The sequence below is a fragment of the Belnapia sp. genome, from assembly GCF_059504005.1.
The window spans coordinates 1-56094 of sequence record NZ_JCACHU010000156.1; the positions used below are offsets into that span (position 1 = coordinate 1).

General features: G+C 69.6%; 49 protein-coding genes and 1 pseudogene (1 of these 50 only partly in view). 27 read left to right on the top strand and 23 right to left on the bottom strand.

All coding sequences use genetic code 11. From position 1 onward, the window contains the following. Nucleotides 1–38: 38 nt before the first annotated feature. Complete coding sequence (locus AC5JJ1_RS22760) at nucleotides 39–299, bottom strand: hypothetical protein (RefSeq protein ID WP_495787398.1); 261 nt, start codon at nucleotides 297–299, stop codon at nucleotides 39–41. A 271-nt stretch (nucleotides 300–570) separates the two neighbouring features. On the opposite strand from AC5JJ1_RS22760, the gene AC5JJ1_RS22765 reads away from it, so the two are divergent. The 8 genes and pseudogenes from AC5JJ1_RS22765 to AC5JJ1_RS22800 all read left to right on the top strand — a co-directional run. After that, on the top strand, nucleotides 571–5790 hold the full coding sequence (locus AC5JJ1_RS22765; RefSeq protein ID WP_495787399.1) for a DEAD/DEAH box helicase: 5220 nt from the start codon (nucleotides 571–573) through the stop codon (nucleotides 5788–5790). Continuing rightward, nucleotides 5787–8681, top strand: a complete 2895-nt coding sequence (locus AC5JJ1_RS22770; protein WP_495787400.1) for a DUF8741 domain-containing protein — start codon at nucleotides 5787–5789, stop codon at nucleotides 8679–8681. The genes AC5JJ1_RS22765 and AC5JJ1_RS22770 overlap by 4 nt, the downstream gene beginning before the upstream one ends. Then, entirely contained in the window at nucleotides 8681–12685 is a 4005-nt protein-coding gene (locus tag AC5JJ1_RS22775; protein WP_495787401.1) for an Eco57I restriction-modification methylase domain-containing protein, read from the top strand. Before AC5JJ1_RS22770 ends, AC5JJ1_RS22775 begins: the two co-directional genes overlap by 1 nt. Nucleotides 12686–12781: 96 nt before the next feature. Beyond that, entirely contained in the window at nucleotides 12782–13864 is a 1083-nt protein-coding gene (locus AC5JJ1_RS22780) for a DUF932 domain-containing protein (RefSeq protein WP_495787402.1), read from the top strand. Beyond that, complete coding sequence (locus AC5JJ1_RS22785; protein ID WP_495787403.1) at nucleotides 13861–15738, top strand: GmrSD restriction endonuclease domain-containing protein; 1878 nt, start codon at nucleotides 13861–13863, stop codon at nucleotides 15736–15738. Before AC5JJ1_RS22780 ends, AC5JJ1_RS22785 begins: the two co-directional genes overlap by 4 nt. A gap of 18 nt (nucleotides 15739–15756) precedes the next feature. Beyond that, nucleotides 15757–16350 (top strand): hypothetical protein, encoded by a 594-nt coding sequence (locus AC5JJ1_RS22790; RefSeq protein ID WP_495787404.1) that lies wholly within the window; start codon nucleotides 15757–15759, stop codon nucleotides 16348–16350. Nucleotides 16351–16418: 68 nt separating this feature from the next. Next, nucleotides 16419–16634 (top strand): hypothetical protein, encoded by a 216-nt coding sequence (locus tag AC5JJ1_RS22795; protein ID WP_495787405.1) that lies wholly within the window; start codon nucleotides 16419–16421, stop codon nucleotides 16632–16634. Between the two features lie 815 nt (nucleotides 16635–17449). Beyond that, nucleotides 17450–17596 (top strand): annotated as a pseudogene (locus AC5JJ1_RS22800) (hypothetical protein); the annotation flags it as partial. A gap of 36 nt (nucleotides 17597–17632) precedes the next feature. Here AC5JJ1_RS22800 and AC5JJ1_RS22805 read toward each other — a convergent pair. Then, nucleotides 17633–18211 (bottom strand): SLATT domain-containing protein, encoded by a 579-nt coding sequence (locus AC5JJ1_RS22805; protein ID WP_495787406.1) that lies wholly within the window; start codon nucleotides 18209–18211, stop codon nucleotides 17633–17635. After that, complete coding sequence (locus tag AC5JJ1_RS22810; protein WP_495787407.1) at nucleotides 18204–19088, bottom strand: SMODS domain-containing nucleotidyltransferase; 885 nt, start codon at nucleotides 19086–19088, stop codon at nucleotides 18204–18206. Before AC5JJ1_RS22810 ends, AC5JJ1_RS22805 begins: the two co-directional genes overlap by 8 nt. 715 nt (nucleotides 19089–19803) lie before the next feature. On the opposite strand from AC5JJ1_RS22810, the gene AC5JJ1_RS22815 reads away from it, so the two are divergent. The 12 genes from AC5JJ1_RS22815 to AC5JJ1_RS22870 all read left to right on the top strand — a co-directional run bounded on the left by AC5JJ1_RS22815 (nucleotide 19804) and on the right by AC5JJ1_RS22870 (nucleotide 31983). After that, on the top strand, nucleotides 19804–20433 hold the full coding sequence (locus AC5JJ1_RS22815; RefSeq protein ID WP_495787408.1) for an O-linked N-acetylglucosamine transferase family protein: 630 nt from the start codon (nucleotides 19804–19806) through the stop codon (nucleotides 20431–20433). Nucleotides 20434–20570: 137 nt separating this feature from the next. Continuing rightward, nucleotides 20571–21761 (top strand): ergothioneine biosynthesis protein EgtB, encoded by a 1191-nt coding sequence (gene egtB / locus AC5JJ1_RS22820; protein WP_495787409.1) that lies wholly within the window; start codon nucleotides 20571–20573, stop codon nucleotides 21759–21761. Then, nucleotides 21758–22708: an L-histidine N(alpha)-methyltransferase gene (gene egtD, locus AC5JJ1_RS22825; RefSeq protein ID WP_495787410.1), complete on the top strand. Its 951-nt coding sequence runs from the start codon at nucleotides 21758–21760 to the stop codon at nucleotides 22706–22708. The genes egtB and egtD overlap by 4 nt, the downstream gene beginning before the upstream one ends. After that, a complete protein-coding gene (locus tag AC5JJ1_RS22830) occupies nucleotides 22690–23436 on the top strand; it encodes a glycerophosphodiester phosphodiesterase (protein WP_495787411.1) in 747 nt (248 codons plus the stop codon). Before egtD ends, AC5JJ1_RS22830 begins: the two co-directional genes overlap by 19 nt. 115 nt (nucleotides 23437–23551) lie before the next feature. Next, a complete protein-coding gene (locus tag AC5JJ1_RS22835; RefSeq protein ID WP_495787412.1) occupies nucleotides 23552–24328 on the top strand; it encodes an ABC transporter ATP-binding protein in 777 nt (258 codons plus the stop codon). Next, nucleotides 24321–25061: an ABC transporter ATP-binding protein gene (locus AC5JJ1_RS22840; protein WP_495787413.1), complete on the top strand. Its 741-nt coding sequence runs from the start codon at nucleotides 24321–24323 to the stop codon at nucleotides 25059–25061. Before AC5JJ1_RS22835 ends, AC5JJ1_RS22840 begins: the two co-directional genes overlap by 8 nt. Before the next feature lie 25 nt (nucleotides 25062–25086). Beyond that, nucleotides 25087–26316 (top strand): ABC transporter substrate-binding protein, encoded by a 1230-nt coding sequence (locus AC5JJ1_RS22845; RefSeq protein ID WP_495787414.1) that lies wholly within the window; start codon nucleotides 25087–25089, stop codon nucleotides 26314–26316. A 67-nt stretch (nucleotides 26317–26383) separates the two neighbouring features. Beyond that, complete coding sequence (locus tag AC5JJ1_RS22850; protein WP_495787415.1) at nucleotides 26384–27613, top strand: ABC transporter substrate-binding protein; 1230 nt, start codon at nucleotides 26384–26386, stop codon at nucleotides 27611–27613. Between the two features lie 17 nt (nucleotides 27614–27630). After that, entirely contained in the window at nucleotides 27631–28860 is a 1230-nt protein-coding gene (locus AC5JJ1_RS22855; protein ID WP_495787416.1) for an ABC transporter substrate-binding protein, read from the top strand. Between the two features lie 5 nt (nucleotides 28861–28865). After that, nucleotides 28866–30086, top strand: a complete 1221-nt coding sequence (locus tag AC5JJ1_RS22860) for an ABC transporter substrate-binding protein (RefSeq protein ID WP_495787417.1) — start codon at nucleotides 28866–28868, stop codon at nucleotides 30084–30086. A 15-nt stretch (nucleotides 30087–30101) separates the two neighbouring features. After that, nucleotides 30102–30986, top strand: coding sequence for a branched-chain amino acid ABC transporter permease (locus tag AC5JJ1_RS22865; RefSeq protein ID WP_495787418.1), 885 nt, complete (start codon nucleotides 30102–30104; stop codon nucleotides 30984–30986). A 1-nt stretch (nucleotide 30987) separates the two neighbouring features. After that, complete coding sequence (locus tag AC5JJ1_RS22870) at nucleotides 30988–31983, top strand: branched-chain amino acid ABC transporter permease (RefSeq protein ID WP_495787419.1); 996 nt, start codon at nucleotides 30988–30990, stop codon at nucleotides 31981–31983. A 32-nt stretch (nucleotides 31984–32015) separates the two neighbouring features. On the opposite strand, the gene AC5JJ1_RS22875 is transcribed toward AC5JJ1_RS22870, so the two are convergent. After that, nucleotides 32016–32258, bottom strand: a complete 243-nt coding sequence (locus AC5JJ1_RS22875) for a DUF3297 family protein (protein ID WP_495787465.1) — start codon at nucleotides 32256–32258, stop codon at nucleotides 32016–32018. A 121-nt stretch (nucleotides 32259–32379) separates the two neighbouring features. Here AC5JJ1_RS22875 and AC5JJ1_RS22880 point away from each other — a divergent pair, with 121 nt between their 5' ends. Both AC5JJ1_RS22880 and AC5JJ1_RS22885 read left to right on the top strand, forming a co-directional pair. After that, complete coding sequence (locus tag AC5JJ1_RS22880) at nucleotides 32380–32859, top strand: cupin domain-containing protein (RefSeq protein ID WP_495787420.1); 480 nt, start codon at nucleotides 32380–32382, stop codon at nucleotides 32857–32859. Between the two features lie 40 nt (nucleotides 32860–32899). Continuing rightward, on the top strand, nucleotides 32900–33535 hold the full coding sequence (locus AC5JJ1_RS22885) for a nitroreductase family protein (RefSeq protein ID WP_495787421.1): 636 nt from the start codon (nucleotides 32900–32902) through the stop codon (nucleotides 33533–33535). A 4-nt stretch (nucleotides 33536–33539) separates the two neighbouring features. On the opposite strand, the gene AC5JJ1_RS22890 is transcribed toward AC5JJ1_RS22885, so the two are convergent. After that, entirely contained in the window at nucleotides 33540–34601 is a 1062-nt protein-coding gene (locus AC5JJ1_RS22890; protein ID WP_495787422.1) for an alcohol dehydrogenase, read from the bottom strand. Between the two features lie 110 nt (nucleotides 34602–34711). Here AC5JJ1_RS22890 and AC5JJ1_RS22895 point away from each other — a divergent pair, with 110 nt between their 5' ends. Continuing rightward, nucleotides 34712–35236, top strand: coding sequence for a YidB family protein (locus AC5JJ1_RS22895; RefSeq protein ID WP_495787423.1), 525 nt, complete (start codon nucleotides 34712–34714; stop codon nucleotides 35234–35236). On the opposite strand, the gene AC5JJ1_RS22900 is transcribed toward AC5JJ1_RS22895, so the two are convergent. Together AC5JJ1_RS22900 and AC5JJ1_RS22905 are read right to left on the bottom strand one after the other, a co-directional pair. After that, nucleotides 35233–36186, bottom strand: coding sequence for a tripartite tricarboxylate transporter substrate-binding protein (locus AC5JJ1_RS22900; RefSeq protein WP_495787424.1), 954 nt, complete (start codon nucleotides 36184–36186; stop codon nucleotides 35233–35235). The genes AC5JJ1_RS22895 and AC5JJ1_RS22900 overlap by 4 nt on opposite strands. Then, nucleotides 36186–37148, bottom strand: a complete 963-nt coding sequence (locus AC5JJ1_RS22905) for a Bug family tripartite tricarboxylate transporter substrate binding protein (protein WP_495787425.1) — start codon at nucleotides 37146–37148, stop codon at nucleotides 36186–36188. The genes AC5JJ1_RS22900 and AC5JJ1_RS22905 overlap by 1 nt, the downstream gene beginning before the upstream one ends. Nucleotides 37149–37280: 132 nt before the next feature. Between AC5JJ1_RS22905 and AC5JJ1_RS22910 the strand changes: the two genes are divergently transcribed. Then, entirely contained in the window at nucleotides 37281–38528 is a 1248-nt protein-coding gene (locus AC5JJ1_RS22910) for a serine hydrolase domain-containing protein (protein WP_495787426.1), read from the top strand. An 18-nt stretch (nucleotides 38529–38546) separates the two neighbouring features. Here AC5JJ1_RS22910 and AC5JJ1_RS22915 read toward each other — a convergent pair whose 3' ends face one another. Genes AC5JJ1_RS22915 through AC5JJ1_RS22925 form a run of 3 tightly spaced genes read right to left on the bottom strand, consistent with a single transcriptional unit; the run spans nucleotide 38547 to nucleotide 40539 of the window. Further along, a complete protein-coding gene (locus AC5JJ1_RS22915; protein WP_495787427.1) occupies nucleotides 38547–39632 on the bottom strand; it encodes a toxic anion resistance protein in 1086 nt (361 codons plus the stop codon). Further along, complete coding sequence (locus AC5JJ1_RS22920) at nucleotides 39629–40378, bottom strand: hypothetical protein (RefSeq protein ID WP_495787428.1); 750 nt, start codon at nucleotides 40376–40378, stop codon at nucleotides 39629–39631. The genes AC5JJ1_RS22915 and AC5JJ1_RS22920 overlap by 4 nt, the downstream gene beginning before the upstream one ends. Then, the gene (locus AC5JJ1_RS22925) at nucleotides 40378–40539 is read right to left on the bottom strand and encodes a hypothetical protein (RefSeq protein WP_495787429.1); all 162 of its coding nucleotides are present in this window, start codon (nucleotides 40537–40539) and stop codon (nucleotides 40378–40380) included. The genes AC5JJ1_RS22920 and AC5JJ1_RS22925 overlap by 1 nt, the downstream gene beginning before the upstream one ends. A gap of 79 nt (nucleotides 40540–40618) precedes the next feature. Between AC5JJ1_RS22925 and AC5JJ1_RS22930 the strand changes: the two genes are divergently transcribed. Beyond that, nucleotides 40619–41548, top strand: a complete 930-nt coding sequence (locus AC5JJ1_RS22930; RefSeq protein ID WP_495787430.1) for a 3-hydroxyacyl-CoA dehydrogenase — start codon at nucleotides 40619–40621, stop codon at nucleotides 41546–41548. 61 nt (nucleotides 41549–41609) lie between these two features. After that, nucleotides 41610–42770, top strand: coding sequence for a serine hydrolase domain-containing protein (locus tag AC5JJ1_RS22935; protein WP_495787431.1), 1161 nt, complete (start codon nucleotides 41610–41612; stop codon nucleotides 42768–42770). Nucleotides 42771–42942: 172 nt separating this feature from the next. On the opposite strand, the gene AC5JJ1_RS22940 is transcribed toward AC5JJ1_RS22935, so the two are convergent. The 13 genes from AC5JJ1_RS22940 to AC5JJ1_RS23000 form a co-directional block, all read right to left on the bottom strand. After that, nucleotides 42943–43842 (bottom strand): ABC transporter permease, encoded by a 900-nt coding sequence (locus tag AC5JJ1_RS22940; RefSeq protein WP_495787432.1) that lies wholly within the window; start codon nucleotides 43840–43842, stop codon nucleotides 42943–42945. Beyond that, nucleotides 43839–44786 (bottom strand): ABC transporter permease, encoded by a 948-nt coding sequence (locus AC5JJ1_RS22945; protein ID WP_495787433.1) that lies wholly within the window; start codon nucleotides 44784–44786, stop codon nucleotides 43839–43841. Before AC5JJ1_RS22945 ends, AC5JJ1_RS22940 begins: the two co-directional genes overlap by 4 nt. Beyond that, on the bottom strand, nucleotides 44786–45391 hold the full coding sequence (locus AC5JJ1_RS22950; protein ID WP_495787434.1) for a glutathione S-transferase family protein: 606 nt from the start codon (nucleotides 45389–45391) through the stop codon (nucleotides 44786–44788). The genes AC5JJ1_RS22945 and AC5JJ1_RS22950 overlap by 1 nt, the downstream gene beginning before the upstream one ends. 11 nt (nucleotides 45392–45402) lie before the next feature. Beyond that, on the bottom strand, nucleotides 45403–46908 hold the full coding sequence (locus AC5JJ1_RS22955) for an ABC transporter substrate-binding protein (RefSeq protein ID WP_495787435.1): 1506 nt from the start codon (nucleotides 46906–46908) through the stop codon (nucleotides 45403–45405). Then, nucleotides 46905–47948: an ABC transporter ATP-binding protein gene (locus tag AC5JJ1_RS22960; RefSeq protein ID WP_495787436.1), complete on the bottom strand. Its 1044-nt coding sequence runs from the start codon at nucleotides 47946–47948 to the stop codon at nucleotides 46905–46907. Before AC5JJ1_RS22960 ends, AC5JJ1_RS22955 begins: the two co-directional genes overlap by 4 nt. Further along, the gene (locus AC5JJ1_RS22965; RefSeq protein ID WP_495787437.1) at nucleotides 47945–48916 is read right to left on the bottom strand and encodes an ABC transporter ATP-binding protein; all 972 of its coding nucleotides are present in this window, start codon (nucleotides 48914–48916) and stop codon (nucleotides 47945–47947) included. Before AC5JJ1_RS22965 ends, AC5JJ1_RS22960 begins: the two co-directional genes overlap by 4 nt. Nucleotides 48917–48997: 81 nt before the next feature. After that, the gene (locus AC5JJ1_RS22970) at nucleotides 48998–49762 is read right to left on the bottom strand and encodes a CHAP domain-containing protein (protein WP_495787438.1); all 765 of its coding nucleotides are present in this window, start codon (nucleotides 49760–49762) and stop codon (nucleotides 48998–49000) included. A 282-nt stretch (nucleotides 49763–50044) separates the two neighbouring features. Next, complete coding sequence (locus tag AC5JJ1_RS22975; RefSeq protein WP_495787439.1) at nucleotides 50045–50395, bottom strand: RidA family protein; 351 nt, start codon at nucleotides 50393–50395, stop codon at nucleotides 50045–50047. Nucleotides 50396–50457: 62 nt separating this feature from the next. Then, nucleotides 50458–51432, bottom strand: a complete 975-nt coding sequence (locus AC5JJ1_RS22980) for a Gfo/Idh/MocA family protein (protein ID WP_495787440.1) — start codon at nucleotides 51430–51432, stop codon at nucleotides 50458–50460. A gap of 50 nt (nucleotides 51433–51482) precedes the next feature. After that, nucleotides 51483–52598: an alpha/beta hydrolase gene (locus tag AC5JJ1_RS22985; RefSeq protein WP_495787441.1), complete on the bottom strand. Its 1116-nt coding sequence runs from the start codon at nucleotides 52596–52598 to the stop codon at nucleotides 51483–51485. 17 nt (nucleotides 52599–52615) lie between these two features. After that, the gene (locus tag AC5JJ1_RS22990; RefSeq protein WP_495787442.1) at nucleotides 52616–53869 is read right to left on the bottom strand and encodes an MFS transporter; all 1254 of its coding nucleotides are present in this window, start codon (nucleotides 53867–53869) and stop codon (nucleotides 52616–52618) included. Nucleotides 53870–53968: 99 nt separating this feature from the next. Then, nucleotides 53969–54364: a hypothetical protein gene (locus AC5JJ1_RS22995; RefSeq protein WP_495787443.1), complete on the bottom strand. Its 396-nt coding sequence runs from the start codon at nucleotides 54362–54364 to the stop codon at nucleotides 53969–53971. A gap of 11 nt (nucleotides 54365–54375) precedes the next feature. Next, nucleotides 54376–54888 (bottom strand): hypothetical protein, encoded by a 513-nt coding sequence (locus AC5JJ1_RS23000; RefSeq protein ID WP_495787444.1) that lies wholly within the window; start codon nucleotides 54886–54888, stop codon nucleotides 54376–54378. A 113-nt stretch (nucleotides 54889–55001) separates the two neighbouring features. Between AC5JJ1_RS23000 and AC5JJ1_RS23005 the strand changes: the two genes are divergently transcribed. Further along, nucleotides 55002–56094 carry the 5' portion of an amidase gene (locus tag AC5JJ1_RS23005; RefSeq protein ID WP_495787445.1) on the top strand. 200 nt of this gene lie beyond the right edge of the window, so only the first 1093 of its 1293 coding nucleotides appear in the window; the start codon lies at nucleotides 55002–55004; the stop codon falls past the right edge of the window.

Genomic DNA, 56094 nt, shown 5'->3' on the forward strand with positions numbered 1-56094 from the left:
AGGTGGGCCAAAATTCATCAGCACTGCTGGGCCAGAATTCATGGACACAGCCAGACCGCCTCCAACTTCCCCTTGTCCTGTCGCTGGGTGATGTGCGGGAACCAGGGGCCAACATCCTCCTCGAACCAGTCGAGGCGCTTCGCCCGGAACTGCTTGAGGTTGAACAGGCGTTCGAGGCCGTGGCGACCCAGGACCACGCAGTCGGCAGCCTGCTTCCAGGCGAAAACCGCGAAGTAGTGGGCCAGGGTGCGGTGGTGCCGGAGGCACGCCTCTCGGTATAGCTTTTCTGCTTCGGTCACGACGCCCTGCTGCGGTGGACTCACTCAGTCCCCGCCTTCGCTAACATTGTGCCGAAATCGAATCAAGATTTGGCCTATCTGCGGGTCTTGGAGCCGTCCTTGAGACCCGGCCGGGTGCACCGCGCGTGTCAGATTGCCGACACGATGTGGCAAAAGAGTCACGAATGCAGCGCTACCGACATGAAATCTATCGCGTCACGCGAGAAGAGCGGATAAACATTTCGCTTTAGGATTACACAGCAACCTGTCGGAAGCGCCGGTCTCTGCAACCATGGATGTTTTCACATTCCGCGACCGGCTCGTCGCCGAGTACCAGCGGTTCACGCGGTCCTTCGTGACCATTCGGGCGGCCGACATCAAGGCCCATGTGGACTGCGAGTATGAGGCGGAGCGGTTTTGGCCCGCCCCCATGGTCCAGTTGAACCCGGCCTTCGTGCCGGGCGGCGACATCGGGAAGTTCGTCGCCGAGGGCCTGCTCCACCCTGAGTGCGAGCGCATCTTCCGGTTCGGCAAGACGGAGGACGGTGCCCCCGGCAGGCCCCTGATCCTGCACCGGCACCAAGAGGACGCGATCCGCATCGCCCAGCGACGGGAGAGCTATGTCCTCACCACCGGCACCGGCTCGGGCAAGTCGCTCTCCTACTTCATCCCCATCGTGGACGACGTGCTCCGCCGCCGGGCCTCGGGTGGCGCCAAAGGCATCAGCGCCATCGTCGTCTACCCCATGAACGCTCTCTGCAACTCGCAGATGGAGGAGTTGGAGAAGTACCTCCGCCTCGGCTACCCGAAGGGCGGCGAGCCGGTCCGCTTCGCCCGCTACACCGGGCAGGAGAGCACCGAGGAGCGGCAGGCGATCAAGGCGAATCCGCCCGACATCCTGCTGACCAACTACGTCATGCTCGAACTGATGCTGACGCGGCACTCCGATCCTGACCCGCAGATCGTCAAGCAGGCCAAGGGGCTGCGCTTCCTCGTCCTCGACGAACTCCACACCTACCGGGGTCGTCAGGGAGCAGACGTGGCGATGCTGGTCCGCCGGGTGCGCGACCGGACGAACCCGGACCTCCTCTGCGTCGGCACCAGCGCCACCATGGCGACCGAGGGCCGCGCCGAGGAGCGCAACCGGGCCGTCGCCCGTGTTGCCTCCCGCCTCTTTGGGGCGTCCGTCCGACCGGAGAACGTGGTCACCGAGACCCTCCGCCGGGTCACCGACGAGGCCGCGCCGAACGACATGGCAGGCCTCTCAGCCGCCATAGCGGCTGGGGTGCCGGAGGATGCCGACTACCGCGTGCTCCGTGTTCATCCGGTCGCGGCATGGGCCGAGACCACCCTCGGCCTCCAGCGGCAGGACGACAGGCCGGATGGCAAATGGGTGCGCACCAGCCGCCCCAAGACCCTGGCCGAAGCCGCCGACCTTCTCGTACAGGCCAGCGGGCGACCGGCGGCCGAGTGCCTCGACTATCTCCGCCGCTTCCTGCTGCTCGCCTACCGGACTCCGGATGCGGAGGGACGGCCACTTTTCGCCTTCCGCCTACACCAGTTCGTGGCTGGGGCGGGCGACGTGTTCACCACGCTCGAACGTTCCGGCGCTCGCTACCTCACCCTCAACGGCCAGCAATACCGTCCCGGTGGCCGGGACAAGCCGCTGTTCCCGGCGGTGTTCTGCCGCTCCTGCGGGCAGGAGTACCTGCCGGTCTGGGCCAGCATCGCCGACCGCCAGCCCGTTCGGATCGACCCGCGCGAATCGAATGAGCGGACCGCTGACGGCGACGGCACCGCTCCAGGTTACTTCATGCCGGACACGTCTGGGGAGTTCGACGCGGAGGATTCCGACCGCTACCCAGACGAATGGTTGGAGCCGGTAGCAGACGGCACGCAGCGGCTCAAGCCGAACTACCGGCAGTACCGGCCCGTGCCCTTCCGCGTCGGCACCTCGGGCGAGCGTGATGCACAAGGTATGCCGGGCTGGGTAATCCCCGGCTCCTTCCGCTTCTGCCTCAACCGGGCTTGCGATGCCGTGTTCGACGGCGGTGCGCGTAGCGAGTCGGCGAAGCTCGGCTCCCTCTCCGCCGAGGGACGGTCGAGCGCCACCACGGTGCTGACGCTGGCCGCCATGCGGCACCTGCTGCGGGAGGAGAGCCTCCCTCCTGCCGCGAAGAAGCTGCTCGGCTTCACCGACAACCGCCAGGACGCCTCGCTCCAGGCCGGGCACCTGAACGATTTCGTCATGATCCTCCTGCTGCGCGGTGCCCTGCTGGCGGCGCTGCGGAACCGCCCGGACGGCATCCTCACCGACGACACCCTTACCCACGAAGTCCTCAAGCACCTGCGCTTGTCCCCGACGGACTACTCCAGTTCACCGGAGGCCAAGGGCGCCAAAGCCGAGAGCGCCAAGCGCGCGCTGCGTGACGTGCTTGGCTATCGGACGTATTTCGATCTGCGGCGCGGTTGGCGCTTCACCCATCCGAACCTCGAACAGCTTGGCTACCTCACCATCGGTTACGCCTTCCTTGGGGAGTGCGCGGCCGATCAGGCCGAATGGTCAAAGCGCCACCCCCTGCTCGCCGCCGCAACGCCCGCAGTGCGGGAGGAATTGCTGCGCGATCTGCTCGATCGGATGCGGCGCTGCCTCTGCATCAAGACCATCTACCTCGACGGTGACCATCTGGAGCAAGTCCGCAACCGCTCCTTCGCCGAGTTGAAGGAGCCTTGGGGGCTGGCCGAGGACGAGCGGCCGATGACCGCCGCCGCCATGATCGCCCGTCCGCAGCCGCCGACCGGCCGCCTGTCCGTGCCCACAATTCACATCTCGCACCGCTCCGCCTTCGGTCGCCGTGTAAAGGCTAAGGCGACGTGGAGCGAGGCGGGGTCGGCCTTCCCTGGCAAGCTGGACGAGGACGCCTACAACCGGATTGTGGACGACATGCTCGGCGTCCTCGTCACCTACGGGCTGGCGGAGGCTCTGAAAGTTGAGGGCGGCTACACCGGCTACCGCGTCCCGGCCACGGTCATTGAGTGGCGGCTCGGCCCGAAGGAGCAGCAGGACGCCGCCAACCGGTTCTTCCTCGACCTGTACCACAACGTGGCCGAGATGCTACGCGGTGACGACCGCTTCCTCCACACCTTGCAAGCACGAGAGCACACGGCGCAGGTGGACGCCGAGGAGCGGGAGCAGCGCGAGGAGCGGTTCCGCGCGGCGAGCCTGCCGGTCCTATTTTGCTCGCCCACGATGGAACTCGGCGTGGACATCTCCACGCTGAACACCGTCTACATGCGGAACGTCCCGCCGACCCCAGCGAACTACGCCCAGCGCAGCGGCCGTGCGGGCCGCAGCGGACAACCCGCCCTGGTGCTGACCTATTGCGCGGCCCGCTCGCCCCACGACCAGTACTTCTTCCGCAACCCGGCCCGCATGGTGGCGGGCGCGGTGAATCCGCCCGCGCTCGACCTTGCCAACGAGGACCTGATCCGCTCGCACCTGCACGCGGTCTGGCTGGGTGAAACAGGGCAGAAGCTCGGCCCCTCCGTGCAGGACGTGCTCGACAGGTCGCAGCTTCCCGACCTGCCGCTGGCTGCCCAGATCGCGGCGCAGTTGGACAACCCACAGGTCCGGCAGCGCGCCGCCACTCGTGGTATCGCCATCCTCGGCACCCTGCGCGACGACCTCACCCCCGAGACCGCGCCCTGGTTCACGCCGGACTGGCTCGACCACACGATCAGGTCGGCGCACCTCGCCTTCGACGACGCCTTCGACCGCTGGCGGACCCTATTCAACGCCGCCCAGCGGCAGATGGACCTCGCGCACAACGTTCAGATGAACGCGGCGGCGGACGAAAAGACCCGCCGCGAGGCCAAGCAGCGCTACGACGAGGCGCGCATCCAGCGCGACCTCCTGCTCGATAGTCGCGCGAGCATGTCGAGCGACTTCTATGCCTACCGCTATCTTGCCTCTGAGGGATTCCTTCCGGGGTACAACTTCCCTCGGCTTCCCCTTCTGGCCTACATCCCGGCACGACGCGAGAAGGTGGGCCGCGACAGCTTCCTCTCTCGCCCGCGCTTCCTCGGCCTCTCCGAGTTCGGTCCTCGCTCGATCATCTACCACGAGGGTTCGACCTATCGGGTTCGCAAGGCGATCCTGACTGTCGGTGATGCCGAGAGCGTCTCGACCTCCTCGCGCCTTGCAGTTCGCCGGGCGCGGCTCTGCCCGGCTTGCGGATACGGCCACTTCGATGCCGAGGCCGACCACGAGCGATGCGTGAATTGCGACGCCCGGCTCGACGGCGATCTGCGCTCTCTGCTCGACCTCTACCGCATCGATCAGGTCAGCACCCGGCGGGCGGACCGCATCACCTCCGATGAGGAGGAGCGCCAGCGGCAGGGCTACGAGGTCATCACCACGCTGCGCTTCTCGGAGCAGGGTGGGCGGCGCCGCTTCGCGCCCGTGGTGTTCGCGGAGGCGGGCGAGAAGCTCCTGTTGGCATCCTACGGCCCGGCTGCCACGGTCTGGCGGATCAACCTTGGCTGGCGTCGTCGGAAGAACAAGTCGATCTTCGGCTTCAACATCGACGTGGCTTCGGGCGAGTGGTGCCGCGATGAGCAGGCACCCGAGGAGTCGATGGAGGACGCGCCCGCGTCCAAGACGGTCCAGCGCATCACCCCCTTCGTCGAGGACCGCCGCAACGTGCTGGTGGTCCGCCCCGAGGCGGTGCGGCTCGATGACGACCAGATCACCACACTGACCTACGCCCTCAAGCGCGGCATCGAGGGTGTGTTCCAGTTAGAGGAGAACGAACTCGCGGTCGAGCCGCTGCCGGACAGCGAGAACCGCAACGCGATCCTCCTCTATGAGGCCGCCGAGGGCGGCGCCGGGGTACTCAACCGCCTCGCCTCCGACCACACGGCCATCCGGCGGGTGGCGGAGCGGGCGCTGGAAGTCTGCCACTGGCAGTCGCGGTCCGGCCTCTGGGCGGACGCGGCCGACCTCGACGACGCCGATCCGGACTGCGAAGCGGCCTGCTACCGCTGCCTGCTGTCCTACTCGAACCAGCCGGATCACCGGCGGATCGATCGCCGCGACCGGGAAGTCCTGTCGCTGCTCTGCCGTCTCGCTCGTGCCGACGCCGAGGCGGGGAGTTCCGATGGCTGCACGGCGGAGGACGCTCTTGCCTCGCTGACCCGGCAGTGCGGCTCGGGCCTGGAGCAGGCTTGGCTGGAGGCGGTGCACTTGGGTGGCTTCCTGCTGCCGGACCGAGCGCAATCGATGCTCGACGAGTTCTCGACCCAACCTGACTTTGCCTACGACAGGACCAAGGCTTTGATCTACGTGGACGGGCCGCACCACCGGAATGCGGCGACAAAGACGGTGGACGACGCGAAGCGGCAGGCGCTCCGCGACGCTGGGTACAAGGTGATCGCCTTTACCGAGGACACGGCTGGTTGGCCCGCGATCTTCGCCAAGTTCCCGTTCGTCTTTGGTAGGGGCGCACGATGAGCACCGCCGTCTCCGTCGCGCCTCCCGCCGAGTACCGGCCCGGAAGCCTCGTCAGGGCGCGAGGCAGGGAATGGGTGGTGCTGCCCGGCGGCAGCGGTGCCGACCTCCTGCGCCTCCGTCCGCTCGGCGGGGCGGAGGAGGACGCCACCCTCATCTCCCTCTCGCTGGAACCTGAACCGCCGCGCTCGGCAACCTTCCCGCAGCCCGACCCGAATAAGACGGGGGCGCAGGCTGCCGCCCTGCTGCTGCGCGACGCGCTGCGCCTCAAGCTGCGGTCGGGCGCCGGGCCGTTCCGCTCCTTCGGCAACATCGCGGTCGAGCCACGCGCTTACCAGCTTGTGCCCCTGCTCATGGCGCTCAAGATGGAGGCCGTCCGGCTGCTGGTCGCCGATGATGTCGGTATTGGCAAGACCGTCGAGGCCGGACTCATCGCCCGCGAACTGCTCGATCGGGGAGAGATCAATCGGTTTGCGGTCCTCTGCCCGCCGCACCTTTGCGACCAGTGGCAGGAGGAACTCGCCTCGAAGTTCGGCATCCAGAGCGAGATCGTCCGCACCGGCACCGCCGCACGGCTGGAGCGCGGCCTGCCGCAGGGGCAGAGCATATTCGACGTGCATCCCTTCACGGTGGTCAGCCTCGACTACATCAAGTCCGACCGCCGCCGGGACGAGTTCGTCCGGGCCTGCCCCGAGTTCGTCATCGTTGAGGAGGCGCACGCTTCGGTCGGGACCGGGGCAGATGCGAAGAACCAGCGCCTCACCGTGCTGCGCGGGCTCGCCGAGCGTGCGGACCGGCACATGGTGTTCCTGACCGCCACGCCGCACTCGGGCGACGAGACCGCCTTCCACAACCTGCTCGGCCTCCTGCACCCCGACTTCCGCGTCCTTCAAGGTATGCCGGAGGGTGCGGCCCGGCAGCGGCTCCGCGAGCGGCTGGCGGGGCACTTCGTCCAGCGGCGTCGTGCCGACATCGCCGAATGGCGCGACGCGGGCAGCGTCTTTCCCGACCGGGAGACCGGCGAGGTCACCTACACGCTCTCCGGCGATTGGGGGCGGTTGTTCGATGAGGTCCTCGACTACGCGCGCGGCATGATCCGCCGCGCCGAGGGCCAGTCCCTCCTGCGCCAGCGCATGTCGTGGTGGTCGGCGCTCGCCCTGCTGCGCTGTATCTCGTCGTCGCCCGCCTCAGCGGCCGTCGCCCTCTCCACCCGCCTCCGCGCCGTCGAGGGGATACCGGAGAGGCAGCAAATCGAGGTCCTCGACGAGCGCGGCATTGAGGCGGTGTTCGACGGGGCTGCCGATGGCCTCACCTCTGAGGAGGCCGCGCCTGCCGGGGTGACCGACGACACCGAAGCCAGCGAGGAGGACACGGCGGCGTTGCGCGGCCTGCTCGACCGCGCCATCGCATTAAAAGGTCCGGAGCGCGACCCGAAGCTGCGATTGCTGATCGGGCAGGTGAGGGACCTGCTGGCCAAGGGATTCCGCCCGGTCATCTTCTGCCGCTTCATCCAGACCGCACACTACGTGGGCGAATACCTGCGCGCCGCTCTGTCCGGCACGGAGCATCTGGTCGAGGTCGTCACGGGCGAACTACCGACCGAGGATCGCCGGGCGCGGATCGAGGCACTGGCCGAGGCCGCCGAGGGGCGCACCCCGGTGCTGGTCGCCACCGACTGCCTGTCGGAGGGCATCAACCTTCAAGCCCTGTTCTCGGCGGTGGTCCACTACGACCTATCGTGGAACCCGACCCGGCACGAGCAGCGGGAGGGCCGGGTGGACCGCTTCGGCCAGCCCGAGAAGCGCGTCCGCGCTTTGATGCTCTACGGCGCCAATAACCCGGTGGACGGCGCCGTGCTCAAGGTGATCATGGAGAAAGCCGAGCGCATCCGGCGCGAACTTGGTGTCTCCGTGCCCGTGCCGGTGGACACGAACAAGGTCACGGAAGCCATCCTCCAGACGGTGCTGCTCCATGGCGGGCGCGTCGCGGAAGGATTGAAGCAGGGCGCCTTCGACTTCGGCGCCGCCGAGGCCGATCTCGACACGGCGTGGGAGAGCGCGAAGGAGTACGCGAGGCAGACCCGGACCATCTTCGCCCAGCGGGGTCTCAAGCCCGAGGAGGTACTGCCCGAGTGGCGGAAGGCTGTCGCCGTCCTCGGCGGTGAGGAGGAGGTGCGGCGCTTCGTGGCCGCCGCCTGCGAGCGGCTTCGGGCTCCCCTCCAGCCGCTCGGCGAGGGCCGCTTCCGCCTCCCCGCCGATAACCTGCCCGGCCCGGTGCGCGAGCGCCTCGAAGCGGCCGGGCTCGGGGCCAAGACGCTGCGCGTCACCTTCCGTCATCCGGCGCCCGCCGGGTTCGAGGCAGTGCATCGCACCCACCCGTTGGTCGCCGCCTTGGCCGACCACGTGGCAGAGCGGGCTCTGGCCGAGGACCTGCCCGACCTCGCGGCCCGCTGCGGAGCGATCGTCACTCGCGCTGTTACCCGGCGGACCACGGTGCTGTTGCTCCGTCTCCGGTCGCAGATCGGCGTCGAGCAGCGTGAGGGCGGACGCTGGCACCGGGTCCGCACGCTGCTGTCCGAGGAGGCGGTGGGTGTCGCCATCGCCGGGTCCGAGGCGCCGCGCCTGCTGGAGGACACCGACGCGCTCGGGCTCATGGCCGCCGAACCGGCCCGTAACATGGACGCGGACGAGCGCGCCTTCGAGGTCGGCGAGAGCCTCGACGGCCTGCCGCGCCTAACCCCGACCATCGAGGCCCTCGCCATCAGCCGGGCCGAAGTGCTGCTCGACGACCACACCCGGGTGCGGGACGCCTCCGCCGCCAAGGGCATCCGCTCCACCGTGGAAGCTTGCCTCCCCGCCGACGTGATCGGCGCCTTCGTACTGGTGCCCGCCTGATGAATGTCGTGCTCCCCGTCCTCGCTCCGGCCCTCCGCCCGGAGCGGCGCCCCGATGTCTGCACGACCTCGGTCGAGACAGCCTTCACCGCGATCCGCATCGAGGGTGGGCTGTTCCCGGCGGAATTCCTCCAGCGGGTCGCTGCCCTGACCGCCTCGGGCCAAGCGGCCCAGGACTATGGCCTGCCGCCGGGTCGCACGGTGCGCGACGAGATTGGCCGCTACTGGACCATCGCGGAGGCGCTCTGGAAGGAGTACCGGCGGAACCGTCCCCGCGAGGACCTCCCAGCCGAGCGCACCGGAATCGAACGTTGGCTGGTCCGCCTGCTGCGCGACGTGTTTGGTCACGCGGACATCGCCCCCGCCCCGGCCCGCGCCGTTGTGGGCGACCGCAGCTTCCCGGTCACTCACCGTGTCCACGGTGGTGCCGTGCCGCTGCTGCTGACGGTGGCGGACCGCGACCTCGACCGTTCCCACCCCACCTTCGGTGAGGAGGGGCGGCGCCGCGCGCCGCACGCGACGGTGCAGGAGTACCTTAACGCCGATCCGGCCATGCTGTGGGGCATCGTCGGCAACGGCCCACGCCTGCGGCTGCTGCGGGACAATCCCTCTCTGACCCGCCCGGCCTTCGTCGAAGCCGACCTTGAGCGCATCTTCGAGGAGGGCCTCTACTCCGATTTCGCCACCCTTTGGCTGCTGGCTCACGGCTCCCGCTCCGCTCCCGGTGCGGGCGGCATGGCCGAGTGCTGGCTGGAGCGCTGGCGAACCGAGGGGGCCAAGACCGGCCAGCGGGCGCTGGAGAAGCTGCGGGCGGGCGTCACCACGGCGCTTCGTGAACTCGGCTCCGGCTTCGTCGAGCATCCCGACAACGACGCCCTGCGGGTCGCGCTGCGGGACGGGACGCTGACCGCCGAGGACCTGCACCAGCAACTTCTCCGCCTCGTCTACCGCCTGCTGTTCCTGTTCACGGCCGAGGAGCGCGGCGTTCTCCACATGCCGGAGGCCACGCCGGAGGCTCGCGCCCTCTACGCCCAGGGCTACGCGGTAGCCCGTCTGCGGGACCGCGCCCGGCTCAAGCGCCACTACGACCGCTACGCCGACCTCTGGGCGGGCCTGACGGTGACGTTTCGCGCCCTTTCGCGCGGCACGTGGCTGCTCGGCCTCCCTGCTCTGGGCGGCCTATTCGACGAGACGCAGTGCCCGGACCTCGACGCTGCCGGGCTGCCGAACGCGCGGCTGCTGGCGGCGGTGCACGCGCTGGCCTACTTCATCGATGCGGGCAGCCTCCAGCGTGTCAATTACCGCGACATGGGCACGGAGGAACTGGGCTCGGTCTACGAGAGCCTGCTCGAACTCCACCCCGTGGTGCAGGTGGAGACTCGGCCGTGGACCTTCGGGTTCGTGGGCGACGACACGGGTGGGAATACGAGGGGTAGCGCACGCAAGCTCTCGGGCAGCTACTACACGCCCGACAGCCTTGTGCAGGAGTTACTCCGCACCGCGCTCGATCCGGTGATCGAGCGGACGATCCGCGAGAACCCCGCCGACCCGCGCGAGGCGCTGCTTCGGTTGCGAATCACCGACCCCGCCTGCGGGTCAGGCCATTTCCTGCTCGGGGCCGCCCGGCGTCTGGCCGACGCGGTGGCGCGTCTCGACAGCGAGGGCGACTTGCCGGACGAGGCGCTGCGCCGCCATGCCTTGCGCGAAGTCGTCCGGCGCTGCATTTACGGCGTGGACCGCAATCCTCTCTCGGTCGAACTCTGCAAGACCGCGCTGTGGATCGAGGCCATCGAGCCGGGCAAGCCATTGACCTTCCTCGACGCGCATATCAAGTGCGGCGACAGCCTGATCGGCGTGGCCGATCTCTCGGTGCTGCGCTCCGGCATCCCCGACGAGGCGTTCAAAGACCTTACCGGCGACGACAAGGGCTACAGCAGGGACTTGAGAAAGCGGAACAAGGGTGAGCGAGAGAACCCCACCCTGTCTCTGCTGCCCGAGGTGGCGCTGCCGCGCGACTTCGCCGCTGCCATCGCTGCCTTGACCGAGGCGCCAGAGGACACGCTGGAGGCTGTTGCGGGGAAGCGCCGCGCGCTCGCCGACATTCGGTCGGGCCGGGCAGCACACGATCTGCGGGTGGCCTGCGATCTCTGGTGCGCTGCCTTCTTTGCACCGAAGGCAGCCCGGCCCGAGATGCGCGGGCGGGATTTGGTACCGACCACAGATACAGTCTGGCGGTACCTACGCGCCCCTTCCTCGGTCCACGGACCGCTGGTCGGCATGGTCGAGGAGATGCGCGCACGGCTGCACTTCTTCCACTGGCCACTGGAATTTCCCGAGGCGTTCGCCGACGGAGGCTTCGATTGCCTGCTGGGCAACCCGCCCTGGGAGCGCATCAAGCTTCAGGAGCAGGAGTTCTTCGCGGCCCGCAGCGAGTCCATCGCCAAGGCGCCCAATGCGGCGGCGCGGCGCGCGCTCATAGCTGCTTTGGCAAAAGGTGACCCAGCCGAGCGCGCGCTGCACCGTGCCTTCGAGGACGCCAAGCGTGACGCCGAGGCTTCAAGCCAGTTCGTGCGCGGCTGCGAACGCTTCCCGCTGACGGCAGTCGGAGATGTGAACACCTACGCTTTGTTCGCCGAAGCATTCCTGCGTCTACCAAAGCAGCAGGGGCGCGCTGGAATGATTGTGCCGACCGGCATCGCCACGGACGACAGCACCAAGGCGTTCTTCGATGAGGTGGCGGGAAAAGGGCGGCTCGCCAGCTTCTTCGATTTCGAGAACCGAGAGGGGCTTTTCGCAGAGGTCCACCGCTCGTTCAAGTTCGCGTTGCTCACGCTCGGTGGCGAGACCTCAGCACGCTACACTTTCTTTGCTACCGCCGCCGAGCACCTAGCCGATGCGCGTCGCGCCTTCACCCTTTCGGCCGACGACATACGCCTGATCAATCCGAACACCCGCACCTGCCCCGTGTTTCGCTCCTCGGCAGACGCGGAACTGACCAAACGTATCTACGCCCGCATCCCAGTGTTCATCGACGAGGCGAAGGGTGAGGCGGGGAACCCGTGGGGCATCAGCTTCATGCGGATGCTGGACATGTCGAATGACAGCGGACTTTTCCGGACGGCGGAGCAGTTGGGCGAAGCGGGGGCGTGGCGGGATGGCGTCAGTTGGGTGCTACGGGACGGTGCGCGCATGGTACCGCTCTGCGAGGCGAAGATGATCCATCACTTCGACCATCGTTGGGCCACGTATGAGGTGGGAGGCGAGAGCAGCCGCGATGTCACTGCCGCCGAGAAGGCCAATCCGACCTTCAGCGCCACGCCCCGGTACTGGGTGCCAGAGGCAGAGGTGGCGACCCGCCTTGCCGAGCGCGGCTGGCGGCGTGAGTGGCTGACGGGCTGGCGGGACATCACGAACGCGACGAACGAGCGGACAGTGATCGCGGCGGCGATGCCGAAGATGGGCATCGGGAACAAAATCCCGTTGTTCTTTCCAAAAGTCCCACCTGCCATTGCCGCCGCGCTCGTGACCAGCCTATCCTCACTGCCCCTCGACTTTTTGGCGCGTCAAAAGATCGGTGGAACCACGCTGAATTTCTTCTATTTCAAGCAGTTCCCAGTCCTGCCGCCCAGCACCTACACCCCGCCCGTCCTCGCCTTCCTCCTCCCCCGCATTCTCGAACTTACCTTTACTGCTGAGGACATGCGGCCGTGGGCCGAGGACCTCGGCTATGACGGCGCGTCGTTCGGCTGGGATGAGGATCGTCGTGCTCATGTCCGCGCGGAACTGGACGCCGCATATGCCCATCTCTACGGCCTGTCGCGCGACGAACTTTGCTACATCCTCGACCCCGCCGACATTCACGGCGCCGACTTCCCCTCCGAGACCTTCCGTGTTCTGAAGGAGAAGGAGATTAGGCAGTTCGGCGAGTACCGGACGGCCCGGCTCGTCCTCGCCGCGTGGGACCGCCTGACAGCCGACGGTACCTTCGAGCGGTTTTCGTCCTGACGCCGCTGATGCTGCGTCAGCGCCCTTCCAGGCAGCATAGCCCAGCGATCAAGGACGCCCGCATCTCCTTGTGAACCGCATGTGCCGGAGCACCAGATGAGTAACACCGTCTCCATCATGCCGGATGAATCGCAATGGAGAGCGAGGAAGGTGCTCTACTACTCAGGTCGATGGGAGGCTGTGCAGGCGATCCTCCCAGAGTTCGAGTTGGTGCCGTTCAAGGCTGGCGAAGGCGAACCGTCAAACCCGTTCCTTCAAACCGTCATGCGCAAGCCGTTATCCGCGACGGAGCGTCCGATCCCGGTTGGTGTCGTGTCGCACAGCTACATGCTTGCTTCGCACCGCGAGGTGGCGAGCCTCTGCCGTGAGGGTATCCTCAGCACCGGAGTAGCCCCGGAAAACCTCCACTATGAGGTTGGGCTCTCCGAACTTGGGGAGTGGATGAACTTTCGTGTGTATCTGAGGGGCATGGCGCGCTTCATCGACCGATATGGTGAGGAGCTTGACCTCCGATTGGAATGCTTCAATTCGGTCGATGGATCGTCACGCCTCGTAGTTGTCTTTGGTTGGCTGCGATTTGTTTGCTCCAACGGCCTGATCATCGGCGAGACCAAGATCGAGATCAAGGAGCGACACGGGCAGAGGCTCGAACTTGCTCCCCTACCGGATCGCATCCGCAACGCATTCGGCGTCGCCTATACCGACCGGGCGAGAATGGAAGCATGGCAAAATCACCGGGTCACTGGCGCCGCTATCTCGGAGTGGGCCGATAACGCTCTGACTGACGCATGGGGCAAGAAGGCGGCCATGCGCGTGTACCATATTTGCCAGTCTGGCTGGGATGTCGAACAGGACGATCCGTTTGCTGGAGGGGGGGCAACCGAGAAGCCGATCCGGTATACGCAAAGGGTGCCCGGTTCACCCGAGCACGCGACCTGCCTTTACGACGTATCCCAAGCTCTTTCCTACGTTGCAACACAACGCAACAATGCTGAGGAGCGGGTCAGCCGCCAAACCGATATTCCCAAGCTGCTTGATGCCCTGAGGAGTAGCTCCCCAAACATGGGTAAGCGGCCGAAGAAGCGTGGCCTTGAGCCGCTTCGCCAGAGCAACTTCCTCCTTCCTGAGTCGATGCCTGCGGCTACGTCGCCGAATGCACAAAGAAAGACTACCACATGACTGCTGAAACCACATTTGACGCGACCTCCGACACATTGGCGAATCTCCTGAACGAGGTCGCGGTTGGTCGGCTGCAACTGCCCGATTTTCAACGAGGTTGGGTCTGGGATGACGAGCACATTGCTGGCGTCATTACCAGTGTCGCGCGGTCTTTCCCGATCGGGGCGGTGATGACCCTCCAGACTGGGGGCGAAGTGCGTTTCAAGCCCCGGCTGGTGGAGGGTGTGAGCCTCAAGGGCAAGCCGCCGGAGCCTGAGCGGCTGCTGCTCGATGGGCAGCAACGCCTGACCTCCATGTTCCAGGCGCTCATGCTCAAACGCGCCATCCGCACCCGTGACGCCAAGCGGCGCGAGGTGGATGTGTTCTACTACGTGGACATCAACAAGGCGTTGGGCACGCCCGAGGAGCGCGAGCAGGCGGTGTTCAGCGTCTCCGCCGAGAAGCGCACGACGGCCGACTTCGGGCGCCGAGTCCTGCTTGACCTCACTACGCCCGAGCGCGAGTACGAGGCCATGATGTTTCCCTTGAACCAGACCTTCTCCTGCGAGGACTGGTTCGACGGCTTCCGCGACTTCTGGGAGGGGGACAAAGCGAAAAAGGACCTCCTCAAGCCCTTCCGCAAGGAGTTCATCGACACTTTCAAGAGCTACGCGGTGCCGGTGATCCAATTGCGTCGGACGGCCAGCAAGGAGGCGGTCTGCCGCGTTTTCGAGAAGGTGAACACGGGTGGCGTGCCGCTGACCGCCTTCGAATTGCTGACCGCCACCTACGCGGCCGAGGGCTTCAACTTGCGGGAGGATTGGCTCGGTAACTCGAAGGAGTTCCCGGCCGCGAAGGGACGTTCCGTCCGGATGGCCGAGGCGGGCAAGGTGCTGGAGGCCATCGAGAACACCGACTTCCTGCAAGCCGTGAGCCTACTCTACACGGCGGCGGGGAAGGCTCTCACCGAAGCGGGTCAGGGCGGCCGGGGTACCCCCTCGGCGATCAGTTGCACCCGGCATTCCATCCTCGACCTGCCGCTCGCGGGCTACCGGGATCACGCCGACCGAGCCGAGGAGGGCTTCAAGCGCGCCCGCCAGTTCCTTTGGCGGGAGAAGGTGTTCAGCGGCTACGACCTGCCCTACCGGACGCAACTGGTACCGCTGGCTGCAATTCTGATCAGCCTCGACGGCCGCTGGAATGACGCCCCGGTCCGGGCGCGGGTGCGAAACTGGTACTGGTGCGGGGTTTTCGGCGAACTCTACGGCGGTGCTATCGAGAGCCGCTTCGCCAAGGACCTGCCGGAGGTGGTTGCGTGGGCAGTGGGCGGCGAGGCCGTCCCGCAGACCGTGCAGGACTGCAACTTCTTCGCCGACCGGCTTCGTACGCTTCAGTCTCGTCAGTCCGCCGCCTACAAGGGGCTGCACGCCCTCATCATGCAGCGCGGGAGAGCGCTGGACTGGCGGACCGGCGCCGAGGTGCAGGAGCAGACCTACTTCGACGAGAGCATCGACATCCACCACATCTTCCCACGCGCGTGGTGCGAGAAGCGGGGGATCGGGCGCGGGCTTTACAACTCGATTGTCAACAAGACTGCGCTCTCCGCGCCGACGAACCGCTTCCTCGGCGGCGACGCGCCCTCGGTGTACCTGAGGCGGCTTCAGGACCGGCAGAATCTCAGCCCGGAGCAGACTGACGCTTTTCTCAGGACGCACTTCGTCGATCCCGCCCGGCTGCGGGCCGACGATCTGACGGGGATGATGGTGGCGCGGGCCGAGGCGCTGGCCGCTGAGATTGCCGAGGCGACAGGGCGATCGGTGGGCAGTGCGTCTTTCGCCGACATCTTCGGTGGTGCGATGAAGCTCGACGATGCCGTCGAGGTGATGGCCGCATGACGCCCGTCGGGAAGATGCGTGCTCGGCGGTGCGGAGGCTGACGGCAGCATGAAGGCATCGGGCGAGTACGCCTACGGCCGCTACGTGATTCGCACGTTGGCCACTAAAGGCAAGGTCAGGGCGCGCGCATTCCTCGGGAGGACAGCGGCCGGTGATGCGGAAGGGCTAGCATTGGACGAGGCGCTGCGCGCGATGCGGGCGCTCCTCGACCGACGCGACATCCAGCGGCGCGCCATGCGGGAGGACGGGGTGCCCACAGCGGAGGAGTTCGCCGACGCCTTCGCCCGGCTCGAATCCAAGATCGGCCAGCACCACTGGCTCATGCTGAAGGCGCTGCTCGGCGCACCGGACCGCACGCTCACCTCGACGCAGATCGCCGCTGCTGCCGGATACCCGAGCTTCGCAAGCGCCAACGCTCACCTCGGTACGCTTGCCCGCATGATCGCCGAGGACCTCAGCTACCGGCCAAAGACGCGGGCCGATGGTTCCCCGATCTGGACGATGACGCTCGCTACCGGCGCCGACCCGAATGTGCACGAGGACGACGGTCCATGGCGCTGGACGATGCGCCCACAGGTCGTGGAGTGTCTGCTCCAGATGAACCTCGGATGAGCCGCACCTTGGCGACATTGCCATCGAATTAGCCGTCAGAAGTGCGGGTCAGGCCTCCCGGCAGATCGGTGCCGTTCACCCTGCACGGTAAGCGTTTGAAGCACTCGCTCGCGGTAACGGGTGCCCGCCACCCCGTGCAGGGTTATGACGACATCCGCGCGGGCATTTGGTTTGCCGTTCCCTCCACAGGCATGGCAGCGATCGCAGGTTGTTCTCTTACCAGCTTCGGTACTCGCCGGGCAGACGATCTCGTTGTCAAGGCGGTCTGCTCGCGCATCGAGTAGTGAAGTGCGGAAGGTTCGGTAGCCCAAACTCTTAGCGAGAAGCCGGTCAGCGGTAGTCTCGCACGAAGCCATGCACCATGTTGCAAAGGCCGGATCGCAGGTTCGCCACTGATGTGTGTAGCCGGTCCAGAAAGTGGCGTCGGCAGTAGCAGCTTGCCAGACGCGGGGAGGAACTGCGGCCGGGTCGCCATAAGAGCCAAGGCGGATGCCGCGATTGGCGAACACCTCGGTGGCCTGCTCATCCGTCACCCTGATGTACCCAGACCGCATGTAATGTCGCCAAACCCACAGTGGGCCTTGGAAGGCGTGGACATAGCAGAGACGGTTCTGAACGCGGCCATCTTGAACGGTGCCTCGAAGTGGGCACGTACCGCAGATCGAGTGATCCGCTCCAGAGTGAACGGCCTGCACGGGGCTCATGTCACTCCGAATAATCCAGACCTGAACGAGATTCGCCCCGAGCTTATGATTCGAAGTCGCAACAATAAATCCAGTTGCGATTGCAACTATTGGCGCTCCGTCGATTTCGGAAGGTCCATCGTAGATTATGTAGCCGCTCGACATGACGCTCCACGCTCCCGCCGCGATGAACGCGGCACGAACGATGAGAACGGCAAGTTGTTCCGGGCGACTTGCTTGTTCGACTTAAAAACAACCTCTGCGCGGCTGACAGAGTTCTATCTCGCTTCTTCTGCGCGTTGGCTGCTTGCGACACGCCCGCTACATTCAATTACATCTATTTGGCCCGGCTCAGCCTCAAATAGGCGACCGGCCTCGGTCCTGCTGGCCGCCCAGTCTGAGCCCAAGTCAGGTCGCACATCGCCGCGCCCGAGGAGCGCCGCGAGAAGGTGCTGCGGGAGATCAAGCGGCCGGTGTTCTCGCTGCTTGAGCACGGGCCGTTGTACGAGAAGTGCACCTTCCTGTCCCACGATGCCGCGCAAGCGATCGCTGACATTGAGTGATGCATGCGACCGGTCGCGCCCTGCGGCCTGATCCACTCACGCGTCACCCGAAGGGCCGCTCCTCTGCCTGAGCGGCGAGGGGAGAAAATGGTCAATCTCCTCATCGGAGAACGTCATATCCTCATTCACCTTTAGCGACCGCTGCGCCTTCGCGTAGGCCACATCATCGGTGTGTGGGGCGCGTCTGTACACGGCGTGTAGGCTGGCTTGAAGCTGGTCGCGCCGCGACCGGAGCACTTCCAGTGGAATCTCCGGAGCGGCGGCATCGGTCAGAAGGTTGAGGTAGGATTCGCGCAGGTTCCATATGTCGGCAGCGGCTTCCCGATGCTTCTGCGCGGATGCACCAGGGTCAATGTCTTTCGCATAGCCGTTCAGCACCAGTGATGCGATCGCCGCCACTGCCGTGATTGCTTTGACAGCCCCACCATCGAGGAACACCGAAAGGGAAGCGCCGCTCGCGGTGGCCGCCGCAATGGCGATCTGTGCCCACTTGAGACGCCGCTGCTTCGTGCTGCACCCGTCTGCCATCTTCTCGTGGGTCTTGTGGGTGTAGACGACACGGCCGAAGCACTCGCGGAGGTGGGCTATCAACGCCTTTCGCTGCGCATCAAGCATTGGGGAACAGTGAGCCAAAGATTTCCTTCCACTTCTGACGCGCGGTCCAGCGTTGCCCCTTGCCTTCCGCCTCTATCGCCTCGACTGAGCGCAGGTATGCACTTCGGGCCTTGTGCTGGAAAATGCCCTTCGACCATACCGCCGACCCGCTGCCCGGGGCACGCCACCACTGCTGCATTTGGCTCTGCGCCGCGAGGAATGCCATGAAGTCTCGCACCAAGTAGTTGTGGTACAGGAATGACTTGTCGCGGTACGCCCATCCGGCGATGAACTGGTATGCGAGTGTGTCGATCAGCATGCCGCTGATGGGCACGCCGCAGTACTCACGCCATACCCGGGCCATCCGGCAAATCGCCTTGAGATTCCCGTTCGTGGCTGAGTTGCGCTCCGCCACGGCTGCAATCTCGGCGCGGGGGTTTGTCTCGCGCCAGGACCCTCCGTCGTTTGCGTTAGGATGTGTCCAAGTCCCCGCCACGTTGTCGAAAACGGGCAGGACTTCGAACCTGATCCCGTCGTCAAAAGTGATGACCACAACCTGACCATCGCCGTAGGACTCCGACGTGGTATAGGTGTTCTGGATGGATGACTTCACTGCTTGAAGCAGGGCTGACTGGCCGTTTCCAGTGTAGCCATCGTACCGCGCGTACAGTGCGGATGGTAGGCGGAACGCAATATCGAGGTCGCTGAGCCCACGTGCATCGGTATCGCGCCCATACGAGCCAACATACAGGCTGTTCGCGGTATCCGAATCGCCGCCCCAAAAATCGCGGTTCAAGCGGCGGGTGATGCGCTTGTAGCGGTAAGATATCGACGCACCAGTTTCGAGCGGGATCAGGTATGCCGACCGGAAATTCTGGAAGTCCTCAGCGACGCCCACACTGAAACCTTGTCGCTGCGGAGACGGACCGCGTACCGGTCGGGAAGCGATGGTTTCACGGGTCTGTGAGAATAAGTCAAGGAGTCCGTTCGTAAAACCTCTCCGGACTGCCACACTCTAGACCTCCCCGGCCGTGGGATGGGACCCCACCCGTAGGCGCTAGGCAACCATCCGATGTCGGTGAGGCGCGGGGGGATGGGCGGCTTTCGTTGGTGATGATGCCGACCTCCTCTACGGAGACGGCGGTTCGACGATCCTGCCCGGATGGTCGGCGATCAGGGTTGGTCCACGTCGGTCAGGCGCCGGGGCTGGTTCTTGGGGCCATGCTGGGGGCGATACTTGACACCATCGGCATGATGGCGAGGCGGCTGGATGGGACGGCGGGTAAATACCGGGCTCGACGATCAGGTCGAGCCCCACCTGCTAGGATACTCCCGTGCGCTACCGCGAAATTGTCGGGAGTCCAGCTACGATCGAAAGCCAGCCCCCTGCGTCACCGATGTGGCCCTTGATCCTGGCGCCTTCGATTGTTGGAATGTGCAACCGAGAAGCTTCCCGATGTCAGGCTCCTGACCCGGATCAATCAGGCCAACCATTACATCGTCCATGTCGGATGTTCGCGCCCGATGGTGCGGCGGACCATCCGGGTTCATTGGGGATAATCGCTGACCAAAGGCGACGCGGGACGATCGCCTCGACGATCGACAGCGCAGTGATGCCTCAGGGGTCCCGATGCGTAGACGAAAAAGTGGGACAAGCGTCCAGAGCTTCCACATTCGTCGTTGGCACTAACAACCTCGCCAAGGTGACGGCGCCCGTCCTCGCCGCTTGGTCGCGCATCCTGGCCGCCTTGCCGGAGGCGCGGCTGGTGCTCCGCACCCATGGCCTCGGCGAGCCGGCGACGCGTGCACGCACCGCCGCCCGCCTCGCCGCCGCCGGGCTGCCGATGCAGCGCGTGGCGCTGGAGGGCGGCGTGCCGCACCGCGAGCTCATGGCCGCCTATGGCGGGATCGACATCGCGCTCGATCCCTTCCCCTATACGGGCGGGCTGACGGTGTGCGAGGCGCTGTGGATGGGCGTCCCCGTCCTCGCCATGGCGGGGGATAGTTTCTGCGCCCGGCATGCGCTCAGCCATCTGAGCAATGTCGGCCTCGGCGACTGGGTGGCGGGCGATGTCGACGCCTATGTCGCACAGGCCATCGCCCGGGCGCAGGACGTGCCGGCACTCGCCGCCCTGCGCGCCGGGATGCGCGAGCGGGTCGCCGCCTCGCCGCTCACCGACGCGGCGCGCTTCAGCCGCGGCCTGGCCGCCGCGCTGCGCCACGCCTGGGGGGAGGCGGCTTGACAAGACGTCACGCCGGCCGGTTAGGGTTCTGGTAACCTTCGACGGGGCAGGCGCGAACCCGCCCCTATCTCCGCGAAACCGGTGCGGCTCTCGGCCGTTCCGGAGGCGTCGCGCGCGACAAGGAACCAGGAACGCTGATGACCCTCCTCGACACCAGCGTCTCCGCCCTGGCCGGCCGCTATGCCCGCATCCGCGACCATACCGAGCGCCTCGCCGCGCCGCTCTCGCCCGAGGATCAGGTCATCCAGTCGATGCCGGATGCCAGCCCGGCCAAGTGGCACCGGGCGCATGTCACCTGGTTCTTCGAGACCTTCCTGCTGCTGCCGCACCTGCCGGGCTACCGCCGCTTCCGCGAGGAATTCGCCTTCCTGTTCAACTCCTATTACGAGGCCGCCGGCCCGCGTCATGCCCGGCCGAAACGCGGCATGCTGACGCGGCCCTCCGCCGCGGAGGTCGGCGCCTATCGCGCGCATGTCGACGCTGGCATGGCCCGGCTGCTGGACGACCCGCCGGCGGGGGCCCTGCCGCTGGTCGAGCTCGGCCTGCAGCACGAGCAGCAGCACCAGGAGCTGCTGCTGACCGACATCCTGCATGCCCTGGCGCAAAACCCCCTGCTCCCTGCCTATGATCCGGACTGGCAGGAGCCCGCAGCCGCCCCGGGCGCGGCTTGCATGCTCGCCGGGCCGGAGGGCCTGCAGCACATCGGCAGCGTCGGCCCCGGCTTCGCCTTCGACAACGAGATGCCGCGCCACAAGGCCTGGCTGGAGCCCTACCGCATCGCCGACCGGCTGGTGACCAACGGCGACTGGCTCGATTTCATGGCCGATGGCGGCTACCGCAGCGCGACGCTCTGGATGAGCGAGGGCTGGACCCGCGCCCAGGCCGAGGAATGGCAGGCCCCGCTCCATTGGCACCGGCACGAGGGCGAGTGGGGCCAGTTCAGGCTTGCCGGCCTCCGCCCGCTCGATCCCGCCGCCCCGGTCCGCCACATCTCCTGGTACGAGGCGGAGGCCTTCGCCCGCTGGGCCGGCCGCCGGCTGCCGACCGAGGCGGAATGGGAGGCGGCGCAGGACCTCCCCGGCTTCCTCCAGGCGCGCGATGCCGCTTGGCAATGGACCGGCAGCGCCTATCGCCCCTATCCCGGTTTCCGGCCCTGGGAGGGTGCCGTCGGCGAGTACAACGGCAAGTTCATGATCGGTCAGATGGTGCTGCGCGGCGGCTCGCTCGCCACGCCGCCCGGCCATGCCCGCCCCGGCTACCGCAATTTCTTCTCTCCAGAGGCACGCTGGCAGTTCACCGGGCTCCGCCTCGCCGAGGATGCGGCGTGAGCGCCGCGATGGACGCTGCCTCCGGGCAGCGGGCCTCCCTCGTCGCCGATGCGCTGGCCGGCCTCTCCGCCGCGCGGAAGACGCTGCCCTGCAAGTGGCTCTACGACGCCGAGGGCTGCCGCCTCTTCGAGGCCATCACCCGCCTGCCGGAATACTACCCGACCCGGACGGAGATGCGGATCCTCGCCGAGCAGGCCGCCTCCATCGCCGCGGCCGTCGGGCCCGGCCGCGCCGTCGTCGAGTTCGGCCCGGGCGACGGCGCCAAGGCGGCGCTGCTGCTCGCCGGGCTCGACCGCCCCGCGGCCTATGTGCCGGTCGACATCGCCCCCGAATGGCTGGAAGGCGCTGCGAGCCGCGTCGCCCTCGCCTGTTCCGGCCTTTCGGTGCTGCCGGTCGTCGCCGATTTCACCATGCCTTTCGCCCTGCCGGGGCGGCTCGGCGCGGCGCCGCGGCTCGGCTTCTTCCCCGGCTCCACCATTGGCAATTTCGAGCCGGAGGGCGCCGTCGCCTTCCTCCGCCGCGCCCGCGCGACGCTCGGGGCAGGCGCACGGCTGCTGCTCGGCGCCGATCTGGTGAAGGCGCCGGCGGTGCTGGAAGCCGCCTATGACGACGCTGCCGGCGTCACCGCCGCCTTCGACCTCAACCTGCTGCACCGCCTGAACCGCGAGGCAGGCGCCGATTTCGACGTCGCCGCCTTCCGCCACCGCGCCGTCTGGAACGCGGCGCTGGAGCGGGTCGAGATGCATCTCGTCTCCGGGCGGGCGCAGTCCGTGCGCCTCGCAGGCCGCACCATCCGCTTCGCCGAGGGCGAGACCATCCATACCGAGAGCAGCCACAAATACCGCCCGGAGCGCCTCGCCGGCTTGGCCGCCGCCGCCGGCTGGCGCATAAGCCGGCACTGGACGGATGCGGAGGGACTCTTCTCGGTATGGCTGCTGGACGCATAGGAACCGAGATCGCCAGCCACCGCGGCGGGGCGATCCTCTGGCCGGAGAACAGCCTGCTCGCCTTCCGACAGGCGCTCGCCCTGCCGGCCGAGCAGCTCGAGATCGACGTCCACCTCACGGCCGATGGCGAGGTCGCCGTCATGCATGACGCGACGCTCGACCGCACCACCGACGGCAAAGGTCCGGTCCGCGCCCGCACCATGGCGGAGCTGCGCCGCCTCCGCCTCAAGGGCACGGGCGGGGAAGGGGTACCGAGCCTCGCCGAGACCGTGGCCCTGGTGCGGGAGGCGGGGCGCATCCTTCGCCTCGAGATCAAGGCGGATGGCGAGGGCCGGCCTTATCCCGGCATCGTCCCGGCCTGCCTCGTCCTGCTCGATGCCGCCGGGATGCGCGCCCGCACCGTGCTGATGAGCTTCGAGCCGATGACCGTCGCGGCCGCGGCGGCCGCCGGCGGCTTCCATCGCCTCGTCCTGCTGATGGGCAGCCGCTCCTGGCACGGCATGGGGCCGGAGGGTGCGGTCGCGCTCTCCCGCGCCTGCCATGCCGGGGAGCTCGGCCTCACCGTCGCCGATTGGGACGAGGCCTCGGTGGCCGCGCTGCGCGCCGCCGGCCTCGGGGTCAGCGCCTGGGGCACCAATGACGAGCGGACCATCCAGAGGGCCTTCGCCCTCGGCATGGATGCCATCGCCACCGACGACCCGCCGCTGGCGCTGCGCCTCAGGGGCTGATAACGCAATAGAAACGGCCTGGAAGCCGCGGGCTCCCTTGCATAAGGGGCGCCGCGCGGCCATACCTAGCCGCAACGACGGCGCCGCAAGGGACGCAACGGGGAGAACGATCCGGGTGACAGATTCCATCCTGGAAACCGAGGGGCTGACGAAGGAATTCCGGGGGTTCGTCGCCGTCAACGGCGTCTCCCTGAAGGTCCGGCGCGGCAGCATCCATGGGCTGATCGGCCCGAACGGCGCCGGCAAGACCACCTGCTTCAACCTGCTGACCAAGTTCCTCCAGCCGACCCGCGGCACCATCCGCTACGACGGGCGCGACATCACCGGCATGAAGCCGGCCGAGGTCGCCCGCCTCGGACTGGTGCGCAGCTTCCAGATCTCGGCCGTCTTCCCGCATCTCTCGGTGTTGGAGAATGTGCGCGTCGCCCTGCAGCGGCAGCGCGGCGGCAGCTTCGACTTCTGGCGCTCCGAGGGCCTGCTGCGGCAGTTCGACGACCGCGCCATGGCGCTGCTCGAGGATGTTGGGCTCACCGGCTTCGCGCGGATCGCTGCCGGCGAGCTGCCCTATGGCCGGAAGCGCGCGCTCGAGATCGCCACGACGCTGGCGATGGACCCGTCCATGATGCTGCTCGACGAGCCGACCGCCGGCATGACGCACGAGGATGTCGACCGCATCGTGGCGCTGGTGAAGCGCGTCTCCGCCGGCCGCACCGTGCTGCTGGTCGAGCACAACCTGAAGGTCGTCTCCGGGCTCTGCGACTGCATCACCGTGCTCGCCCGCGGCAGCGTCCTCGCCGAGGGCGACTACGGCGAGGTCTCGCGCAACCCCGACGTCATCGCCGCCTATCTCGGCACCGAAGCCACCCCGGAGGGAGCGATGGCCCATGGCTGAGACGCTGGACCGCGCCCGCCCCGGCACCGCCGGCGCCCCGCTGCTCGAGATCCGCAATCTCGAGGCTTGGTACGGCGAGAGCCACATCCTGCACGGCGTCGACATCGACGTGCAGCCAGGCGAGGTCATCACCCTGCTCGGCCGCAACGGCGCCGGCAAGACGACGACGCTGCGCTCCATCATGGGTCTCACCGGCCGGCGCTCGGGCAGCATCCGCTTCGAGGGACGGGAGACGGTCAACCTCCGCTCCGACATCATCGGCCGGGCCGGCATCGGCTACTGCCCGGAGGAGCGCGGCATCTTCGCCAGCCTCGACGTCACCGAGAACCTGATGCTGCCGCCCGTGGTGAAGCCTGGCGGGCTCGACCTCGACACCATCTACAAGCTCTTCCCGAACCTTAAGGAGCGAGCGCGCAGCCAGGGCACCAAGCTCTCGGGCGGCGAGCAGCAGATGCTGGCGATCGCCCGCATCCTGCGCACCGGCGCCAACCTGCTGCTGCTCGACGAGCCGACCGAGGGCCTCGCCCCCGTCATCGTCCAGCAGATCGGCGCCATGATCCGCGAGATCAAGTCGCGCGGCTTCACCGTGCTGCTGGTCGAGCAGAATTTCCGCTTTGCCCAGACCGTCGCCGACCGCCACTACGTCATGGAGCACGGCCGCGTCGTCGACATGGTGCGGAACGAGGAGCTGAACGCCTCGCTCGAGCGCCTGCACGAATATCTCGGTGTCTGATCCCGCTTCCAGGAGCCTCATGGTTATGTCGCTTGACCGCCGCAGCCTGCTGACCGGCGCCGCTGCCGCCCCCTTCGCCCTCGCTTCCCCTCGGGGCGCCCGCGCGCAAGGCTCGCCGACCTTGAAGATCGGCGTGCTCAACGACCAGTCCGGCGTCTACCGCGACATCTCCGGCCCGACCTCGGTCGCCTGCGTCCGCCAAGCGATCCAGGATTTCGGCAGCCACGGCTTCAACGTGGAGGTCATCGTCGGCGACCACCAGAACAAGCCCGATGTCGGCAGCAACATCGCCCGCCAGTGGATGGACCGCGACGGCGTCGACGTTATCGTCGACGTCCCCAACAGCGCGGTCGGCCTCGCCGTCGCCGGCGTGGTGCGGGAGAAGAACAAGGTCTACCTGAACTCCACCTCGGCGACGGCGGACCTCACCGGGTCGCAGTGCTCGCCGAACACCGTCCACTGGACCTACGATACCTACATGCTGGCGAAGTCGACCGGCGGCGCCATGGTGAAGGCGGGCGGCGACAGTTGGTTCTTCATCACCGCCGACTATGCCTTCGGCCATGCGCTGGAGCGGGACACGACCAATTTCGTCAAGGCGGCCGGCGGGCGCATCGTCGGCGGCGTGCGCGCGCCGCTCGGCAATACCGACTTCTCCTCCTTCCTCGTCCAGGCGCAGTCCTCCCGCGCCAAGGTGATCGGCCTGGCCAATGCCGGCGCCGACACCGTCAACACGGTGAAGCAGGCGGCCGAGTTCGGCATCACCCGGCGCGGCACCAAGATCGCCGTGCTGCTGATGTTCCTGAACGACGTGCATGCGCTCGGGCTGCAGGCGGCGCAGGGCCTGGTGCTGACCGAGACCTTCTACTGGGACCTCAACGACCGCACCCGCGCCTTCACCGACCGGGTCAAGCCGCAGCTCGCCGGCGCTATGCCCGCGATGTCGCATGCCGGCTGCTACAGCGCCGCACTGCACTACCTGAAGACGGTGGCCGATATGGGCGCCGCCCAGGCGCGTCAGGACGGCGCCGCGACGGTCGCTCGGATGAAGGCGATGCCGACCGATGACGACTGCTTCGGCCCGGGCCGCATCCGCGAGGACGGCCGCAAGCTCTGCCCCGCCTATCTCTTCGAGGTGAAGTCGCCGGCCGAGAGCAAGGGCGCCTGGGACTACTACAAGCTGCTGCAGACCACCCCAGCCGACGAGGCCTTCCGCCCGCTCACCGAAGGCGGCTGCTCGCTCGTGCGGAGCTAGACGGGACGATGGCGGGAGACCGGGCGGCCATGCACCGCCCGGCCCCGCCCGAGACAGGGAGACGGACATGACGACGACGAGGAGAGGCCTGCTCGCCACCGGCGCCGCAGCCGCGGCGGCGACCGCGCTGCCGCGGCTCACGCGCGCCCAGGCGGCGAACATCATTCGCATCGGCGTGCTGAACGACATGTCCGGCACCTACAAGGACAATACCGGCCCCGGCTCCGTCGCCTGCGCGCAGCAGGCGATCGCGGAATTCGGCCAGCAGGGCTTCAATGTCGAGCTGATCTTCGCCGACCACCAGAACAAGCCCGATGTCGGCGTGAACCTGGCGCGGCAATGGTACGACCAGGGTGTCGACATGATCCTCGACGTGCCTACCAGCTCGGTCGGGCTCGCGGTCAACAACGTCGCCCGCGAGAAGAACCGGGTGAACATCAATGTCGGCTCGGCGACCTCCGACCTGACCGGGGCGCAATGCGCGCCGACCATGGTCCACTGGTCCTACGACACCTACATGCTGTCGAAGTCGACCGGCGGCGCCATGGTGAAGGCGGGCGGCGACACCTGGTTCTTCATCACCGCCGACTATGCCTTCGGCCATGCGCTGGAGCGGGATACCAGCAATTTCGTCCGCGCCTCGGGCGGCCGCGTGCTCGGTGCTGTGCGCACGCCCTTCCCGGCGACGACGGACTTCTCCTCCTTCCTGGTCCAGGCGCAGAGCTCGCGGGCCAAGGTCATCGGCTTCGCCAATGCCGGGTCGGACACCATCAACTGCGTGAAGCAGGCGGCGGAGTTCGGCATCACCAAGCGCGGCACCAAGCTCGCCGCGATGCTGATGTTCATCACCGACGTGCATTCCATCGGCCTCGAGACGGGGCAGGGGCTGGTCTGCACCGAGAGCTTCTATTGGGACCTCAACGACCGCACCCGCGCATTCACCCAGCGCGTGCTGCCGAAGATGCCGAACCTCTACCCCAACCAGATCCATGCCGGCTGCTACTCGGCGACGCTGCATTACCTGCGCGCCGTGCAGGCCATGGGCGTTGCCGCGGCCAAGGGCTCGGGCACCGAGGTCGTCAACCGCATGAAGGCGATGCCGACGGAGGACGACGCCTTCGGGGCCGGCAGCATCCGCGCCGACGGGCGGAAGCTTTGCCCCTCCTACCTGCTGGAGGTGAAGTCCCCGGCAGAATCGAAGCGCCCCTGGGACTACTACAAGGTCCTGCAAACCACCCCGGCCGGGGAGGCCTTCCGCCCGCTGAACGAAGGCGGCTGCTCCCTGGTCCGTAGCTGAGAGGAAAAACCAAAAAGATGACCCCGACCCGCCGCAGCCTGCTGACCGCCTCGGTCGGCGCCACGCTGATGCCCGCCCTGCCGCGCCTCGGCCGGGCGCAGGCCGCCAACACCATCCGCATCGGCGTGCTGAATGACCAGTCCGGCCCCTACCGCGACATCAGCGGGCCCTATGGCATCGAATGCACCAAGCAGGCGGTGCAGGAATTCGGCGACAAGGGCTTTGCCATCGAGGTCATCTCCGCCGACCACCAAAACAAGCCCGATGTCGGCGCCAATATCGCGCGCCAGTGGTACGACCAAGGCGTCGACCTCATCATCGACGTGCCGACCTCCTCGGTCGGCCTCGCGGTGAACAACGTCGCCCGCGAGAAGAACAAGGCCTATATCAACACCGGCTCGGCGACCTCCGACCTGACCGGCGCCCAGTGCAGCCCGACCACGGTGCACTGGATGTACGACACCTACATGCTGGCGAAGTCGACGGGCGGCGCCATGGTGAAGGCGGGCGGCGACAGCTGGTTTTTCATCACCGCCGACTACGCCTTCGGCCATGCGCTGGAGCGGGACACGTCCACCTTCATCAGGGCCGCGGGCGGCAAGGTGAACGGCAGCGTCAAGTACCCCTTCCCGGCGACCTCGGACTTTTCCTCCTTCCTGCTGCAGGCCCAGGCCTCGCGTGCCAAGGTTATCGGCTTCGCCAATGCCGGGGCGGACACCATCAACAGCATCAAGCAGGCGGCCGAGTTCGGCATCACGCGCGGCGGGGTGAAGCTGGCGGCGCTGCTGATGTTCCTCCCCGACGTGCACGCCATCGGCCTGCGCACCGCCCAGGGCCTGGTGCTGACCGAGAGCTTCTACTGGGACCTCAACGACCGCACCCGCGCGGTCTCGGAGCGGCTGCGCCCGCGGCTGAAGGATGTGAAGCCGAACATGGCCTCCATCGCCAACTACTCCTGCACGCTGCACTACCTGAAGGCGGTGGCGGATATGGGCGTCGCCGCCTCCAAGGCCTCCGGCATCGATGTCGTCAACCGCATGAAGGCGATGCCCTGCGACGACGACGCCTTCGGCCCGGGCACCATCCGCGCGGACGGCCGCAAGCTCTGCCCCTCCTACCTCTTCGAGGTGAAGTCCCCGGCCGAGAGCAAGGCGCCTTGGGACTACTACAAGCTGCTCCAGTCCACCCCGGCGGAAGAGGCCTTCCGCCCGCTGAACGAGGGCGGCTGCGCCCTGGTCCGGAGCTGACGGCGATGCCGCTGCCTCGCCGCCACCTCCTGCTGGCCGGCAGCGGCCTCGCCCTGGCCGGGCGGGCGAGGGCGCAGGGCGCCCCGCTTCGCCTCGGTGTCCTCACCGACATGTCCGGGCCCTATCGCGACCTGACGGGCCCCGGCAGCTTCGCCGGCGCCCGCCAAGCGGCGGAGGAGTTCTCGGCGGCGACCGGCATCGCCGTCGAGGTCATCGTCGGCGACCACCAGAACAAGCCCGATGTCGGCGCCAACATCGCCCGGCAATGGTTCGACCGCGAGGGTGTCGAGGCGATCATCGACCTTCCCAACAGCGCCGTAGCGCTCGCCGTCTCCGGCATCGCGCGGGAGAAGAACAAGGTGGTGCTCGGCTCCGGCGTCGGCTCCACCGTCTTCACGGGCGCGCAATGCAGCCCGAACAGCATCCAGTTCACCTACGACACCTACATGCTCGCCAAGGGCACGGGCGATGCGCTGGTGAAGCAGGGCGCCGATAGCTGGTTCTTCATCACCGCCGACTATGCCTTCGGCCATGCCCTCCAGGCGGATACCACCCGCTTCGTCGAGGCGGCCGGCGGCAAGGTGCTGGGCGCCGCGCGCTATCCCTTCCCGGCGACGACGGATTTCTCCTCCTTCCTGCTTCAGGCGCAAAGCTCCCGCGCCAAGGTCATCGGCCTGGCCAATGCCGGTGCGGACCTCATCAACTGCATCAAGCAGGCCCGCGAATTCGGGCTGATGCGGGGCAACACCAGGCTCGCCTGCCTGCTGATGACGGTGGTCGACAGCATCGCCCTCGGCCTGCCCGAGGCGCAGGGGCTGCTGATGACCGAGAGCTTCTACTGGGACCTGAACGATCGCACCCGCGCCTTCGCCGAGCGGGTGAAGGGCAAGCGGCAGGGCGGCGTGGTCCATGCTTCCTGCGCCGGCTGCTACGGCGTCACGCTGCACTACCTGAAGGCGGTGAAGGATCTCGGCCTGGAGCGCGCCCGCGCCTCCGGCCTCGATGTCGTCAACCGCATGAAAGCGATGCCAACCGATGACGACGCCTTCGGCCCGGGCCGCATCCGCGAGGATGGGCGCAAGCTGACCCCCGGCTATCTTTTCCAGGTGAAGTCGCCGGCCGAGAGCCGCGGCCCGTTCGACGTGCATAAACTCGTCGCCACCACCCCGGCCGAGGAGGCCGCCCGGCCGCTCGCCGAGGGCGGCTGCCCCTTCATCCGAAGCTAAGGACCTCCACGCCGCATGGACGACATCTTCGGCATCCCCGCACCGCTGCTCTTCGGGCAGCTGCTGCTCGGCCTCATCAACGGCGCCTTCTATGCGATGCTGTCGCTGGGGCTGGCGGTGATCTTCGGCCTGCTCAACATCATCAATTTCACCCACGGCGCGCAGTTCATGATGGGGGCCTTCGCCGCCTGGATGCTGCTGGAATGGGTCGGTCTGAATTACTGGTGGGCGCTGCTGCTGGTGCCCATCATCGTCGGCTTCACCGGCGTGGTGCTTGAGCGGCTGATGATCAGCCGGCTCTACAAGCTGGACCACCTCTATGGCCTGTTGCTCACCTTCGGCCTCGGCCTCATCATCGAAGGCGTGTTCCGCAACGAGTTCGGCTCCTCCGGCCTGCCCTACCGCATCCCGGACGAGCTGCAGGGCGCCTGGGACCTCGGCTTCATGTTCCTGCCCATCTATCGCGGCTGGGTGGTGATCGCGGCCCTCATCCTCTGCCTCGCCACCTGGCTGCTGATCGAGAAGACGCGGCTGGGCGCCTATCTCCGGGCGGCGACCGAGAATGCGCCGCTGGTGCAGGCCTTCGGCGTCAACGTCCCGCGCATGGTGACACTGACCTACGGCTTCGGGGTGGCGCTCGCCGCCATAGGCGGGGTGCTGGCGGCGCCGATCTATTCCGTGAACCCGCAGATGGGAACCAACCTCATCATCGTGGTCTTCGCCGTGGTGGTGATCGGGGGCATGGGCTCCATCCTCGGCTCCATCATCACCGGCTTCGGCCTCGGCATCGTCGAGGGGCTGACCAAGGTCTTCTATCCGGAGGCCTCGGCGACCGTCATCTTCGTCATCATGGCGATCGTGCTGCTGGCACGTCCCGCTGGCCTCTTCGGGAGGGCCTGACATGGCCGACACCACCGCCATCACCGCCCGCGACATCCCTGCCCCCGCGGCCGAGGACCACGGCATCTGGGGCTTCTCGCGGGCGCAACTCGGGGCGCTCGGGGTGATGCTCGCCGTGCTCGCGGTCGGGCCCTTCCTGCTCTACCCCGTCTTCCTGATGAAGCTGCTCTGCTTCGCCCTCTTCGCCTGCGCCTTCAACCTGCTGATCGGCTATGTCGGGCTGCTTTCCTTCGGCCATGCCGCCTATTTCGGCATGGGCGGCTACCTGGCGGGCCATGCGGCGAAGGTCTGGGGGGTGACGCCGGAGCTCGCCATCATCATCGGCGGCGCCACGGCGGCGGTGCTCGGCGCCATCGCCGGCTGGGTGGCGATCCGGCGGCAGGGCATCTACTTCGCCATGATCACGCTGGCGCTGGCGCAGATGGTCTACTTCCTCTGCGTCCAGCTGCCCTTCACCGGGGGCGAGGACGGGATCCAGGCCATCCCGCGCGGCAAGCTCTTCGGCGCGATCCCGCTCGACATCGACATGACGCTCTACTGGGTCGTCGCCGGCATCTTCCTGCTCGGCTTCCTGATGATCCACCGCATCATCCATTCGCCCTACGGCATGGTGCTGAAGTCGATCCGCGAGAACGAGCCGCGCGCCACCTCGCTCGGCTACCGGACCGACGACTACAAGCTGCTCGCCTTCATCCTCTCCGCCGGCCTCGCCGGCGTGGCGGGCGCCACCAAGTCGATCGTCTTCGGCATCGCTACCCTCACCGACGTCCACTGGTCCATGTCGGGCGAGGTGGTGCTGATGACGCTGGTGGGCGGCCTCGGCACCGTCTTCGGGCCGGTGGTGGGGGCCGCGGTGATCGTGACGATGCAGAACTACCTGGCCGAGCTCGGCGCCTGGGTGACGGTGATCCAGGGCGTGATCTTCGTCATCTGCGTGCTCGCCTTCCGCCGTGGCATCGTCGGCGAGATCGGCAACTGGCTGAAGGTGAAGCTCTGACCGGAGGGAAGGGGGCCGGCCGGCCCCCGCCGTCAGGCTTCTTCCTTGAAGTAGGGCTCGACGGTCCCCTTCAGCCGGATCGTCATCGGGTTGCCCTTGCGGTCGAGCGTCTTGCCGACCGCGACACGCACCCAGCCCTCACTGACGCAATACTCCTCCACATTGGTCTTCTCCGCCCCGTTGAAGCGGATGCCGATGCCGCGGGAGAGCAGCTCCGGATTGTGGAAGGGGCTGCGCGGGTCGGTCGCCAGGCGGTCTGGCAGGGTCTCGGTCATGGCATGGCCTTCCGGCATATCGGTCATGCCGCGGTGATACCGAGGAAGGCCCGCCGCGCCAACCACCCCGGGGCCGGGAACGCTGCCTGGCGCCGGGCGTCATCCGCCAGGAGGCCCCGCCATGACCCCGGAATTGCTGGTCTTCGCCGATGACGGCACCATCCCCAACAACCCGCGCCTGCCCGCGCTGCTCTTCCGCGGCGCCGTCCCGCCCGGCGATCCGGCAGCGGCCGAGGCGCTCTTCGCCCGCCATGGCTGGCCGCCCGCCTGGCGCAACGGCATCTACCGCTATCACCACTACCACCCGGATGCGCATGAGGCGCTCGCCATCGCCTGCGGCCGGGTGAGGGTGCTGCTCGGCGGGGACTGGGGCCAGGTCCTTGACCTCGAGGCGGGCGACGTGGTGGTGCTTCCCGCCGGCACCGGCCACCGCAACCTCGGCGCCAGCGCGGACCTCCTGGTCGTCGGCGCCTACCCGCCGGGCCAGTCGCCGACCGAACATCGCGGCCGCCCCGGCGAGCATGCGGAGGCCATCGCCGCCATCCCCGCCGTCCCCGACCCGCCAGGCGAGCCCGTCACCGGCGCCCCCTGGCCGCTCTGATCCGCCCATGACAGGCTCCCCCGCGGGGGAGGAGCCTGCCATGACCGACGTCTTCGAGATCCTGCACACCACCCGCGCCATGCGCCGGCTGAAGCCGGACCCGGTGCCGGATGCGCTGATCGCCCGCATCCTCCGCGCCGGCGCCTCGGCGGCCAATGGCGGCAACACCCAGCGCTGGCGCTTCCTCGTGGTGAAGGACCCTGCGATCAAGCAGGCGGTGCAGCGCTGGTACAAGCGCGCCTATGACGAGGTGATCGGCCCCCGCTATGCCGGCAGCGCCCCGCCGCCCGGCACGACGGCGGAGCGCTATGCCCGCCAGCACGCCGCCGTCGAGTACCTGACCGAGCATTTCCACGAGGCGCCTGTCTGGATCGTCGCCTGCCTCGCCGAGGAAAAGCCGACCCGCTGGTCCGGCGCCTCGATCTACCCCGCCGTGCAGAACATGCTGCTCGCGGCGCGCGCGCTCGGCCTCGGCGCCACGCTGACCACGCGCCACCTACTCTACGAGCGCGAGGCCGAGGCGGCCCTCGGCCTGCCGCCCGGCGTCCACTCCTATGCCATCCTGCCCATCGGCTACCCGATGGGCCGCTTCGGCCCGGTCGGCCGCGGCCCGCTCCGAGACATCACCTTCCTCGACCGATGGGGCGAGCGCTGGGACATCCCGGAGGAGGGCTGAGCAGCTATCCGGCGACCAGCACCACCCGCCCGGTGATCTTTCCCGCGCGCAGCCGCTGCAGCACCGCATCGGCATTGCGCTGGGGCTGGTTCTCGATCGGGATGGCGGGGATCTTGCCCTGCTTGGCGATGTCCACCAGCGCCCGCAGCTCCTTCACATTGCCCACATAGCTGCCCTGGACGGTCAGCGCGCGGATCGGCATCAGCGGCAGCGGCAGCGTCATCTCGCCGCCGAAGAGGCCGACCTGCACCAGCTTGCCGCCCTTGCGCAGCGCCTCGAAGGCGAAGCGCGCGGTCTGCGTGCCGTTCACCAGGTCGACCACGCCGGCGACCGGCCCGCCGCAGGTCTCGACGATGCGCTGCGCCGTGTCCTCGCCCGCGGCGAGCACCGTATCCGTCGCCCCCTGCTGCTTGGCGGCCGCCAGCTTGTCCTCGGCGACATCGACCACGCAGATGCGCCGGTGCCCCATCGCCTTCAGGATGGCGATGGCGTTCAGCCCGAGCCCGCCCGCGCCGACCAGCACCACCGGCTCGTCCGGCTCGAGCGGCAGCAGCTTGTTGACCGCCGAGTAGACGGTGACGCCGGAGCAGGCATAGGTCGCGGCGAGCGAGGGATCGAGCCCCTCGATATCGACCAGGTGCTTCACATGCGTCGCCAGCACATGCGTCGCATAGCCGCCGTTCTGGTAGACGCCGAGGCTGCGCCCGGTCGGGCACATGTTCTCCTCGTCGCGCTGGCAGATGGCGCATTTGCCGCAGCCGACCCAGGGATAGACGACGCGGATGTCGCCGACCTTGCTGCCCTGGCCCTCCGCCTCCGGCCCGAGCTTGACGACGCGCCCGACGATCTCGTGCCCCATGGCAAGCGGCAGCTTCACGCCGCGATCGGTCAGCCGCATCTTGCCGCGGGAGCCGAGGTCGTACTCGCCCTCCCAGATATGCAGGTCGGAATGGCAGACGCCGGCATGCGTCACCTCGAGCAGCACCTCGGCGCCCTTCGGCTCCGGCGTCGGCAGCTCGATCTCCTGCAGGGGTTGCCCCGTCTCGACCACGGCCCAGGCGCGCATCGCGTTCTCTCCCATTCGATGAGCGATGGGACCGCGCTGCGCGGCCGCGGTCAAGCGGGCCCCGGCAACGGCGCCGCGCCCGCGGCGTTGCTCCCGCAAAGGAGAGGTCCATGAGCGAATTCCTGAGCCGCTTCGGCAGCGCCGCCCTGAACGACCTGAAGGGCACGCCGCTGGATGCCATCCTGAACCGGCTGATGGGCGGCCAGGCCGGCGCCTCCGGCCTCGAGGCGCTGGTCGGGCGCCTGCGCGGCGGCGGCCTCGGCGAGCAGGTCGCCTCTTGGATCGGCACCGGCGCGAACCGCCCGGTCTCGCCGCCCGAGCTCGAGCGCGCCCTGGGCGAGCAGGAGACCGACGCCATCGCCCGCGAGGCCGGGCTCGAGCGCCCAGGCCTGCTCGAGATGCTGAGCCAGGCCCTGCCGCGCCTGGTCGATGCGCTGACGCCGGATGGCCGCCTGCCGCAGGACGAGGGCACCGCCACCGCCTTGCCCGGGGCCGGCCAGCTCACCGCCGGCACCCACCAGCCCGGCATCGGCGCCGGCGGCGATGCCGGCATGGGCCGCTTCGGGCCTGCCACGGTCGATGACGCGCCGGCCCCCACCTCCGGCCAGGCCTCGCCGCGGCTGCACAAGGGCTAGTCGGCCCGGATTCCCCGCTCCCGCACGATCGCGCCCCATTGCGCGATCTGCCGGTCGAGGAAGGCGCCGAACTCCGCCGGTGTGGAGGCCACGACATCCACCCCCTGCCCCTCCACCAGCCGCTGCCGCGTCGCCGGCTCGGCCAGCGCCGCGGCGAGCGCCGCCCGGAAGCGCACCAGCACCGGCTCCGGCACCCCGGCCGACGCGAGCATCCCCCAGAAGGCCTCCGCCTCGAAGCCGGGGAAGCCCGACTCCGCCAAGGTCGGCAGGTCCGGCAGGGCAGGGGCGCGATGCGCCCCCGTCTGCGCCAGCGCCCGCAGCCTGGTCCCCACCTGCCCGCCGAGCCCGACCCGCGAGGCGATGACAAGGTCCACCTCGCCCGCCACCGCCGCCGTCGCCAGCGGCCCGCCGCCGCGATAGGGCACATGCGTCAGCCGGAAGCCGCCCCGCTGCTGCAGCACCTCCATCGAGAGATGGGCGAGGCTTCCCGCACCGACCGTGCCGTAGCTGATCGCCTCCGGCCTTGCCTTCGCCGCCGCCACGACCTCGGCGACCGAGCGCCAAGGCCGGCCGTCCGGCGTCGTAAGCAGCATCGGCGCCGTGGCGATCAGCATCACCGGCGCGAAGTCCCGCCGCGCATCGAAGCCGGCCGAGGGGTTCAGCGCATTCACCGTCGCATGGCTGTCGAAGACCAGGACCCAGCTATTGCCATCCGGCGCCGCCCGCGCCGCCGCCGCGGTGCCGAGCGCGCCCGCCGCGCCGGAGCGGTTCTCGACCACGACCGGCACGCCGAGCGCCGCCTGCAGCGCCGGCGCCAGCAGCCGCGCGATGGTGTCGACGCTGCCGCCGGGCGGGAAGGGGGCGATGATGCGGATCGGCCCCTCCGGCCAGCCCGCCGCCCGGGCCAGGGCCGGCGCCGCCAGCCCGGCGAGGAGCGCGCGCCGCCGCATCAATCGGGCCTGATGCTGTTCTCGCGCACCACGCGTCCCCAGGTCTCGATCGCGCGGTCGAGGAAGGCGGCGAACTCGGCCGGCCCCTTCGGGTCGAGATCGATGCCGAGCGTGCCCGTCAGCCGCTCCTGCACCGCCGGCACCTTCAGCGCCTCGCGCAAGGCCACCTCGAAGCGCGCGCGGATCGGCGCCGGCGTACCGACGGGCCCGAGCACGCCCCAGAAAGCCTCCGCCGTCACCCCCACCCCAAGCTCCGTCAGGGTCGGCGCATCCGGCGCGACGGTGGAGCGCTTCGCCCCCGTGCTCGCCAGCGGCCGGATCGCCTTCGCCTCCAGCTGCGGCACGAAGATCGTCCCCGTCGCCGTCGGCAGGTCGATCTCGCCGGCGGAGGCGGCGACGCCGAGCGGCCCGCCGCCGCGATAGGGGACGTGGACGAGGCTGATCCCCGCCGCCTTCTCCACCAGCTTCATCGTCAGATGGGCGAGCGAGCCGTTGCCGATGGTGCCGTAGGTGATCGTCTCCGGCTTCGCCTTCGCCGCCGCGACGACCGCCCGGAAGTCCTGCCAAGGGCGGCTGTTGACGGCGGTGATGACCATGGGCGCGGTGCCGATCAGCAGCACCGGCGCCAGGTCCTTCTGCGTGTCGAAGCCCGTGTTCGGGATGAGCGCCGGGTTCACCGCATGGGTGTCGAAGACCAGCACCCAGCTGTTCCCGTCGGGCGCCGAGCGCGCCACGTCCCGCGTGCCGACCGAGCCGGAGGCGCCGCTCTTGTTCTCGACGACCACCGGCACGCCGAGCGCCGCCGAGAGGTGCGGCTGCAGCAGCCGCGAGATCGCGTCGACGCTCCCGCCCGGCGGGAAGGGGGCGACGAGACGGACCGGCCCGCTCGGCCAGGCCGGCTGGGCGATGGCGGGCGCTGCGAGGACGAGGCCGGTGCCGAGCACGGCGCGACGGTTGAGCATGGCGAAACCTCCCTGGTCTCGTTCCTAGGTCGCAAACTCGGCCCTGTCGTCAAGGCCGCAGATGGACGGCTGCCGCTCCCGCCGTCTAGCCTGCTCGCGCCAAGGAAGAACGACTCCGGAGGAAACCCGCCGATGACGCTGCGCCGCCATCTCTGGCCGCTCGCCCTGCTGCCCCTGCTCGCCTGCGCCGGGCAGGACCGCGCCCCGACCGCCGCCGCGCCCTCCCGCCAGGCCGTGATGGACGGCGCGCTCCGCCAGCAGGTGGAGGGCGGCAAGGTCGCCGCCATCGCCGCCATGGTCATCCGTGCCGATGGCGAGGTGCTCTACGAGGGCTTCGCCGGCGGCGCGAACCCGGACAGCCTCTACCGCCTCGCCTCGATGACCAAGCCCATCACCAGCGTCGCGGTGATGACCCTGGTCGAGGACGGCAGGCTCCGCCTCGACGACCCGCTGGCGAAGCACCTGCCGGAATTCCGCAGCCTCGGCGTCCGCGAGGCCGGTGGCAGGCTCGTCGCCGCCCGCCAGCCGACGATCCGCGACCTGCTGCGCCACATGGGGGGCTTCTCCTACAGCTTCCTGAACGTCCCCGGCATCGTCGAGACCTATGCGCGGGAGGGGGTGGATGACGGCCTCGCCGCCCCGACGCGCAGCACGCGCGAGAACATGCGCCGCCTGGCCCGCGCCCCGCTGCAGGCCCAGCCCAACACGGTCTGGGCCTATTCCCTGGCGACCGACGTGCTCGGTGCCGTCGTCGAGCGCGTCAGCGGCCAGCCGCTCGACGCCTACATCCAGGAGCGCATCGCCGGCCCCCTCCGCATGACCAGCTTCGCCTTCCACGTCCCCGAGTCGTCCCGCCCTCGCATGCTGGCGGCCATGCAGCCGGCCGATGGCGGGCTCCGCCCGATCCGCTCCGGCGAGCGCGTGCCCTATCCGCTGACCCGCGGCAGCTGGGTCTCCGACCCCGAGCGCGCCTTCAGCCGCACCGCCTATCCCTCGGGCGGCGCCGGCTCGACGGCGAGCCTCGGCGACTATGCCCGCTTCACCCGCATGCTGCTGAACGGCGGCGAGCTCGACGGCGTGCGCATCCTGAGGCCGGAGACGCTCGCCGAGATGACGCGCGGCCAGACCGGCGGCCTGCCGATCAACCTGCGCGGCCCGGGCTACGACTTCGGCTACGGCTTCAGCGTCGTGACCGACCCGGCCGCGGCGAAGACGCGCCAGCCGGTCGGCACCTATGGCTGGGGCGGCATCTACGGCACCGGCTTCTTCGTCGACCCGTCGAACCGCCTCGCCACCATCGTCATGACGCAGACCGCGACCAATGGCGGCGCCGCGGCCAATGAGGTGCGGGAAGCCTTCTACGGCACCATGATGCAGTAGGACCGGAGCGGGGCGGCCCTAGACCGGCCGTCCCGACCCGCCCGAGGCCCTGGCGGCCGTCAGCACGCGACGGATCTCGCCTTCGGCCTTCTCCAGCTCCTTGGTCGCGCTCGCCCGCTGCGCCTGGGCCTCGTTGGCGATGCGGAGGCTGTCCTCGATCGTCGCCACCAGCGAGGCATTGGCCCGCTTTACCGCCTCGATGTCGAACACGCCGCGCTCGATCTGCTGCCGCGCCTCGAGGTTGCCCTGGCGCAGCCGCTCCGCATTGCCGGTCAGCAGCTCGTTGGTGAGGTCGGTCGCCTCCTTCAGCGTCCGCCCCGCCTCGCGCATGTTCTGGATGGCGAGCGCCTGGGCCAGCTGCTGCCGCCAGAGCGGCACGGTATTGGCGATGACGCTCTGGATCTTGGAGGCGAGCGCCTTGTCGTTCTCCTGGATCAGCCGGATCGATGGCAGCGCCTGCATCGCCACCTGCCGCGTCAGCCGCAGGTCATGGACGCGCCGCTCCAGCTCGTCCCGCGCGGTCCGCAGGTCGCGCAGCTTCTGCGCCGCGGTGGAGTCGCCACCCTCCACGGCCTTCGCCATGGCCGGGATCGCCTCGCGCTCGACGCGCCCCAGCACGCTCTCGCCGGCGGCGATGTGGTCGCCCAGCGCATGGAACCACTCGAGCGTCGCCGAGTAGAGCCGCTCCAGCTTCTCCACATCCTCGAGCAGCCGGGTGCGGTGGGTGTCGAGCTTGTCGCCGACCGCCTCCACCTGCCCCTTGATGGTCTCGTAGCGCTGCAGCACGCGCGCCGTCTCTGCCTTGGCCCGGCCGAAGAGCCGCGCCAGCCAGCCGGTCTTCTCGCCGAGGCCGCGCATGTCGAAGCCGCGCAGCGTGCCGATCAGGGTGGAGAGCGTGACCCCGGCCTCGCCCGCCTCCCGGTTGCGCGCGCCTTCCAGCATCGCATCCGCCGCGATGGTCGCCCGGTTCTGCGCCTCCTGGCCGAAGCGGAGGATGCTGGCCGGGTCGGCGACATCCAGCTGCTGCGCCAGGCGCGCCACCTCCGCCTCGCGCGGCGGCAGCACCGGCTCCAGCTCAACGGTCTTCTGCTCGGTCTCGCTCATCGAAATCCTTCCTCACGCAGCCGGTCGGAGAGCACCTTGACCTGGATGTCGAGCGCCGCGCTCTCCTCCCGCGTCAGCCGCCCGCGCAGCTCCTGCGCCGTGCTCGCCAGGTCGTCGAGCAGCACCGGCAGCCCCTCGGGCGGCGCCGCCCCGGCCTCCAGCCGCTCTACGATCCGCTCCAGCCCATCCAGGTGCACGGTGAGGAAACGCCTGGCCTGCGGCAATCGATCCGGATGGGCGGTGAGATCGTCGAGCACGCCCTCCATCGCCGCCGCGACGCCCTGGAGCCGCGGGTCCGCGCGCCGCGCCGCCACGGCCTCGATCCGCGCCAGCCGCAGCCGGCTCTCCTCGATCGGACCCGGCGGCGGGGGCGGCGGCTCCGGCGGCGGGGGAGGGGCCGTCTCCGGCAGCGCTTGGTACATCATCCGCGTGCCGAACAGCGCGCCGGCGCCCATGATCAGCGACATGGGCACGCCCAAACCCCCGGCCATGCCCGCCGCCAGCCCCGTCCCGGCGGCCATCACCCAGGAGGCCCGGCGCGAGTCGCCCAGGCGCCCCCGCCGCAGCGCCCGCGCCGCCAGCAGGCTGCCGCCGAAGCCGAGCGCCGAGCCGATCACCCCCTGCTCATTCCCGTCGATGGCGAAGAACAGTGCCGCCGGCAACAGCGGCGAGGCGAAGATCGGCAGCGCCAGCCCGCGCCAGCGGGTGCGCAGCCCGATCCAGGCGCCAAGGGCCCGCTCCATCATCAGTCGAAGAACCCGCCGATGCTGCGGAACAGGGCGATGACGCCGACCAGCCAGGTCGTGGCGGTCAGCAGCACCCCGCCCCAGGCCCAGACCAGCGGCGTGGTGAGCGGCGGGGAAGCCGGGAGCGAGGCGGGGAGGGAGGTCACGTTGCGTTCGGCCATGGCGGGTCGTTAGATCGCCATCGCGCCGGCGCGTATCAAGCCGAATCGCGGGACGGAACGTCACGGAAGGACGATTTTCATGGACAGGATCGCAGTGGTGGGCGCCGGGCTGATCGGCCGCGCCTGGGCCATCGTCTTCGCCCGCAGCGGCCACGCCGTCCGCCTCTGGGACAAGATGCCGGGCGTCGCCGACCGGGCGCTCGCGCTGGTCGCCGACAGCCTTGCCGACCTCCATGCCGCCGGCCTCGTCACCGAGGCGCCCGCCGCGATCGCCGCCCGCATCACCGCCGCCGCGACGCTGGCCGACTGCGTCGCCGGCGCCGCCCATGTCCAGGAGAACGGCCCGGAACGCCTGGCCCCCAAGCAGGAGATCTTCGCCGAGCTGGACCGGATCTGCGGCCCCGAGGTCGTCCTCGCCTCCTCGACCAGCGGCATCCCGGCCAGCGAGTTCACCGCGGACCTCCCCGGCCGCGCCCGCTGCCTCGTCGCCCATCCGGTGAACCCGCCCTACCTCATCCCGCTCGTCGAGCTGGTCGGCGCCCCCTGGACCGCCCCCGCCACCATCGCCCGCACCCGCGCGCTGATGGAGCAGGTCGGCCAGGTCCCGGTGACCGCGCACAAGGAGACGCGCGGCTTCGTCCTCAACCGGCTGCAGGCGGCGCTGGTCGCCGAGGCCTTCCGCATGGTCCGCGACGGCGTCATGTCGGCCGAGGATGTCGATGCCTGCGTCAAGGACGGGCTCGGCCTCCGCTGGTCCTTCATGGGGCCCTTCGAGACCATCGACCTCAACGCCCCGGGCGGCGTCGCCGACTATGCCGAGCGCTTCGGCCCGCTAATGGGCGCCATCACCGAGGAGCAGACGCCCTTCCTCTACGACAAGGAGACCGTCGCCCAGGTCGCCGAGGCGCGCCGCGCCGGCTTGCCGCTCGACGGCATCGAGGCCCGCAGCGCCTGGCGCGACCGCCGCCTCATGGCTCTCATCGCCCATAAGCGCGCCCAGGCCGGCTGATCCCTCCTGTCAGGGCCGGGCTTGGTCCGGCCATCCCCAACCCGTCCGGAGTCCCCCACCCATGAACGAGATCGCCAAGCTGTTGAACGAGGCCGTCGAGAACGGCACCGCCGCCGGCATCGTCGCCACCGCCGGCAACGCCGCGGGCACGCTCTTCGAGGGCGCCGCGGGCTGCCGCTCCGCCGCCGGCGGCGAGGCGATGACGCCCGACACGCTCGGCTGGATCGCCAGCATGACCAAGGCCGTCACCAGCATCGCCGCCCTGCAGCAGGTCGAGGCCGGCCGCCTCACCCTCGACGGCCCCATCGCCGAGGTGCTGCCCGACCTCGCCAGGCCGCAGGTGCTCGAAGGCTTCTCCCCGGCCGGCGAGCCCGTCCTTCGCCCCGCCCGCGGCACCATCACCCTCCGCCAGCTCCTGACGCATACCAGCGGCTTCGGCTACGACATCTGGAACCCCGACCTCGTCCGCTACATGCAGATGAAGGGCATTCCCGGCGTCGCCTCCCGCAAGCGCCTGGCTTTGACCACACCGCTGATCGCCGACCCGGGCACCGCCTGGAACTACGGCATCGGCATCGACTGGGCCGGCCTCGCCGTCGAGGCCGTCACTGGCCGGCGCCTCGGCGAGGTGATCGAGGAGCGCATCACCGGCCCCCTCGGCATGGCCGACACCAGCTTCCGCCCCGGCCCGGCGCAGCGCGCGCGCCTCTCCGCCATGCATGCCCGCGGCGCCGATGGCAGCCTGTCGCCCATCCCCTTCCCGATCCCGGACGAGCAGGAGTTCGACATGGGCGGCGGCGGCCTCTACGGCACCGCGCCCGACTATCTCCGCTTCTGCCGCATGGTGCTGAACGGCGGCACGCTGGACGGCGCCCGCATCCTCTCCCCCAGCACCGTCGAGGATCTCGGCCGCAACCAGATGGGCGAGCTGCTGGTCGGACCGCTCGCCACCGCCCAGCCCGGCGCCTCGAACCATGCCGAGTTCTTCCCCGGCCAGCGGAAGCGCTGGAGCCTCGCCTTCATGCTGAACGAGGAGGCGCATCCCGCAGGCGGCCGCGCCCCCGGCAGCATGGCCTGGGCCGGCCTCGGCAACACCTACTACTGGATCGACCCGACCCATGACCGCTGCGGCGTGCTGCTGACCCAGACCCTGCCCTTCGCCGACCCCAGGATCCTCGACCTCTTCGCCGCCTTCGAGCGGGCGGTCTATGCGATGGGGTAGGGACCGCTTGCTTGCCCGGAACGACCGGACTACGGTCCTATGATCACCGCCATCCCCATGCTGGCCGGCCAGGGGATGGCACCATCCTCAAATCCTCAATCCTTCAAACCCCGCCCGAAACCCCAAGGTTTCCAATGCCCGCCGCCGCCGGCCCTTCAAGACTTGAGGCGCTTCAACCCCGCTCCCCCCGCGGATCGAGCGCATCCCGCAGCCCGTCACCGACGAGGTTGAAGGCCAGCACCACCAAGAAGATCGCCAGCCCCGGAAACACCGCCAGCCACGGCGCCTGGGTCAGGAAGCGCTGCGCGCTGTTCAGCATGCTCCCCCAGGAAGGCGCCGGCGGCTGCTGCCCGAGACCGAGGAAGCTCAGGGAGGCCTCGGCGATGATCGCCTCCGCGATGGAGAGCGTCGCCTGCACCAGCAGCGGCGGGACGATGTTCGGCAGCACATGCACGAGGCCGAGCCGCCAGGGCGGGTTGCCGAGCGCCCGGGCCGCCTCCACCCAGTCCGTCGCCCGCGCCTCCAGCGCCATCCCCCGCGCGAGGCGGACGAAGATCGGCGAGGCGGTGATGGCGATCGCCAGCATCGCATTCTCGAGCGCCGGCCCGAGGAAGGCCGCCAGCGCGATGGCGAGGATGAGGAAGGGCACCGAAAGCATCGCATCCGCGATGCGCGCGATCACCGCATCCACCCAGCCGCCCGCCAGCCCGGCCAGCACCCCGATCGGCACCCCGATCAGCAACGCCACCGAGACCGAGAGCACCCCCGCCGCCATCGAGGCCCGCGCGCCGTAGAGCACCCGCGCCAGCACGTCCCGCCCGTTCTCGTCGGTGCCGAACCAGTGCTCCGGCGAGGGCGGCTTGCGGATGGCGGTCCAGGAGGTCTGCAAGGGATCCGCCGGCGACAGCCACGGCGCCAGCAGCGCGGCGAGCAGGAAGAGCAGGACGGCGAGCAGCCCGAACACCGCCAGCCGGTGCCGGAGGAAGCGCCGCAGCGCCCTCCGCCCGGGGCTGTCGGCCTGCTCGCGCGGGCGGTCCAGCCCTCCGCGGCCTGCACCCGAGGCGGCGCTCATGCCACGCGCAGCCGCGGATTGACCGCCATGTAGAGGAGGTCGGCCACGAGGGAGAGCCCGACGAAGATCAGCGCCGTCGCCATGACGACCCCCTGCACCACCGGATAATCGCGGTTGAACACCGCATCGACGATGAGCTTGCCGAAGCCGGGGATGGTGAAGACCTGCTCCGTCAGCACCGCGCCCGCCAGCAGCCGCCCGAACTCGATCGTCCCGAGCGTCACCACCGGGATCAGCGCATTGCGCAGGGCGTGCCGGCCGACCACCGCCCGCTCGTCCAGGCCCTTGGCGCGGGCGGTCCGCACATAGTCTTGGGCGAGCGCGCCGAGCATCGCCGCCCGCGTATGCCGCATCAGCACGCCGGCGATGCCGGAGCCGAGCACGAAGGCCGGCATGATGGTCGTCGCCAGGCTCTGCACCGGATCCTCGCTGAGCGGCACGTAGCCCGAGGGCGGCAGCCAGCCGAGCTGCACGCTGAACAGCAGAATCATCATGATGCCGAGCCAGAAATTCGGCGTTGAGATGCCGAAGAGCGCGACCGCATTAACAAGCCAGTCCGTCGGCCGGTCCCGCCGCACGGCGGAGAGCACGCCAGCCGGGATGCCAATCAGCAGCGCGATGACGAAGGCCATGACCGCGAGCTGGAAGGTCACCGGCAGCTTCTCGAGGATGAGCTTCGCCACCGGCTCGCGGATGCGCCAGGAGAAGCCGAAATCGCCCTGCACCGCGCGGCCGATCCAGTGCAGGTACTGCTCCGGCAGGGAGCGGTCGAGGAAGAGCTCGGCCCTGATCTGCGCCAGCACCTGCGGGTCGCCGCGCTCCTCCCCGGCGAGGATCAGCGCCGGGTCGCCCGGCATCAGCTGCTGCAGCCCGAAGATCAGCACGGAGAGGATGAGCAGCGTCGGGACGATCTGCCCGATGCGCCGCAGGAGCCATCCGAGCATCAGGCGGCATCCGCCGCCCGCGCCCGCCGGCAGCCGGGCCGGTCGGCGACGCGGGCGACATAGTCCTTCAGCACCGGCAGCGCCGGCACGATGCCGAAGCCCATGGTCCAGCCGAAGGCCCCGCCCCAGAGGATGTCGGCCGCTGAGAAACGCTGGCCGAGCAGCCAGGGCCCGGACTCGAGCCGGTCCGTCACCGCGCGCAGCACGCTGTCGAAATCGCCGTAGGGCGACATGCCTTGCAGCGGAGCCTCGCGCTTCATCGCGCGGTCGACGACGGCCGGCTCGAAGCTCGCCCCGTAGAAGGCCATCCAGCGCAGATAGGGCCCGCGCAGCGGGTCGCCGATGGCCGGCGCCAGCCCGGCCGCCGGATACTCGTCGGCGAGGTAGAGGAAGATCGCCACCTGCTCCGTCACCACCTCGCCGCGATGGCGGATCGCCGGCACCTTCCCGAGCGGATTGACTGCCAAGTAGCCAGGCTGCCGGTTCTCGCCCGCCTTGAGGTCGAGGCGGTGCAGCTCGTAGGGCGCGCCCAGCTCCTCGAGCAGCGCGTGCACGCTGGTCGAGCGGGTCTGCGCCGCGTGGTAGAAATGCATCGTCTCGTCCATGGTGGCGCCTCCTAGTTCAGCCTCAGCCCCTGCGGCCGGATCAGCCCGTCGGCGACGGGGACGAAGCCGCTCAGCCGCGCCGTGTGCGCGACGATGTTCTTGCGGTGCCAGAGGAAGACGCGGCTGCGGTCCTGCCGCAGCGCGATTTCGAAGATGCGGCCATAGAGGGCGCGGCGTGCCGCCACGTCGGTCTCGACGCGGGCCTCGTCGAGCAGCCGATCGACCTCGGGGTTCGCATACTTCCCGTCATTCTGCCCGCCCTGGCTGTGCATGAAGGTCCAGGTATTGCCGTCCGGATCGACACGGCCCGACCAGGCGACGAGATAGGTCTCGAAGTCGCCGCGATTGGCCGCCTGCAAGCTGGAAGCGAATTCCATGGCGTTCAGCTTCAGCGCGAAGCCCGCCTCCTGCACCATGGCCTGGATCACCTCGCCCACCTGGCGGAGGTCGGGGTTGTTCGGCACGGTCATCTCGACCGGCACCGGCGTGGTGACGCCCGCCTCGCGCAGCAGGGCCCGGGCGCGGGCCACATCGCGTCCTTCGGGGCGGAAGCCGGGGACGTGGTACGGGTTCCCGGGCGGGACGGGCTGCGCGGTCGGCGTGTAGGCGCCCTCATAGACCACCTGGTTCACCGCATTGCGGTCGATGGCGAGCTCGAAGGCGGCGCGGATGCGCGGGTCGCGGCCGAAGGCGGTATTGGCCCGCGGCCCGTTGCCGATGTTGACGGTGATGCTCTGGTAGCCGAGCTCGTCATAGGCGACGACCCGGAGCCGCCGGTTGGCCTGCACCGCCTTCACATCGTCCGGCTCGATGGTCTGCACCATCTCCAGCGCGCCGGACTGCAGGTTGGCGAGGCGGACGGTGCTGTCCGGGATCGGCAGGAAGGAGATGCGCGGGATCTGGATGCGCGCCGCATCCCAGTAGCCGTCGAAGCGCTCGACCACGATGCGGTCCTGCGCCACCCGCTCGACAAAGCGGTAGGGCCCGGCGCAGACCGGCGCATTGCCGAAGTTCCGCCCGGCGGCCTCCGCCGCCTTCGGGCTGACGACCATGCCGGCGCGGTCGGTGAGCTGGGAAAGGAACGGCGAGGAAGGTGCCTTCAGCCGGATGAGGATGGTCTTCGGGTCGACCACCTCCACCGTCTCCATGGCGCTGATCTCGCTGCGGCGGAAGCTGCCCTGCATCGTCATGTGCCGGTTGAGCGAGTAGCGCACAGCCTCGGCATCCATCGCCTCGCCGTCATGGAAGCGCACGCCCTCGCGCAGCGTGATGCGCAGCGTCTTCGGATCCTCCCAGGCATAGCCGGTGGCGAGCTGCGGGACGATCTCAAGCTTCTCGTTGATGTCGAAGAGCTTGTCGCAGAGCGTGGCGAAGACGATGCGGCCGACGAAGGTGCGGGCCAGGGTCGGGTCGAGGATGTCGGGATCCTCGCGCAGGCCGATGCGGAACGTCTGCGCCTCGGCCGCGCCGGCCATCGCCAGCGAGGCGAGGGCGGCGAGGAGGGTTCGTCGGATCATGCATCGCTCCCGGCGGGTTGGAAGAAGGATTGCAGGCGGCGCAGCCTCTCGCCGCCCGGCTCATGGGCCTGCAGGACAGGGGCCGGTGGCAGCCGGTCCTGCAGGTGGCAGGCGGCGCGATGCGCCTCGCCCACGAGCGCCGGTACCTGCTCGCGGCAGGCGGCCTCGGCATGCGGGCAGCGGGTGTGGAAGCGGCAGCCGGCGGGTGGCGCGATCGGGCTCGGCACGTCGCCCTCGAGCGGCGGCGCGCGGAGGCCGCGCCCGGGCACGGCGGCGAGCAGCGCTCGCGTGTAAGGGTGGCGCGGTGAAGCGAAGACCTCCGCCGCCGGACCCTCCTCGACCAGGCTGCCGAGATACATCACCGCCACCCGGTCGGCGATGTGCCGCACCACGCCGAGATCGTGGCTGATCAGGACGAAGGTGAGGCCGAGGTCGCGGATGAGGCCGGCGAGCAGGTTCACCACCTGCGCCTGGACGGAGACGTCGAGCGCGCTCACCGGCTCGTCGCCGATGACGAGGCGCGGGCCGCTGGCCAATGCGCGGGCGATGGCGATGCGCTGGCGCTGGCCGCCGCTGAACTCGTGCGGCCAGCGACGCGCGGCGTCGGGGCGGAGGCCGACGCGCTCCAGCAGCTCCGCGACGCGGTCGGCCTCGCCGGCGCGCGGCACGATGCGGTGCAGGCGGAGCGGCTCGGCAATGGCGGCGCCCACCGTCATCCGCGGATCGAGGCTGGCGAAAGGGTCCTGGAAGATCAGCTGCATGTCGCGCCGCCGGGCGCGCAGCGCGGCGGCGGAGAGCCGGCCGAGATCCTCGCCGTCGAAGCGCACCGTCCCCTCATCCGGCTCGATCAGCCGCAGCGCGAGGCGCCCGAGCGTCGACTTGCCGCAGCCGCTCTCGCCGACGATCGCCAGCACCGTGCCGCGCTCGACCGCGAGCGAGACGCCATCCACCGCCCTGACCGCGCCGCGTGACCGCCCGAGCGCATCGCGCACCGGGAAGTACTTGCGGAGGCCGCTGAGCTCGAGCAGCGGCTCGCTCATGCGGCGAGAACCCGGTCGAGCGGCGCGCGCCAGCAGGCCGCCGCATGGCCCGGCTCGAGCTCGACGAGCCGCGGCTGGCGGGCGCAGTCGGCGCCGCGGAAGGGGCAGCGCGGGGCGAAGCGGCAGCCCTCCGGCGGGTGCAGCAGGTCGGGCACGGTGCCCTCGATGCTGGCGAGCCGCGCGCGCGCATCCTCGATCCGCGGCGCGGCGCCGAGCAGGCCGACGGTATAGGGATGCTCCGGCTGGGCGAAGAGGCGCGCGGCCGGTGCCCGCTCTGCGACGCGGCCGGCATACATGACGACCACCTCGTCGGCATGGTCGGCGACCACGCCGAGGTCATGGGTGATCAGCACCACCGCCGTGCCGGTCTCGCGTTTCAGCTCGTCGAGCAGGGCGAGGATCTGCGCCTGCACCGTCACATCGAGCGCCGTGGTCGGCTCGTCGGCGATCAGCAGGCGCGGGCGGCAGGCGAGCGCCATGGCGATCATCACCCGCTGCCGCATGCCGCCCGAGAGCTGGTGCGGGTACTGCCGCGCCCGCCGCGCCGCCTCGGGGATGCGCACGCGCTCCAGGAGGGCGACGGCCCGGTCGAAGGCGGCGCGCTCGCCGAGGCGCTCATGCAGCCGCAGCACCTCGGCGACCTGCTCGCCGGCGGTGAAGGCGGGGTTGAGGCTGGTCATCGGCTCCTGGAAGACCATGGCGATCTCCCGGCCGCGGCGGCGGCGCCATTCCGCCGGGCCGAGCGTCGCCATCTCCCGCCCGCGCAAGCGGATGGAGCCGGAGAGCCTGGCATTGCCCGGGAGCAGGCCCATGGCGGCCAGCGCGGTGACCGACTTGCCGCAGCCGCTCTCGCCGACGATGGCGAGCGTCTGCCCGGCCTCGACCGCGAGGGATATGCCGTCGACGGCCCGGAGAGGGCCGCGATCGGTGCGGAAGGTGATGGCGAGGTCCCGGATCTCGAGGACCATCAGCCGGCCGGGTGGAAGCGCGTCATCCCCTGGACAGTGCCACGCCCGCGCCCCCGCGCAAGACGCGATCGCGCCTGGGGCCTAGCGGGCGGCGCGGGCCTCGGCGCTGCGGAGCGGGGCGATGCCCTGGAGGCTGTAGCCGCGGCCGTTTGCCGGCATGTCGGCCAGCTGCTCGTAGCGGATGCTGCGGTTGAGCGGCATGCCGGCATAGGCGGTGCCGGTGTGCACGCCGTCATCCGGCCGGTTGTAGATGAAGCCGTAGGTCGGGTAGACGCGGCCGAAGGCGGTATCGTCATGCCCGACCTGGACGCGCACCTCCGACCAATCATTGGCGTCCGAGACGTCGATCACGCTGACATCCTGCATGACCGTGCCGGGGCGGATGCCCGGGCCGCCCCAATTGGCGTGGTCGATGCGGACCTCGCGTGGCCCGGCCACCTGGCGCACCACGGCGACATGGCCGCGGGACATGCCGCCCGTCGCGCGGAAGGCCATGACGGCGCCAGGCTCCGGCCGCTGGCCGCGGTCGTAGAGGCCGGCGGCATTGCCCCACCAGTCGCCGCCATTGCCGCTGATCTGCAGGCCGGTGACGGCGCGGGCATAGGGAACGCAGGAGATGCCGCCGCTCACGCCTGCCGCGGCAGTGCGGGCATGGCTGCGGCGGTGACGGGCGGTGCGGCTCGCCGTCCGGTGCGGCGTGGCCTGGGCGGCCAGGCCGGGCTTGCGCACTGCACCGCCGCCATGACGTTGCTGCGCCTGGTCCCGTTGTGCGGCCATGGCGTCGCCAGACGCCGCCAGCGCACCGATCGCCACGCACCACGCCATCGCCGTCCGATGCATCCGCATACCCACTCCCCGGTTCGGGTGCCCGTTTCCGCTCGCGAAGTCGTAACTTCACGACACATATGCGGTTATCCCGGTCGCAAATGTCTCGCGCAACCGGGAGCGGCGAAACATCCGGACATCAGGGGCGATTCTTCGGAAGCACGGCCAATTACTGGTCCGTGAACGGACGATGGTCCTAGCCAAGGTCTCAGAAATGAGCGCAGCCACAGTGTGGCGGCAGGCATGTCACAGTCAAAGAAAGGGCGGCGCCCCGGAAGGCGCCGCCCCGTGCGAGTCCGCCGGTCAGCGGCAAGCGGTGATCATGATTTCAACGAGATGGCGCGGATCGGCCATGTTGGCCTCGACGCAGGCGCGCGCCGGGCGGCCGGCATCGCCGAGCCATTCCAGCCAGACCTTGTTCATCGCATCCCGGTCGCGGATGTCCTTCAGCCAGATCTGCGCGGTCAGCAGGCGGGTGGTGTCGGTGCCGTTGGCCTCCAGCGCCGCGGTGATCTTGGCGAGGACCTGCTTCGTCTGCCCGGTGACGTCCTGGGAGAGGTCGTCGGCGGTCATGCCGGCCAGGTAGACGAAGTTATGATACTCGACCGAATTCGACAGGATGGCATTGCTGCCCTGGCGGGTGATCTTCGACATCCTCTGCCCCTCCTTGGAAGACGCGGCCGTTCTACGGCCCCCTACCGGCACCGGCAAGCCGCTCAGCCCACCGCATAGCTGCTGCCGGAGGCGGCGGCGCCGATCATGGTCTCGAAGACGGCGACGCCGTGGATCGCCTCCGCGACCGGCAGCGGATAGGCCGGGCCGCCGGCCACCGCCGCGGCGAAGGCCTCGAGCTCCGCCGCCTCGATGTCGACCTTGTCGAAGTCGCGGACCCAGCCCTCGCCCTCGACCGGGGTGAAGACCAGGCGGTCCTGGCCCTGCATCTCCAGATGGCCCTTGGTGCCGAAGAGCGCGACGCGCCAGTAGCGCGCGGTGAGCGAGAGGGTGGCGAAGCTGCAGGTGGCGCCGGAGGCGAAGCGGGCCAGCATCGCCGTGGTGTCGTCGACATGGGTGGAGACGCGGGCGAAGGACTGCACGGTGACCTCGGCGAAGGGGCCCATCAGGTTCACCAGTATGTCGATCATGTGGATGCCCATGGCGCCCATGCCGCCGAGCGGGCTCTCCTCGCGGTCGGCGCGCCACATGCCGGGCTTCCAGCCGAAGGCGCCCGGGCCGCTGATATGCCCCTCGGCATGCAGCACGGTGCCGAGCGCGCCCTCGGCCAGCATGCGCTTCATCTCGAGCGTCGCCGGCAGGAAGCGGCGGTTGTGGCCGAGCGCCAACACCACCCCCGCCTCCCGGCAGGCGGCGACACACGCCTCGGCGCTGGCCTTGCTTAGGGTGAAGGGCTTCTCGACGAAGACATGCTTGCCGGCCGCGGCGGCGGCGAGCACCTGCTCGGCATGCTGCTTGTGCGGTGTCGCCAGCGCCACGGCCTGCACCTCCGGGTCGGCGAGCACTGCGGCGTAGTCCGGATGCAGGCGGATGCCCTGCTCGGCGGCCCAGGCCTCGGCCTTGGAGAGGGTGCCGGTGGTCCCGGCGACGAACCGAAGGCCCGCCCCGTTCTTCCGCTGCACGCTCTCCACCAGGGTTCGGCCCCAGCGGCCCATGCCGACGATCGCGGTGTTCAACATGATCGGATGTCCTGCGCTTCAGCGCCGGAGACTATCCGCGCCGCTGCCGCTCAGGAAGGGCGGAGGAAATCGAGCAGATGCGCCGCCGTCCGCTCCGGCTGCTCCTGCTGCACCCAGTGGCCGGCGCCCTCGATCAGGTGGCAGCCGCGCATGTCCGTGCAGGCCTCGCGCTGCATGCGCTCCAGCGCGCCGGGCACCTGCCGGATGCCCCAGTCGCTGGCGCCGGCGATGAAGAGCGAGGGCTGCGCGATGCGGCGCCCGGCCATCAGCTGGTGCTCCGCCTCGAAGCGGCGGCTGGTGTTGCAGCGGTACCATTGCAGCCCGCCCTGGAAGCCGGTGCGGACATACTCAGCGGCATAGACGGCGAGCTCCGCCTCGGGCAGCCAGCGGTTCGCCGCAACCGCCTCGGGCGAGGGCATCTCGGGCGCGACCTGCGCGGCCATGCCCTTCGCCAGGTCCATCACGTAGTAGCCGGGGAGCTTCGCCAGTTCCTCCGCGGTCCAGGCGGCGAGGGGGAAGGGACGGTTCTCCGGCCAGTCGGCGCTCTTCGCGTGGTAGTAGGCGCGGAGGAAGGCGGGCAGGCCCTGCGGGGCATGCTGCATCTCCGCATTGGCCTCGCGGGTGGAGTAGTGCCACTGGTAGTGCTTGCGGGGCCGTGGCAGGGCCGCGAGCGCGGCATGGATGTCGGGCGCGGCGGGGCGGGGCCTGGCGCCCTCCTGAAGCGGGGGCGGCCCGGCGAAGGGCGCGCTCATCAGCACGACGCGGCGGAAGAGGTCGGGGCGCAGCAAGGCGCACCAGGCGGCGATCGGCGAGCCGAAATCGTGGCCGATCACCGCCTCAGCGCCATCATGGCCGAGCGCCGCCAGCAGCCCCATCGCGTCGCGCACCAGGTTGAAGGGACGGAAGGGGGCGAGGTCGCCGTCATACTCGGCGCTCCAGCCGGTGGTGCGGCCATAGCCGCGCTGGTCGGGGGCGACGACGTGGTAGCCCGCGGCGGCCAGCGGCAGCATCACCTTGCGCCAGGAGAAGGCGAGCTCCGGAAAGCCGTGCAGCAGCAGCAGGCAGGGCGCCTGCGGGTCGCCGGCCTCCAGCACATGCATCGTGAGGCCGTTAATGCCGTCCAGGAAGCGGCTGCGGATGCCGGGCGGCAGGGGCAGGTCGTCCATCGCTTCGTCTCCTCCGGTCAGCTTCGCGTCTCGAGCGACGCCACCATCGCAGGCTTCCGCCGCCAGCCCCAGCCCACCACGAGCAGCGCCGCCAGCATGGCGCCGATGGTCGGCCAGCGGAGGCCGAGGAACTCGCCCGCCGTGCCGAGCGCCAGCGCCCCGCTGGCCGGGCAGGCACGGGTGATCATGCCCCAGAGGCTTAGCACCCGGCCGCGCATCGAGGCATCGGCGGCATTCTGCACCAGCGTCTGGACCAGGATGCCGTGCACCGAGGCGCTGGCGCCCATCAGCGCCGCGCAGAGCAGGGCGAAGGGAAAGAAGCCGGTCGCCGCGAAGCCGATGGTGAAGAGCGCCTGGCAGGCGGCGGCGAGGATGGCGAGCGTCACCGCCCCCTCCAGCTTGCCGCGGCCGGCGACCCAGAGGCCCGAGAAGAGCGCGCCGATGCCGATGCAGGCCGTCACCATCGCCAGCCCATCGGCGCCGCGGGTGAAAAGGCGCTCGACGAAGGGCGGCAGGATCTCCTGCACGCCCCGCATCAGCACGGCCGCCACGGCGGCGAAGCCGAGCAGTGGCCCGATGCCGGGATGCCGCCCGGCATAGCGGAAGCCGGCGACGGTAGCGGCGAGGACGCTGCCCTGCGGCGCATGGCCGCGGCGCTGCGCCGCCTCGACCCGGAGACTGGGCATGGTCAGCGTCGCCGCGAGATAGGCGAGGCTGTTGAGGAAGACGGCGGGCATGACGCCGGCGGTGGCGATCAGCGGCCCGGCGATAGCGGGGCCGATGAAGCGCGCCAGGTTGAAGCAGAGCGAGTTGCAGGCGACGGCGGCCGGCAGGTCGGCGCGCGGCACGAGGCCGGGCATCAGGCTCTGCCGCGCCGGCTGGGCGAAGGAGGAGGCGGTGCCCTTCAGCACCTCGAGCGCCAGCAGCAGCCCGATGCCGAGGTTGCCGGTGGCGAGCAGCGTCCCGATGGCTGCCGCCTCCAGCGCGATGGTCGCCTGGGCGGCCATGGTGAGCTTCACCCGGTCCATCCGGTCGGCGACGGCGCCGGCGATGGGGCTGAAGATCACGGCCGGCGCCAGGTCGCAGAAGGCGACCATCCCGACCCAAAGGGCGCTCCGCGTCAGCTCCCAGGCCAGCCAAGCGACGGCGATCTGGTGGATCCAGAGCCCGGTCCATGAGGTGAGCGAGGCACCGAAGAACAGCCGCGCGTCGCGATGCGACAGGGCGCGGCCCAGCGCGCCGAAAGCGCCTAGGGCGAAGGCCGTTCGCATCGCCGGGCGGCCCTCGCTCTCGTCCCTGGTCCTGCGGGCAGCTCCCTCATCGCAGGCGGACAGGCCCGCGATGAGGCCGTTCCTGGCCGCGGCCGGCCATCAGCGCTGCGGCGCGGTCGGGGAGTTCTCCTGCACGCAATCGGAGGCAATGCGGTCGCGCTCGTAGATGCGGCCGAGCCGGTCGGTCTCGCTGCGGCGGGCATAGATGCTGGCATCGGTGCCGATGCGGGCGTCGCGCTCGTCCTCGCGCATCAGCTGGCCGCGGTCGCGGAAGGTGACGATGCGGTCGGCATCCGCCCGGCAGGCAGCGGCGAGCGCGGCCTGGTCGCGCAGCGCGGCGCTCGGCGGCGGCACGGTGGGGACGGCGCCGGGGCCGGGGGCAATGGCGGCGCGGGAGGGCACGGCATTGCCCGTGAGCGGCACCACAGCCGGGTCCGGCCCGCCGGCGCAGGCAGCGAGCAGGGCGAGCAGGCCGATGGGGAGGAGGCGTGTCATCAGGTCATCCGTCATGCGATGCGGCCGAGGCTCGAGGCGCCACCCGCAGGCAGCGGCCGGGACAATAGCCGGCGCAGACCGGTTTCGTCGAACCGCGCCCCGCCGTCCAGCGGCATGGCGGCCGCGGCGGAGAGCAAGGCCGGATGCAGATCGATTCCCCCGCGGCTGACGGCGAACAGCGCCGCCAGCCAGGGCGCCCGGCCGAGGATCTCGACCAGGGCCAGCAGGCGGAGGCAAAGGCTGAGGCCGCCGATCGTGTCCAGCCCGACCGCCGAGTCGATGGCCTCGGCCCAGGCGGCGGCGTCGCGGTCGGCGATGGCGAGCTCCATCGGCTCGCCCTCGGCGCGGGGGAAGAGCAGGCGGCGGGGCTTGCCCCATTGCTGGCGACCGGCCGCCTCGCGGGCCAGCTCCCAGGCTGCGAGGAGCTGGCGCGGGGCGACCGGGGGAAGGCGCTCGGGCGGCAGGGGGACGGCGTAGGTGAGCGCGCCGTTCGGCGCCTCGGCCACACGGATGGAAGGGGGCATTGACCCCAATCTGGGGGCGGCGGGGGGCCGGCGCCAGCGGCGTTGCGGAAGAGGATGGTTTTGCCGCGCGCGGGCGCTGTCGCCTGCGCGCGGGTTCGGCCTAAGCTCGGCGCATGACCGATCCCGCAACCCTGCCCGCCACCGAGGCCGCCCGGCGCATCCGCGACGGCCGCCTCTCCGCCACCGCGCTGACCGAGGCGATGCTTGCGCGCATCGCGGCGCGGGAGGGGGAGGTCCGGGCCTTCATCCATCTCGACCCGGCGCTGGCGCTGCGCCAGGCGGCGGCGGTCGACCGGGCAGTGAGGGCGAGGCGGGCGGGGCCGCTGGCGGGCCTTGCCTTCGGGGTGAAGGACGTGCTGGACACGGCGGACCAGCCCTCGCAGTACGGCTCGCCGATCTGGGCGGGGCACCGGCCCCGGTCCGATGCGGCCTGCGTCGCCCTGGCGCGGCGGGCGGGGGCGGTGATCCTCGGCAAGACGGTCACCACCGAATTCGCCACGCGGCAGCCGGGGGCGACGACCAATCCGCACAATCCGGCGCATACGCCGGGCGGCTCCTCCTCCGGCTCGGCGGCGGGGGCGGGGGCCGGGTTCTTCCATGCCGGCTTCGGGACGCAGACGGCGGGCAGCATCATCCGGCCGGCCGCCTATTGCGGCGCGGTCGGCTTCAAGCCCTCCTTCGGCACGCTGCACCGGGCGGGGATGAAGGTGATGTCGGAATCGCTCGACACGATCGGCGTCATCGCCGGCAGCGTGGGCGATGCGGCGCTCGCCATGGCGGGGCTGACCGGCGGGGATTACGGGGCGCCGGAAGACCGACCGGGGCGGGCACCGCGGCTCGGCCTCTGCTGGGGCCCGGCGGCGGACCAGGCGGGGCCGGAGACGCGTGCCGCGATCGAGCGCGTGGCTGCGGCGGCGACGCGGGCCGGGGCCCGGGTGGAGGCGGTGGAGCTGCCGGCCGCGGTGGTCGCCGGCTTCGAGGCGCATGCGCTGGTGATGAACGGCGAGTCGGCCGAGGCGCTGGCCTGGGAACTCGACCATGCCCGGGCGCAGGTCTCGGAGGGGCTGCAGGAGCGGCTGGACTGGGGCCGCAGCCAAGGGCGGTCGGCGCTGCTGGCGGGGCGGGCCGCCTTCGCCGCGGCGCGGGCGGCCTTCGCCGATGTCGTTGCCGGATACGATGCAATCCTGACGCCGAGCGCCCCGGGCG

Bases quoted from the DNA above. Each gene is read 5' to 3' on its own strand.
- AC5JJ1_RS22765 (WP_495787399.1), top strand. From the start codon at position 571: ATGGATGTTTTCACATTCCGCGACCGGCTCGTCGCCGAGTACCAGCGG.
- AC5JJ1_RS22770 (WP_495787400.1), top strand. From the start codon at position 5,787: ATGAGCACCGCCGTCTCCGTCGCGCCTCCCGCCGAGTACCGGCCCGGA.
- AC5JJ1_RS22775 (WP_495787401.1), top strand. From the start codon at position 8,681: ATGAATGTCGTGCTCCCCGTCCTCGCTCCGGCCCTCCGCCCGGAGCGG.
- AC5JJ1_RS22780 (WP_495787402.1), top strand. From the start codon at position 12,782: ATGAGTAACACCGTCTCCATCATGCCGGATGAATCGCAATGGAGAGCG.
- AC5JJ1_RS22785 (WP_495787403.1), top strand. From the start codon at position 13,861: ATGACTGCTGAAACCACATTTGACGCGACCTCCGACACATTGGCGAAT.
- AC5JJ1_RS22805 (WP_495787406.1), bottom strand. From the start codon at position 18,211: ATGCTTGATGCGCAGCGAAAGGCGTTGATAGCCCACCTCCGCGAGTGC.
- AC5JJ1_RS22815 (WP_495787408.1), top strand. From the start codon at position 19,804: ATGCCTCAGGGGTCCCGATGCGTAGACGAAAAAGTGGGACAAGCGTCC.
- egtB (WP_495787409.1), top strand. From the start codon at position 20,571: ATGACCCTCCTCGACACCAGCGTCTCCGCCCTGGCCGGCCGCTATGCC.
- AC5JJ1_RS22830 (WP_495787411.1), top strand. From the start codon at position 22,690: ATGGCTGCTGGACGCATAGGAACCGAGATCGCCAGCCACCGCGGCGGG.
- AC5JJ1_RS22840 (WP_495787413.1), top strand. From the start codon at position 24,321: ATGGCTGAGACGCTGGACCGCGCCCGCCCCGGCACCGCCGGCGCCCCG.
- AC5JJ1_RS22845 (WP_495787414.1), top strand. From the start codon at position 25,087: ATGTCGCTTGACCGCCGCAGCCTGCTGACCGGCGCCGCTGCCGCCCCC.
- AC5JJ1_RS22850 (WP_495787415.1), top strand. From the start codon at position 26,384: ATGACGACGACGAGGAGAGGCCTGCTCGCCACCGGCGCCGCAGCCGCG.
- AC5JJ1_RS22855 (WP_495787416.1), top strand. From the start codon at position 27,631: ATGACCCCGACCCGCCGCAGCCTGCTGACCGCCTCGGTCGGCGCCACG.
- AC5JJ1_RS22860 (WP_495787417.1), top strand. From the start codon at position 28,866: ATGCCGCTGCCTCGCCGCCACCTCCTGCTGGCCGGCAGCGGCCTCGCC.
- AC5JJ1_RS22865 (WP_495787418.1), top strand. From the start codon at position 30,102: ATGGACGACATCTTCGGCATCCCCGCACCGCTGCTCTTCGGGCAGCTG.
- AC5JJ1_RS22870 (WP_495787419.1), top strand. From the start codon at position 30,988: ATGGCCGACACCACCGCCATCACCGCCCGCGACATCCCTGCCCCCGCG.
- AC5JJ1_RS22875 (WP_495787465.1), bottom strand. From the start codon at position 32,258: ATGACCGAGACCCTGCCAGACCGCCTGGCGACCGACCCGCGCAGCCCC.
- AC5JJ1_RS22880 (WP_495787420.1), top strand. From the start codon at position 32,380: ATGACCCCGGAATTGCTGGTCTTCGCCGATGACGGCACCATCCCCAAC.
- AC5JJ1_RS22885 (WP_495787421.1), top strand. From the start codon at position 32,900: ATGACCGACGTCTTCGAGATCCTGCACACCACCCGCGCCATGCGCCGG.
- AC5JJ1_RS22890 (WP_495787422.1), bottom strand. From the start codon at position 34,601: ATGCGCGCCTGGGCCGTGGTCGAGACGGGGCAACCCCTGCAGGAGATC.
- AC5JJ1_RS22895 (WP_495787423.1), top strand. From the start codon at position 34,712: ATGAGCGAATTCCTGAGCCGCTTCGGCAGCGCCGCCCTGAACGACCTG.
- AC5JJ1_RS22900 (WP_495787424.1), bottom strand. From the start codon at position 36,186: ATGCGGCGGCGCGCGCTCCTCGCCGGGCTGGCGGCGCCGGCCCTGGCC.
- AC5JJ1_RS22905 (WP_495787425.1), bottom strand. From the start codon at position 37,148: ATGCTCAACCGTCGCGCCGTGCTCGGCACCGGCCTCGTCCTCGCAGCG.
- AC5JJ1_RS22910 (WP_495787426.1), top strand. From the start codon at position 37,281: ATGACGCTGCGCCGCCATCTCTGGCCGCTCGCCCTGCTGCCCCTGCTC.
- AC5JJ1_RS22915 (WP_495787427.1), bottom strand. From the start codon at position 39,632: ATGAGCGAGACCGAGCAGAAGACCGTTGAGCTGGAGCCGGTGCTGCCG.
- AC5JJ1_RS22920 (WP_495787428.1), bottom strand. From the start codon at position 40,378: ATGATGGAGCGGGCCCTTGGCGCCTGGATCGGGCTGCGCACCCGCTGG.
- AC5JJ1_RS22925 (WP_495787429.1), bottom strand. From the start codon at position 40,539: ATGGCCGAACGCAACGTGACCTCCCTCCCCGCCTCGCTCCCGGCTTCC.
- AC5JJ1_RS22930 (WP_495787430.1), top strand. From the start codon at position 40,619: ATGGACAGGATCGCAGTGGTGGGCGCCGGGCTGATCGGCCGCGCCTGG.
- AC5JJ1_RS22935 (WP_495787431.1), top strand. From the start codon at position 41,610: ATGAACGAGATCGCCAAGCTGTTGAACGAGGCCGTCGAGAACGGCACC.
- AC5JJ1_RS22940 (WP_495787432.1), bottom strand. From the start codon at position 43,842: ATGAGCGCCGCCTCGGGTGCAGGCCGCGGAGGGCTGGACCGCCCGCGC.
- AC5JJ1_RS22945 (WP_495787433.1), bottom strand. From the start codon at position 44,786: ATGCTCGGATGGCTCCTGCGGCGCATCGGGCAGATCGTCCCGACGCTG.
- AC5JJ1_RS22950 (WP_495787434.1), bottom strand. From the start codon at position 45,391: ATGGACGAGACGATGCATTTCTACCACGCGGCGCAGACCCGCTCGACC.
- AC5JJ1_RS22955 (WP_495787435.1), bottom strand. From the start codon at position 46,908: ATGATCCGACGAACCCTCCTCGCCGCCCTCGCCTCGCTGGCGATGGCC.
- AC5JJ1_RS22960 (WP_495787436.1), bottom strand. From the start codon at position 47,948: ATGAGCGAGCCGCTGCTCGAGCTCAGCGGCCTCCGCAAGTACTTCCCG.
- AC5JJ1_RS22965 (WP_495787437.1), bottom strand. From the start codon at position 48,916: ATGGTCCTCGAGATCCGGGACCTCGCCATCACCTTCCGCACCGATCGC.
- AC5JJ1_RS22970 (WP_495787438.1), bottom strand. From the start codon at position 49,762: ATGCGGATGCATCGGACGGCGATGGCGTGGTGCGTGGCGATCGGTGCG.
- AC5JJ1_RS22975 (WP_495787439.1), bottom strand. From the start codon at position 50,395: ATGTCGAAGATCACCCGCCAGGGCAGCAATGCCATCCTGTCGAATTCG.
- AC5JJ1_RS22980 (WP_495787440.1), bottom strand. From the start codon at position 51,432: ATGTTGAACACCGCGATCGTCGGCATGGGCCGCTGGGGCCGAACCCTG.
- AC5JJ1_RS22985 (WP_495787441.1), bottom strand. From the start codon at position 52,598: ATGGACGACCTGCCCCTGCCGCCCGGCATCCGCAGCCGCTTCCTGGAC.
- AC5JJ1_RS22990 (WP_495787442.1), bottom strand. From the start codon at position 53,869: ATGCGAACGGCCTTCGCCCTAGGCGCTTTCGGCGCGCTGGGCCGCGCC.
- AC5JJ1_RS22995 (WP_495787443.1), bottom strand. From the start codon at position 54,364: ATGACACGCCTCCTCCCCATCGGCCTGCTCGCCCTGCTCGCTGCCTGC.
- AC5JJ1_RS23000 (WP_495787444.1), bottom strand. From the start codon at position 54,888: ATGCCCCCTTCCATCCGTGTGGCCGAGGCGCCGAACGGCGCGCTCACC.